This is a genomic window from Clostridia bacterium (genome assembly GCA_034926675.1).
In the GTDB taxonomy this organism is placed as follows: Bacteria; Bacillota; DTU025; order DTU025; family DTU025; genus JAYFQW01.
Window position 1 is genome coordinate 1 of record JAYFQW010000072.1, and the last position, 40,883, is coordinate 40,883.

Here is a 40,883-nt window from a genome sequence, read left to right on the forward strand (position 1 = left end):
GGACACTGACCCGATGGTCAATGTCCATTTGAGTCGCATTGATCGCGCGACAATGCTGGTTTGGCCGACACTGACAGCCTGCGGGACCAGAATCTTGAGAACCACGGAGCCTCATCAGCGGCTATAAACGACCTGCGAGACATTGCCTTACGCAATGCCAAGGCAATGCTCCGGGTACAGATTACCTAACGAGCTCAGGGCTGCAGCGAGAACCGAGCGATTGAACGCCCAGTTGAGGGGCTCATCTCCGAATTCCAAGCTGGGAACATTTACATGCGGGACGTGAGATCGAGGTTTGCGCGGGTTCAATGATGCGTACGGGAAACTCCTGGCAACGCGTGGTCTGAAATCCCCCGTAGACATGCAAAGAATTTCGACATCGCAGGATGACTCTGCCTTCTGCCTCACCGAACTACCTTGTATCCCGCATCCTCAACCGCACGGATGTAGGCATCGACTTCAGCCTGACCAGGCGTGTGGTTGACAGTCGCGGTCTTGGCTCCGAGGTCAACCGCCGCCGACTTCACTCCTGGAAGGCTGGAGAGGGCCTTCTCCACCGCCATTTTGCAGTGACTGCATGTCATTCCTTCAACACGGAGCACAGTCTGAGCCGAATCCGCGCCGGCAGCGACCGCCGCCCCCGCTGCGTTGGATGGGCCGGTGCTGCCAGTGGCGCCGATCTTCGTCTTTCGGAAACAAGGCATAGTATGAGTCTCCTTTCACTTCGCGCCGGATGCGCGAGCTCCGGCGCGTGCTCCAAAACGCTTGAGCCTCAGGGAGTTCGATACAACCGAGACTGAGCTCAACGCCATCGCAGCCCCCGCATACACCGGCGATAGTCTGCCGGAAGCGGCCAGGGGTATTCCTATTGTGTTATAGATGAACGCCCAGAACAGATTCTCTCGAATCACGCGGAGGGTTTGGCGCGAGAGCCTTATCGATCCCGGCAACCGGCTCAGGCCGCCGACTATCGTGATATCGGAGGCTTCCATAGCAACATCAGTCCCGCTGCTCATGGCGATTCCAACGTCTGCCGTCGCAAGAGCCGGGGCGTCGTTTATGCCATCGCCAACCATCGCCACCGCCAGGCCCCGCGCCTTCAGTCTCTCCACCTCCCGGGCCTTGCCCTCGGGCAGCACCTCTGCCAGTACATGGTCGTGAGGTATGCCCACTCTGTCCGCTATTGCCACAGCGGTTCGTCGATTGTCCCCGGTCACCATGTACACCTGCACTCCTAGGCGTCCGAGCTCACTGATGGCCTCTGGTGATCCGGCCCTTACCTGATCGGCTATTCCGTATGCCGCGGCGGGCTTTCCATTCACAGCCTGCACAACAGCGGTCTCGCCTCGCTCCTCCATTCGAGCGAGGGAATTCTCGACCGATCCCAGCTCAACCCCTAGCTCAGTCATGAACCTGCGGGTCCCAACTGCCACCCTCAGCCCGTCCACAGTCGCCTCCACTCCACGTCCGGGCGCCGACCGAAAGCCCGACGGCATCGGGATGTCCAATCCACACTGAGACGCTGCATTCACAATCGCCAGTCCCAGTGGATGCTCCGAGCCACGTTCGGCTGAGGCCGCAAGCCTCAGAACGTCTCTCTCCTCAAACGGAGGGAAGGCCTCATATCCCTGGAGAGATGGCTTTCCTACCGTTATGGTGCCGGTCTTGTCGAGGATGATCGCCTTCACCGAGCTGAGCCTCTCCAGATGCTCTCCCCCTCGGATCAGAATCCCGAGCTCCGCCCCTCGCCCAGTGGCAACCATGATTCCAGTTGGAGTGGCCAGGCCCAGAGCGCACGGACACGCAATCACCAAAACAGCCGTGGCGTTCACCAGGGCTCGAGATACATCATGCTCAACAATATACCAGACGAGAAATGTAAGAACCGCAATCCCCAGCACAACAGGGACGAAGTAGGATGAGACGACATCAGCAAGCCTCTGGATCGGCGCCTTGCTGCCCTGCGCATCCTCGACCATCTTGATGATCTGCGAAAGGGCAGTCTCGCGGCCGACCCGGGTTGCACGCATCTTGAGCATCCCGTGCTGATTCATGGTCGCTCCGGTCAGCCTGTCGCCGGATTGTTTGTCTACCGGAATGCTCTCGCCTGTGAGCATCGACTCGTCCACTGCGGAGAATCCCTCAATCACCTCGCCGTCCACAGGCACGCGCTCGCCGGGCCTGACAATCAGCATATCCCCTGCCAGAACCTGATCAACGGGAACCTGCCGCTCTCCGTCGGGAGTGATCAGCGTGGCTACCTTCGGAGAGAGCGCCATGAGCTTGCGGATGGCCTCACTCGTCCTTCCCTTCGCCGCGTATTCAAGGTTCTTGCCCAGCAGAACCAGGGTTATCACCACAGCTGACGCTTCGTAGTAGACCGGGCCAGGCGTGACGAATGTGTGCACGACACTGAGGATGTATGCTGCTCCAGTGCCCAGGGCCACCAGTACATCCATGTTGGCGCCGGCGTGGGCCACTGTACGGACCGCGCCAATGTAGAAGCGGGAGCCAGATATGAGCACAACAGGAGTTGCCAGAATGAATCCCACCATCGGTTCCATTAGAAACATGAACCTCTCATGCAAGCCGACCAGGTCCGCGATCATCCCGACCAGCATGGGCAGGCTGAACGCGGCCCCGATGTAGAACAGAAGCCAGTCATTGACAACACGCCTACGCCGTTCCAGAGCCCGCCTGGCATCCTCGCCCGCGTCCCGAACAAGCTCACGCGCACTGTATCCCGTGTTCTCCACCACTCGCACGATATCCGAAACCTTCAGAACCGTGGGGTCATACTGCACTCTAGCAGTCTCAGCAGCCAAATTGACAGAGGCGGCCATTACCCCAAGCTCCTTCTGCAGAGCTTTCTCTATTCTAGCCGAGCACGCGGCGCACGTCATCCCGGTTATGGCCACATCGAGCTGCTTCAACTCGCGTGCAGTCCCTGTGCTGCGTCCACTATCGTCAGATTCACGGCCCTTCGGCCTCACACTGTCCACCATGAACACCCCCAGCGGACGTCTGTCCAACCCGCCCCTTACCCACGGGGGGTATAGGTCCTCTTATTACTGTACCCCAGGGCATGTTGTTTGTCAATCTCGAGACGTCAATCGTCAATCGTCAATCCCAGCGAGATGTGCCTGAGGCATGAGAACTAGCTGATGACATCCGCAATATACTGCAATTGGACATTCGAGGACCGCAGACAATGATGAGGTGATATCACGTGATGCCCTCTCGCGAGTTCATTGAGATGGCCGAGATGGCCCACGCAGACGAAATACAGGCCGTGGACTTCTACCGCAGGATGGCCCAGGTCGCACCGACGGACCCCCTGAAGCGGGCGATCCTGCAGATCAGCAGGGATGAGATGAGGCATGCCTGTTTCTTCGGATCCGTGCTCTCACTCACGCGCACCCCATACGGGATGCCCTGTCCAGGTGGGACGCCCATGCCGATGCCTGTCCCTCAGCCGATGCCCGGACCCATGCTTGGATCGATGTGTGAACCGGTCATGCCTGCTCCCATTGAGCCATACACTGGAATGCCCTGCCCTGGATGGCCAGGACAGATAGCCCCGGAACCAGTATGTCCTGCGCCAGTGTATCCCGCGCCAGTATGTCCCGCGCCAGTGTATCCCGCGCCAGTGTATCCAAGTCCGACCTGTCCAGGCCTAACCTATCCGAACCCTGTCTACCCAGACCCAACATGCCCAGGGCCCGTGTATCCCGAGCCGGCGCCTGTAACGCCGATCTATCCATCCCCATGCTACCCGGGGCCCATGTACCCAGAGCCGGTGTATCCTCCGCTGGCGGGCCCGTGCCCGCCGTATTACCCGGAACCACAGCCAATGCCGCCCATGCAGCCGTCGCCATGTCCTGGTCCGATCCCGCCGGTGCCGGAGTTCCCTGAACCTCCTCCGCAACCGGAGCCTCCGAAAAAACCGTGCGCAGGATGCGGGCCTGGTGAAGCAGAGTCGTAGGAGCACAGTGAGGGCGACGCGTCCGAAGTGGATGCGCCGCCCTTTCGTAAGCCCCTCGATCAGCCCCTGAGTCGGCTCCGGAATCAGCTCCTCAATTGCCGAACCCGAATATGTCCAGGTTTCCGATGGCAGCCTGGTTGCCGATGAACGACCCGATGGCCGCGCCTGCGACCACATCCGATGGCCAATGCATCTGGAGCTGAACCCGGCTCCATCCCACTGCAGCCGCAAGTCCATAAAAGGCCGGCGCGAGCCATGGAAAACGCTCCGAAAGCACCGCTGCCATGGAAAACGCGTTCGCGGTGTGCCCGGAGGGCATTGAGTGGTAATCGTCGGACAATGTGAGGCCTGTGTACCGGCCCTGTTCCGCATGGAGGTAGGGCCGCGCACGCCCGCATACGACCTTCAGCACACCAACAACGGCAGCTGTTCCAGCAGTGGCGTTCAGGAGCGCCTCGCCTGTGGGAGGATCGATAACCAGAAAGGCTCCACTGAGAGCAATCGCCGTGCCTGCCCCACCCAGATTCGTCACGGCCTTTGCAATCCTAGTCCAGTCCTGCGCTTCCGCTGAGGCCTCTGGCGATGGGCTGCAGCTGGCCTCTCCCAGCATGGCAGTTGAAACCAGCTCACAAGAAAGAGCAGCCGTGTCGAACCCAACTGAGACTGCCTGTACTGGGATTCTGCAGACCATCCCGACCATGATCGCCGTAACTGCTACTGCCAAGGCCCTGCGCACCAGCTACACACTCCCTATCTTGGAAAACCCGATCCGAGAGAGACATCTGCTGAAGAGACTGAGACCACATTGCCGTCATCGCGGCGAATCACAAGCCTTCCCCAATCGTCGAGAGTGAGAGCCTCTCCGCCATATCTCTCCGTGGCTGACGTGACCGTCACATGCCTGCCGAGGGTCGCCTGCATCAGCTCAGATGCCTCCTCACGGATGCGCCTTACACGCCCCTGGCAAAGAGCGTCATAGACCACGGCAAGCTGCCCGAGCACTGCCATGAGAAGCACATCGCGATCTGGCGCTCCCGCGGGAGCGTGCTCTGCCAGAGATGTGGCAATGCCGCGCAGTTCAAGCGGGAATCCGCCTTCCGGAGGACACACGTTGATCCCGATCCCCACTGCAGCCCAGAGAAGCTGTGAGTCAACTGATGAGCCCTCAACCAGGACACCTGCTACCTTCTCTCCACCGATGAGCACATCATTGGGCCATTTCAGAATCGCCCGCGCTGACGTGGTGTCACGAATCGCTCGCGCTGCGGCAATGCCTGCTCCAATCCCGATCATCCCTCCGCGTTCAGCCTCAAAAGGAGGCCTAAGAACAACAGACAGCCACAGCCCATAATCCCCGGCCGATTGCCATGGCCTGCCCAACCTGCCTCGGCCAGCAGTCTGCCGCGCGGCGACGACCACAGTCCCGTCAGGCGCTCCCGCGGAAGCCATCTCCCGCGCAAGACGGTTGGTGGAATCAACCTCGTCAACACGTGTGATGTCAAAGCTCAGCATCCTCAACACCACCGATCTCGACTTGATCCCCTGCCGGCGCCTTTCTAGTCATCTCGCACTCAACATAGTCCATCGGTCCGCCTATTGGGGCATGGGGTTTTCTGACCCTCACCGTGACCTCGTCGAGAGCGTAACCGCTGATGACCTCGTCGGCGATGGTTCGTGCGAGCGTCTCGATTAGGCTGAACTCTCGCTCCTCAACAATCTCCTTCACCAGGGTGTACACGTCTACGTAGCTGATCGCCATGTCGAGATCGTCAACCCGCGCGCAGGCCCCCAAATCGCGGTACATGTCGACATCGACCTCGAATCGCTGCCCAAGTTCCTTCTCGGCAGCGAACGCCCCATGGTACGCATAGAAGACCAGATTCTTCAGAGTGATCCTGTCAGCCCCCATTGCGGTCCTCCTCTTCGCGCCATCCCTTGACGACTGCGTCAGTCATCCGTGCCGCCATTGCCATCTCTCTCACATCGTGGACTCTCACGATGTGAGCGCCGTAAGCGACAGCAAGTGCAACCGTGGCCGCTGTGCCATAGACTCTGTCGTAGACTGGTGTTCCCAGAACCTTGCCGATGGTTCCCTTCCGAGAGGCGCCAACCAGAATGGGCCTGCCGAGGCTGCGAAACTCGGCAAGACGCTTCATGATCTCGAGGTTGTGCTCTGGCGCCTTACCAAAGCCTATTCCCGGGTCAACAATTGTGTTACAAGCTGGGATGCCTCGCTCGCGCGCGAATGAGATTCTCTCCCTTAGGAATTCGCACACTTCATGGACAACAGATGTATACGTGGGGTTGACCTGCATATCCCATGGGCGCCCCTTCATGTGCATCAGCACGACTGGAGCGCCGTGCCGAGAGGCGATTGACGCCATATCGCCCTCTCCACGAAGAGCTGTTATGTCGTTGATGATGTGGGCTCCAAGATCAAGGCACCTATCCGCGACCTCGGCCTTGTAGGTGTCGATTGATATGATAGCATCAGTTTCCAGGGCGACCCTTTTCACGACCGGCAGAACCCGCCGGAGTTCCTCCTCGAGCGGGAGAGGCTCAGAACCCGGCCTCGTGGATTCCCCCCCGATATCGATGATATCAGCGCCGGATTCCAGCATGGCCACTGCATGCGCTACGGCAGCGTTAACCCCGGAGTGAGCGCCGCCGTCTGAGAAGGAGTCGGGGGTCACATTCAGGATCCCCATAATATAGGTTCTCTCTCCCCATCGGAAAGTCCTCTCCCCTATGCGGGTGTAACCTGGAGGGGCATCGTACGCCGCAAGGGTCGCCTCGATATCCGCGGCTATCGCCGGCAGGCCGAATGGCTGGGCTTTCAATGTGCTGATGGCCTGGGAGAACTGCTGCACGGTGCCCATCAGAAGGACGTCGCAGGAATCCCCATCCAGGTTCGCGGCACGGTAGGGCAATGCAGCCTCGCCGCCCTTAGAAAGCATCTCCTGCTTGATGATGATCGCAGCCTTAAGCGGCACGTCATAGAGCCTTGCGGCGCGAAACACGCCCTTAGGGGCCATGATGTCCGCTCCCGCCCGCCCGACTCCCATCGAGCGAAGCTCGGCCGCTGCCTCCGCCTCCGACGAAAGCAGAACAACCCTCGGGCCGACGCCCAGAACCACGCTATTCACATCAGTGCCAGCCATCAACAGTCCTCCCAACGATCTCAATCCGTCTATCTCAGCAATGGCAGGCCAGGCCCTGCGGCGCGAAACCATACTCGCCAGCCGCCGTGCTTGATCGGTCTAGTCGCCGCCGATCTTCCCAGCTACGGCCCTGACGGCCCTATGCCTCGACTCTTCCTTATCAGTGCTGTACCTAGCGGCAGTCGCCTGCGCATCTGCTACGAAACTGGCATCGCGTATGGCCGCCAGGTTTATCTTCATGTTGAAGACCGCGCCGCCCACGGCGGTGTCGAGCAGCAGCGCGGCCACCCCTGCATCGCTCACTGCGTTCTCGTTCCCTCGTTCAGCAAGGAAGGCGGCATAGCGCATGCCCTCCACGGCAAGCTCCGCAGTATGCTCGGGCGCTGCCACGGCTCCCTTGAGGGCGGCCTGAATGGCATCCCGGCGTGCACGCTTCTCATCATCGGTGCTCCGGCGCATCCGGTAAGCCGCCATGACCTGGTTGAAAGCCGCCGTGTCGTCATCCGCACACTTCAGCACGGCCTGCATCAGCTCTTTCGACCTCGCGCCGGCGGAAGCCACCTTGGCCGCATCCTCCGCTTCCATGCCCTCAGTGGAAGTCAGCCCGGCGACCATCGACACCAGCGCAAGGCCCATGGCCGCGGCGACGGCGGATGCACTGCCGCCCCCTGGCGCAGGTGTGCTCGATGCAAGCGCCTCCAGAAACTCAGAGACCTTCATATCCTTGAAATCCACTGCCAGAACCCCCCAGACAAATCATGAGACGCGAATTCCATTGCGCACCACATGGACCCCGCCCTTGACCACATCAGTGACGGTGTTGACGCCCACGGCAAACGGCAGGGCATCGACTGACGGAACATCGCACACCACGAAATCCCCGTTCTTCCCCGGCCAGATCGACCCGGCCACGTCGCCCCTGCCCACCGCGAAGGCAGCGTTTGCCGTAGCCGCCACAACCGCCTCGGCCGGGCTCATCTTCATCTGCAGGCATGCCAGGGTGATGACGAATTGCATCGACATCGCAGGAGACGTGCCAGGGTTGAAGTCAGTCGCAAGGGCCACGGGCGCCCCGAGCTCTATCATGGCGCGGGCATCCGCATACCTGTCGGACATCAGCGTGAACATCGTTGCCGGAAGAAGAACCGCCACAACTCCCGCCTCAGCAAGGCTTTCCATGCCGCCCCGGGACGCAGCCGCCAGGTGATCGGCGGAGACCGCCCCCAACTCAGCCGCGAGTTCAGCGCCTCCTATTGGATGGATCTCATCCGCATGGAGCTTTGGCTTCAGGCCATGCTCAAGCCCGACTCGGAGCAGTGTGCGGGACTGCCCCACGGAGAACACACCCTCCTCGCAGAACACATCGCAGAACTCCGCTAGCCCACGGCCAGCGATCTTCGGGATCATCTCACGCTCCACGAATCTCAGATAGCCATCGGCATTTCCCGAGTATTCCGGCGGAACCGCGTGAGCTCCCATGAACGTGCTCACTATGTCCACAGGGTGACCGGCGTCGAGAGCGCGCGCTGCCTCAATCTGCTTAAGCTCTGTTGTGGCGTCAAGCCCGTATCCGCTCTTGGCTTCCACGGTGGTAGTTCCGTGCATAAGCATGGTGTCGAGACGCTTTAGAGCGGCGGCAAGAAGCTCATCAGGGGATGCAGCTCTGGTTGCACGGACTGTGGAGAGTATCCCTCCGCCCGCCGCCAGGATATCCAGGTACTTGGCCCCTCCCAGCCGCATCACATGCTCATTGTATCGAGCGCCAGCGTGCACCAGGTGAGTGTGGGCATCCACGAACCCTGGGAGAACGGTCTTTCCCGTGGCGTCGATCACAGTTTGACGCGTCGAACCCGCGTCGTCTCGCGGGCGAAGCTCGGAAAGCCACCCCGGCTCGTTCCTTAGCACCTCATCGGTGGTTCCAACGTCGATGATCTTGCTGCCCCTCACGGCTATGGCGCCATCGAATATGATTCCCACATCCGCCTGGGAAGCGCCTGCGCGCGGCCTGCCAGCCGTTGAAGGCGAGGCGCAGGCAGCGAGTTCCGCGGCATGTATCAGCAATAGATCGGACGGCTCAGCTCTCAAGCTGCAGTGCGCCTCCTCTACTCCCACACCCGGGATTCGATGACTTGATCCCGCCGGAGAACGGGAAGCTGCAGGTAGTACGCGGCTGCATCAAGAACGGCATCCATAGGGATGAGCCCGATGAGCTCGCTCTCGACAACTGGCACTCCGAACCGCTCCGCCTCGCGCTTCACCATCTCGAACGCCCTGGCCACCGGTGTGTGCACGTAGTCCACAAGGTTCATCGTCACCTGCGCAACGCGCCGGTCCTCAAGCATCACCCCGAGCGCCTTCACATTCGCAAGCCCACCGCTGGATGCCCGCACCGCCTTAGCGATCTTCTTCGCAATTCCCAGATCACTAGTGCCCAGGTTCACGTTGAACGCGATCAGAGGCATCCTGGCGCCTATGACCACTGCGCCGGCGGTGGGATGCATGGCGGAAGGCCCAAAGTCCGGGGTGCGCTCAGGTGTCTTGATTGCCTGCTTGAGCCCCTCATACTGACCACGGCGCACATCCGCAAGGTTGCGCCGCTCAGGCCTTGTCGCAGCTTCTTCGTAGAGGTAGACGGGTATGCCCAATTCCTCGCCCACTCGTTTCCCCAACCGCCGGGCGATCTCGACGCATTCCGCCATGGCAACTCCTCGGATGGGCACGAACGGCACCACATCAGTAGCGCCCAAACGAGGATGTTCTCCACGATGCTGCTCCATATCGATGAGGTCGCGCGCACGGGAAATTCCGGCAAACGCTGCTTCCTCGCAGCCTTCGCCCGTTCCCACCAGGGTCACAACGCTTCGGTTGTGACTGGCGTCCGACGTACAGTCCACCACCTTGACCCCGGCAACTGCCGCCATTGCATTGACGATCTCCATTACAACATCGGGTCGTCGGCCCTCTGAGAAATTCGGGACACACTCGACAACCCGCTGCAAGCCCTCGGTGTCTGGCATGAGGTAGACCTCCCGGAAGATGATATTGTCTGTATCCAGCACAGACTACGCATTCTCCGCGCAGTCCGGGAATCCTCCCGTCCGGACCCACGATTGACGTGCCAGGCTGGGATCTCCCACAGGTCCAGAGGCTCGCGGCCAAGTGGCGCTTCTTCCAGGCACAGGATAGCGAACAGGAACCGGCCCCCCGAGAGGGAGGCCGGTCAGCCATGCCTGACGCAAGGCCGGAAGACGCGAACCTAGAATGAGTATCCCACGCTGAATGCCACTTCAGTGCCTGCCACGCCGCCAGTCAGGCCCATTGTGGCGTCAACGCCGAGGAACAGCGGATTGGAGAGCGCCATACGGGCGCCGATGCCGGCCACTAGTCCCCCCATGGCCTTATCAAGCCTCTGGCGGAACATGAGGCTGCCGTGCAGTCCGATCCCGTTGACTCCAAGCTTCTCGGCGAACACACCGGCCCCTAATGACTGGGAGGTGTACACGTGATCGCCAGCGATGCGACCCTCAAACACTGGACCCGCCACGATGGCGTTTCTGTACAGGGCCAGCTGGTACCTGCCTGCCAAGTCGTATCCTTCAGGCAGCACAGTGTATGATCCCTCAACGGCAGTGCCCCTGCCCAAGTCGTATCTTCCTCCCAGGGTGAGGCTCATGCCTCCGTTTCGCGACACATACCCCGCGGATATGTGGGTAGCGCCAGCAGCCCCGCTGGCAAACGCCAAGATGACTACTGCAATCAGTGGCGCCGCATACTTCCTCATGTTGTATCTCCTCTCGTTGTGTGTATGCGGGAATCAGGCTCGGGCATCATCCATGAGCATCATACATGAACGGCGCCGATACCAGTGGATTCGGGGACTCGTTCACTGTGAGTTCCACTCTGTACCAGCCTCCGGAGACAGGCAGGAGCGTCTGTCCGGGAGCGAGTTTGGCAGTGCCAATGTAGTTGTATACGGGCCCCCCAGTGAACCCAGGATACTCCCTCACGGCGATCACGCGCCCCTCGGGATCGTACCACCTCTCAGTGAGCTTCACAGGGCCATCGATCACCTGGAGCCTGACGTATGCCTGAACGAACGGATCGGACGCATCGAATGTGTCATCGAAGTCCACTGGCAATCCATCTCGCAGGCCGTTGCATGTGAGTGCGTATCTCACAATCACCGAAGGCCCCGTGGCCGCCCCAGACTGGTTTACGCCGCCCGTTGCCCCAGGCACAGCGTAAGCGGTGGCCGATGAGGCCACGATGAGACATGCGGCAATGATCGCCACAGCCAGTTCGGATAATCGCCAGGTCCAGGATTCCGCAGATCCCGCCATTTCGCACAGGCGCCGATTGCCCGCGCTCACACCCGCCCCCATCAGCGCACCTCCCCGATGATACCCTGGTAGATGATTCATCGCGAATCCTCGTTTTCCTTCGAACCAAACTCGCAAACCACAGTGCGGGAGCAGTTTCAGTAATGGTCCAGTCAGGGCCAGTGTAGTGAGATTCAGGCTGCAATGGATGCGCCCATGAGACTAGCTCTCTGAAAAACCTGATTCGTGGGGGTTTAGCTGGGTGGATGGGGGCTGCCATGTCATGGTGATTCGCGTGTGCCTATGTCGCTCGCACGCTCGGCAGGCAGCAACAACAGCGACCGGGCCGCCCCAACAGAGGGCGGCCCGGCCGAGGCAGCTTGTCTATGCTACTAGAACTGGTATCCAGCGCCGATCGAGAACAGAGTGTGCTTGTTCACATACTCGACCTGGCCCTTGACTGCGATGTTCTCGGTGATCTTGAACTTCAGGCCGCCAAGGCCGCCGATGCCCTTGGCCTTCAGCCAGTACATGCCCTGTGCATAGATGACGCCAGTGTCGCCGAGAGGCTGCTCAGCAAAGACGCCCGCGCCGTAGTCGAGAGCGGCATCCCCAACGATGGGGGCGAAGTTCTTGTTGTAGTTGACGCCAGCAACTGCTCCGAGCTTCAGAGCGTCGAGGTTAGCGAGAGCGTACTTGGCGTAGCCGCCAACGAGGTAGTTGATCGTAACAGGCTGTTCGCCCTCGGCCTTCTTGTACTCGACATAGCCGTTCGCCGATAGAGACAGCTTCTCGATCAGGTCGAGGTCAACGTTGGCAGTGCCAATGATGCCCCTAGTGGTCGCGGCGCCTCCGCCTTCCTCTAGCCCCACGATGCCGATGCCGACCCCAACAAACCCGCTAGCCGAGGCAAACGAGCTTAGTGCCAGTACTAGTAGGGCGGCGAGTGCAATGATGGTTCCCTTCTTCACAGATACCCCTCCTCAATGACAAGGTCTCGTGCGACTAATTCTCTCTGTTGCAGCAAACTCCTTCGCTCACGCCCAAAGAAAGTTCGCTAAATGCGGGTGATTTCCGCAGTTGTGGTGTGGTCATCCATGATTGCCGCGGATTCTACTGCCTGTGAGCAGATGTGGATCTTGGAAGGACTTTCCCCTCCGGCACAGAATTGTTCTTGGGTAAACTAGCTAGCCACCCATACAGCGAAGGAGGATCAACATGCTAAAGAAGAGCAAGCTTAACCTCGCCGTGATGGTCATCGTACTCGTGCTGGCTACAGCAATGGCCCTTGTGGCCCCGGCTGCGGCCTCTGCGGACAAGGTTTCGATTACTATCCTGCACGTGAACGATGTTCACGGTCGAGTGGATGCCTTCAAGCCCTCCGGGGCAACTGAGGATCTAGGCGCCTTCTCGAAGATCGCCGCCTATGTCATCTCACTCCGGGCTAGGGAAAATTCAAACATACTTCTCCTTTCCGCGGGCGACATGGTTCACGGAACGAATGTGGTGAACCTCTTCGGCGGACAGCCCATAATCGAGATCATGAATGAGATGGGCTTCGACGCCATGGCCCTGGGGAACCACGAGTTCAACTACGGGCAGGAACAGCTTCTCTTCCTCGATTCCATCGCCAAGTTCCCCTTCTTAGGCGCGAACGTCGTGTACAAGGCAGACGGGAAACCATTCGTTAAGGACTACACTATCAGGGAGATCGCAGGCGTCAAAATCGCCATATTCGGCCTCTCTCCCATAGAGACTCCGATAGTAACCCACCCCAAGAACGTAATCGGACTCGATTTCCTCGATCCTGCGGAAACCGCTCGACGAATCGTGCCCGAACTCCGGAAGCAGGCTGACATAGTTCTCTGCCTATCACACCTGGGTTATGCCGCAGACAAGGCCCTCGCCGCCGCGGTTCCCGACATCGACATCATCGTCGGCGGCCACTCGCACACGATGCTGGCAGCGCCTGAACTCGTGGGCAACACCATAGTCGTCCAGGCCGGCGAGTACGCACTCAACCTGGGCATTCTCAACATAGTGGTTGAGAATGGCAAGATCGCCGAGTTCAGCGGCAAGCTAATGCCGATCGTTGCAAGCATGCCCGCGTCGGCCTCGGAAAGTCCCGTTGGCGCAGCTATGGCCTCATACAACAAGTCACTCGCCGATAAGCTGGCGGTCAAGGTGGGAGAGACCCCCGTTATCCTCCAGGGCGAGCGGGCGGATGTCCGCACTCGCGGCACGAATCTGGCCAACCTCGTCACCGACGCCATGCGGGAGAGCACCGGCGCGGATGTCGCTATCGCCAATGGCGGCGGAATTCGCGCCAGCATCCAGGCTGGGCCGATCACCGTCGGCAATGTATACACCGTCCTCCCATTCGACAACACCCTCACAGTGATCGAAGTGACGGGCGATGTGCTTCTCAAGGCTCTTGAGCACGGAGTCGAGGCCTACCCGAAGCAGGCTGGATCATTCGCGCAGGTATCCGGCCTCACATTCTCATTCGATCCTGCCAAGGCCTCCGGATCCCGCATTCTTGAGGTCAAGGTCGGCGGCGTCCCGCTTGAGCCGACGAAGCTCTACACGGTGGCGACCAATGATTTCATGGCAGCGGGCGGAGACGGCTATACCTGGTTCCAGCAGGCGCGGGTGCTCTTCGCTTCAGGCGATATGCTCAGAGATATGTTCACCAGATACCTGCAGAACATCGGGGCCCTGGCGCCATCTGATGAGCTCAGGATCACCGTTGTGAAGTAACACCGCACCTAGCTGCCTGGGTCTGGCTGACTGGGCAGAGAGGCATCGAAGAGGCCCGGGAGCACTGCAGTGCCCCGGGCCTTGCCTCATCCACGTTTAGGTTCGTCGCACGGTGATCGGCCTGCGGCTGTCCTCCCGCCATCAGCCGTCAGATGTTGAGCGTGTCCAAGATCTGCCTGTATCTCTGGGACAGAGTCGAAACAGACACCTGATATTTCAGCGCCACGCTCGCCTGGGTCACCTGTTCCTTTCGGGCGACTGCCGATGCGTACTCGACTGACGCCGCCCATGTGCTCGCGTGGACCACATTAGGCTTCGCAGCTGCTACATAGTCCGACCACATTTTGGCTGTAGCGAATATCTGATCCTCAGTGTACCCATCCTGCCGCATCATCTCATCGAGAAGCTTGGCGACGGAGTTCTCCTTGGGGCCTAGCAAGCCGCAGGCGGCGCTGTTGGCGTCCTCTGCACCGCATTGGGACCCGGCAGTATCCCTCGAGCTGCCGCCATCGAGAACCTGACGCCATAACCTCTCAACGTCCAGAGAGGGCATGCCTGCGCGCCTCTTGAGGCTCTCCAGATACTCAATGTCTTTGAGGAGATCCTCCACTACTTTCCGGCCCAACCCCGAAGCCACCGCGCCTCTTGGGCTCTCTCCAAGGAGCGCTGGAAGGGGCGTATCGGCCCATATTCCGTAGTGAGCTTCGAGAGCTTCGCGAATGATGCCGTCTATTGCCTCGCGCGCCATCTCCATTGCTTCCCTGGAAGGCCTCTTCTGCCTCCGCTCTGTTCCTCGAGCCCCGGCCTCGCGCGCTGCCACATTTCCGCCGAGGGACTTCCTCAGAAGGTTCCTGCACGATCCCAACGCGCTCCGGCTCTGTGCATACACAATGAACGCCTCACCATCGAACACCATCAGGGCGGCATCGTCAACTGAGTATGGCGCCGCCCCTGAGAACTCGGCAGATGATGCGGGCCTAAGCCACGCGTAGTGGGTCTCCGTGCGCCCTCCCTGCCCCGCCTGCTCACCCAAGAGCCGCACCTCATTCATGCTGCTCACCGCGGCCCTGGCCTCATCCGGATCGCTCACAACAACACGCGACCTGTAGAGCTTCTCGGCGCCCGCCTCGCGGACCTCCGTTGGACCGTCCTCGTCAGGTCCGTCGGAATCGCCATCCACATCCCATACACCCATCACGACCCTGACAAGCCGTCTGAGGCTGGCGCCGGACATCTTCAGGAACCCTTGCCATCCGCCAATGTATCCCTGCGCGCGGGCGGACCGAAACACATGGCCCAGTACCTTCAGGACATACCTGAGCAAAGGCCTTGGCATGGGCATGGCGGTTGCGCCCATCGCGTATCCGCCATCCACCGAGAGAAGCCTGGTGAGCATCGGAGTCCACCTAACCATTCCGACTCCTGCCCCTTCGGCGATCACATCGTATTCGCCGCCGAGAACCACGTCACGAAGGACGACATGGTTCTCCGACACTATGCTTTCAATCTCATACAGCGCAAGAGTTGAGCGCGTCCACTGGGAGAGTGCGCGCTTCTCCCAGTCCGGCAGGTCGCCCTCGTCGATGGAATCAAGGAACGCGCGGGCAATGGATGTGCCGATGCTGTCATCCTCGTAATCGAGCATGACCCACTCAAGGAATTCATCCTCTATCGCCCCGAAGTCGATAGCGTCCTCGTCAAGCGCCGTTTCACCCGACGCCTCCTCCACGAACCTGCGAAACCCGTTTGTCACAACGTCGCCGTATTTCGAGTCCTTGGAGAAGGTCAGGAGCAGCTCAACGAGGCGCCCGAACCTGATCTCCGTTTTCCTCTGTTCGAAATCCACGATAACGCCCTGGATGGACATTGGGACCCTCCTCAGTCAGATCAAACGGAAACTGGATGCTATATCCGAGCACAGCTGCGAGCGCTTGCCCCTCTCAGATTCCAAGCAGGCTGCAGTGAGCACAATCACATCCGCGCGCCGGACCACGGTAAGCTGGTAGAACCACACCCTATCCCCGGCATCGGCTGAGCGGCAGGAGAACCGCGCCACCCAGGAATCGGCGCCCTTAACCGCGCCAGGCATTCCCGAGCCATCAGCCTTGTAGTCGGACAGCCCAGCGACCTGGCCGGACCCGATCTTGTCGGCCACTGCCTGTGCATAAGCCCTCGCGCTTGCTGCCGACGTGGGATCGACGATGACATTGACCCTTGGGCCGAATGCGGATGTCCGCCCATCGCCGATGGAGACCACGGATCGCGGAACACAGTATTCATCAGCAAGCCTTCCCCATCCGTCGGGGTAACGAAAGGCGAACCCATATTCCCGGTTCACATACTCCCTCTCACCTAAGACCGCGCTTCCTGCCAGTGGCCCTGATGCCGCCTGCGCAGGGAGAGAAGGCATTAGCGCTAACACCGCTGCCGCCGCCGCAGCGGCCACGGCAAGCACTATGGCGTGGCGAAAAGCCGCCATGGAACAGGGCATTTGAATTACCCCCAGGAGCAAGCTTGATCAGCCGTTCCGGGCTGTTCGCGCGTCCACGGACGGGAATCGGAAGGCCAATCTCAATATGCGGTATTCTCCGTTCCTCGGAAAACTCCTTGAAGGCGCTCATCCACCGGACGCACTCCCGAAGCGTCCGGCAGGCGCCGCACGAACTCACGCAGGCGGACGCTGTCGGCAAGCCCCATGCTGGCCAGGACATTCAGGGGAACGATCATGTTCGGGGAGAGATCGGCCAGGGGAATGAGCACAAACGCCCGCTCCCACATTCGAGGATGCGGGATAACAAGATCCGCCGTATTCACGCGCTCATCCCCGAGAAGCAGGATATCTACATCGATGCTCCTCGGCCCCCAGCGTTCTAATCGCACTCGGCCCAAGGCGGTCTCCACGGACGCCGCGAGCGCTAGGAGTTCCGCAGGGGCGAGGCTCGTGTGGGCCATCACGACGCAGTTGAGGAAGGACGGCTGCTGAACAGGACCCCAGGGCTCGGTCTCATAGACACGAGACACCGCCGGAGACGACATCCCACTCGCAGACGAGATAATCGCTGCCGACTGCCGTAGGTTTCCGAGGCGGTCCCCGATGTTCGATCCTAGGCCAAAATAGACAGGAAGGAGGCGGACAGCGCCAACTCCCGCATCGTGCACAGCATCACGGCAACATCCCGGCTCAGCATTCATCAGCTAAGCTGTCTCCACCACAGCCCCAGTCGGCGTCATCGGAAGAACAATCGAGGAAGCCTTCACCTTCGCGGCGGACAAGGCGCTCAACATGGCAATGGAGACCGGTTCCGGGTTCGTATCAGCGCCAATGATGGCCATTATCGAAGGGCCGGCGCCGCTCATGTACGCCCCGAGCGCCCCTGCATCGCAGGCAGCATGCACGGCGTTCACAAGCCCAGGCACCAGTGAAGCTCGATACGGTTGGTGAAGCCTATCTTCCATGGCGTATCTCAGGTTCGCATAGGCGCCGGAAGCAAGCGATGCCACGAGAAGCGCTACACGGCTAACGTTGAACACGGCATCAGAGTACTGAACCGAGCGCGGCAACACATTCCGGGCAGCCTCAGTGGACACGTGGAAATCAGGGATGGCCAGAACTGCCCACAACTCCACCGGAACAGGCGCCTTCGCCCACAGGACCCTCGACCCCACCAGCGAAGATGCCGTGACTCCCCCTAGTATGCAGGCGGCGGTGTTGTCGGGATGCCCCTCGATCCTGGCCGCCAAGTTCAGCCTGGCCTGCAGATCGAGCACTCCACCCAGAAATGTGTCGGCTGCAATCAGACCCGCCACAATCGCCGCAGCACTGCTGCCAAGCCCGCGCGCAACTGGAATTCGGTTCACTATCCTGACCTCTACAGGAGGCGCTGCCCGGCCCACCTCGCGGAACACCGCATCGAAGGCGCGGATAGCCAGGTTGTCGCTGCCCAGCGGTATCCGGTCGTCCGCCGGCCGGCCATCCGCGGTCATCACCAATGCCCTGGATTCCCCACAGGGCATGAGCTGGAATATCGTCTCATCCCGCATCTCCAGCGCCATGCCAAGGGAATCGAAGCCGGATCCCATGTTGGCCGAGGTGGCAGGAGCTCGCACAATTACCTTCTCAAATCCCATGCCAAACACACCATCCCTCATCCTGTTCAAGGCCGCGCTGAGCTAATTCTGGCTGCATACGGGCCTAGATTCCGATTAGCCTGGCCACAGCATCCGCGCTTGCCTCCACCGATGAAACCTGCCGCATTCCGGATGCCTGTCCGATCGCGATCTGCGGATCCTTGAGGCCATGCCCTGTGAGCACCACTACCACCCGCTCCCCATCGCGCATCCTGCCTGTCCTGATCATCCTGATCACCCCTGCCAGCGGCGCGCAGGAGGCGGGCTCCGCAAAGATGCCTTCTGTCGACGCGAGCATCCCGTAGGCCTCCAGGATCTCCTCATCGGTGACCGCCTCTATGAACCCGCGGGACTCCCTAGCCGCAGCCACCGCGCTTGTCCAGCTCGCCGGGTTGCCTATTCTTATGGCTGTGGCCACGGTCTCCGGATTCGGCACGGGCTCTCCGCGGACTATCGGCGCTGCGCCCGCTGCCTGGAACCCGATCATCCTCGGGAGAGAGCCGGCCCGCCCGGCAGCCTTGTATTCCTTGAACCCCTTCCAATAGGCAGTGATGTTCCCCGCGTTGCCCACTGGGATGGCCAGGTAATCCGGAGCAGCCCCCAGCTGATCCACAACCTCGAACGCGGCCGATTTCTGCCCCTCGATGCGATATGGGTTGACCGAGTTCACAAGGGCGATGTTGTGTTCGCTGGTGAGCTTCCTCACGATCGCCAGAGCATCGTCGAAATTGCCCTTAACGGCGACCACTGTGGCCCCGTGCATCATGGCCTGGGCGAGCTTACCCATGGCTATGGCGCCATCTGGTATCAAGACGATGCATCTGAGCCCAGCGCGAGCGGAGTACGCCGCAGCAGACGCGGATGTGTTGCCCGTGGAGGCGCACATCACGGCCGGAGCCCCGCTCTCTATAGCCTTCGAGATGGCCATTGTCATCCCGCGATCCTTGAACGAGCCTGTCGGATTCACACCTTCGTATTTCACGTACAGCTCGATCCTGGGCGCGCGCGAGCCGCCTTTCACGGCCTCATCCGCGATCTGCCCTGCAATGCGCTCCGCCGGAATCAGCGGCGTATTCCCTTCTCTGAGAGTCGCCACCGGAGTATCTGCATCAACAGGCAGGAACTCCCGATATTCCTCGATGACCCCGCGCCACGCTCTCGCCACAGCTATCACACCTCCGTTGAACGGATCGCCCCAGGCGCCGCCCTCATGAGCATAGTGAACGACACTCCCGCGAGTACAGTAAAGATCCCCAGGGCGCTCCATAGCATCACCCATGTGCTCCACCCTGCCCTAGCGCCGCGGTAAACCACGAAACCCAGTCCTGCCAGAACCACCGATACAAGCAGCCAAACGATTATCCCATTCAGGTTGCTCTTCATTGCCCTCTGAGGGTTATCCCACTTGAGATATGGCCGCACCATGTCCACGTGCAAACTCACAAAGGTGATCCACAGTGTGCCCGCAAGCGCGATTGCAGATGCCATGAGAAGGCTCTTTGGGGGGAGCTTCACAATCAGCTGCAGGATCACCGCAAGCGGCACGGCGGCAAACAGGTCGAATCCCAGGGCGAAGGCGAGCTTGCCGCGGATCAGCTTTTCCGCCGATACGGGTATGGCCTTGTTGATCCAATAGTCCTTCCCGTCTCTAGAGAACGCGGTGGACGACACCATGTGCAAACCCGCAGTCCACATGATCATTGCAGCGTACACCAGAGCACGGTAGGAGGCGGTTTGCGGAGACGTGAGCATGTTCATGAGCGCAACGAGCTGAGGATCACGATTGGCGTCTCCTCCTATTACAAACCACACCAGCAGGAGCCCTGGGAAGATCAGAGCGTTGACGAACCCGTTCATGGCGTAGGCCGGAGTCCTCAGGAAGATTCGGAGGTCCCGGTGGGCAATCGCGGCCACTGCCGATCTCGACGCCCACAGTGACTCGCTCGGCCGCTCCTCGCCTCCGAATGCGCCTCGGGCGCCCTCGCCTGCGCCCTTCGCCCTTGCTTCAGCGCCACGCCTCGAGCGATCTCGACCCCTCCTGTTGCCGCCCGCGGCCACCTCGGCGCCTGCCAATAGCCCGGAGTAGAACATCCTGCTCCCAACGACGAGCACTGCCGCAACCCCCGCGGCGGACACGGCCGCGAACAGGAGCAGACTTCCGATTCCTTGAACCGTGCCAGGGCGCGACAACGCAACCGACGCCCAGAGGCTTGGCGGAAACCGCACGGCGATAGTGCGAGAGAGCGAATCCTGCACCGTCATGAGATAGTTCATCATCTCAGCTGCTGACCTGGGCTGCATATGCATCATGGCATACTGGAACCAAAAGTAAGCGCCAAAGAAGATCACAGACCCGATCACCATGAAGAGGGTCTGGCTCTTGCGCACATTGACGAACTTCATGATCACCATGGCTGCTATAGAGGATATGGCGAGCGGGATCACCGGCGCCAACAGGAATACGGCCAGAGCTGTTATCCAGTACAAGAGCCCGGCGCCTGACCTCGCCGCGTACACAGCAAAGGCCGGGATGAGCAACAGCGCGAGGGTGATGTACTCGTTCACCATAAGGACCGCGAACTTGGCCAACACCACGGTTCCAGGGAGGATCGGGAGAGGGACCAGAGTGGGCGTTTCGCGCGAGAAGTAGAACGCGCCTATCACCCAGAACAGGCCCAGGATCAGAACTGTAATCTGCCCCGCCACAATCACGAGAGTCAGTATCATGTTCCCCTGTCCGAGGGTCTGGCCGTTTACATAGATCGCGTTCAGAAGCGCGATGTAACCCGCCATCATCGTCACGCCGGAGGAGGCCAATGCCACTGCAATCATTATCGGCTCCCATAGCCGTTTTTTCTGGACAATGTATGTGTACCGGCCATATGAGAATCCGAAGTTGAGATTCAGCAGGGTCCGGAATAGAGCCCAGAACTGCTTCACACTACTCATGGCTTCCCTCCGTGAGCTGCAGGAACAGCTCCTCAAGCGACTCCTCTCCGGGCACGCCGATTTCCCCCGAGGTTCCTGACGCCGTGCCGCGAGCGCCCTTCCGCAACTCATCTAGAGTGCCTAGGGCTATGAGCTTCCCATGGCTGATGATGCCCACGCGATGGCACAGCCTCTCGGCGACCTCAAGCACATGAGTAGAGAAGAACACCGTGCCGCCATCTTCACAGTGCTTGTTGATCAGGTCCTTGAACAGGTGAGCGCTCTTCGGATCCAGACCCACCATGGGTTCATCCAATACGAGAAGCTTCGGCCGAGACAGCAAAGCCCCCGATAGGGCGAGTTTCTGCCGCATTCCATGGGAGTAGCTTGCGATTATGTCGCGCACGGCCCCCTCAAGCTCGAACATCCGTAGGAGTTCCGCTGCCCGCTCCTTCCGGATAGCCGAAGGGACCCCGTATACATCGGCCATGAAGTTCAGGTACTCAACACCTGTGAGTTTCTCAAAGAGATCCGGGTTGTCGGGAACAAAGCCCATGCGGGACTTTGCCGCAACGGGATCCTGGGAGACACTCTTCCCGTCCACTGTGATGCTGCCGGAATCCGGCGACAAGAGCCCCACAATCATCTTGATCGTCGTGGTCTTGCCTGCGCCGTTCGGGCCGAGAAAACCGAATATCTCTCCGGCGGACACGTCAAGGTTAAGGCAGTCGACCGCCCGCACTGAGCCTTTCTTGTAGCTTTTCGACAGGTTCTCGATCCTTAGCATGGACATGCTCCCCCCGCGCGGCATTCCGGCCCGCGCTGTTAATGCGTTAGGTTATCCGAATTGTACTCCGCCCCATCAGAGGGTGTCAACCAACCGTCTCGCCATCCTTATCGATCGCCGCGCCCTGCTGCCGGTTTTCCGATGTGGATACCAGTCATAATACTGGGCGCGAGTTCAACAAATCCTGTATGTGTTGCAGGTTTTATGGACAGTTGCAGCGAATATATGCAAGGCCAAATATGGCAAGCCGCGTGGATCACGGGCGGCCTTGCCGCATTCCCATCACAAAGGAGGCGTCTTGTTTGAAGAGGATCCTTCTCATCGCGATGGCCGTGCTCACTGTCCTCGTTCTGTCTTTCGGCGCCTACTCAGCAACTCAGCTGATCTTGGCCACAGGCGGCACCGCGGGCACCTATTACCCGTTTGGAGGCGCTATCGCCAACATCGTCAACAAGAGGGCGCCCTCGCTCAGCATGAGTGCACAGTCAACAGGCGCGTCCGTGGAAAACATGAGGTTAATCAGCAAGGGCGAAGCAGATCTGGCAATCGTCCAGAATGACACAGTCCACTACGCGTTCAACGGAATCGAGGCCTTCGATGGCAAGCCCCTCAAGAACTACGGCGTCGTCGCATCTCTGTACCCAGAGGTCATCCAGTTCGTGGTGAAGGCTGATGGACCGATTAAGAACTGGACAGACATCAAGGGACGCCGGATCTCCGTTGGCGCCCCCGGGAGCGGCACCGAAGCCAATGCTCGTCAGGTGCTGAGCGCGTACGGAATCACCTACAATGATTTCGAGGAGCAGTACCTGTCGTTCGCAGAGAGCGCCAACCAGTTCAAGGATGGGCACATCGACGGCTTCTTTGTGACGTCGGGAATACCCAACTCCGGCATCCAGGATGTGTCCACCCAGCATAAGATCAGGATCCTCTCTATCCCCGCCGATAAGATGAAGGCAATCCAGGCGAGCTACCCCTTCCTCGCAGCGACGAAGATCCCTGCAAAAACCTACCTGAATCAGAGCGAAGAGGCCAACACCGTAGCGGTCATGGCGATCATAATCGCAGGCAACGGCCTCAAGGAGCAGGACGTCTACAACATAACCAAGGTCTTGTTCGAAAATGGCGGAGAACTTGCAGCCGCCCACTCCAAGGGCGCTCTGGTCCTTCTGGAAACCGCTCTCGACGGGATATCCACCCCCCTGCATCCGGGCGCCCAGAAGTACTACAAGGAGAAGGGCATAGTCAAATAGCGGCCGGGCAGGGTCTATGAGGCCTTCTCCGGCACAAGTGTATGGAGGGTCGGCCGGGCGCGCTGTCCGTCTTCAGTGCGGACCGAACGTCCGGCCCACGCTATTATGAGGAGCAGAAATCTGCTGTTCACAGCGGGGGTCCTCGCCGCAGCAGCGCTCTTGGCTCTCGCGATGGCCCCGCGCTCATATCGCTTGGTTCTGCTAGCCGGAGGCGGACGAATCCTGTACAGCTCCGCGGTTGAGCCGGGCGATACCTTTCAAATGGAGTTCACCCATTCAGTAGCGAGAACGCCAGTCATCGAGAAGTTCATACTGACCGAGAACGGCAAGATCAAGCTCTATGAGACGGCGTACCATGACTTCGGCGCCGGGCTGCCCACTGAGCCAGGCGAGGGAGAAAGGATGATCCTCGAACCTGACGCCATACGCATAGTGGGAATGAGCCGCGAGTTCGATAGAATCGCCTTCAGAGTGGGCGGAATCGCAAGGCACAGGTTCTCATGCAAGGGCCAGGTCATCGACTTGGCGAGCGTGGTAGAGCCGGGATCCGAGGTCGATCTGGGAGTGGAGGCGGCCCGACGGCTGCCGCTCTTCATAAGGGGGTACTGAGGGCTTTGGCGAAATCCAAGAAAGGCACAGACAAGCTGCGCAAGGCCGCAGCAGTTCCGAGCGCCGCTGGCGGAGCGCCCCGCGCGGTCGATTCTGATGCGGTGAACATCGAGGAGATACTGGCCAAGTACGACCGGGAGTCGGCCACCAGGCACATGGCCAGATGGCTCTCGATCATCGTCACGGTTGTCGCGATTGCGTTCGCTCTGTTCCAGCTGTACACCGCGATCACCGGCGAGAAGGCCCCTCAGATTCAACGCATCACGCACCTGGGGTTCGTCCTCGTCCTCACGTTTCTGCTGTATCCGCCCACTGTCAAGGGGCGCGATAAGTTCGCATGGTTCGACCTGGCGCTAGTGGCCGGTGGAGCGGCTGTGGCAGGCTATTACCTCCTCAACTACCGCGGCCTCATGCTCCGGGCAGGCGACTACACTAGCCTCGACATGGTCATCGGGTGTGTGGGAATCCTCTTGGTGATTGAGGCGGCCCGGCGCGTGGTCGGGCTTCCGATCACTATCTTGGTGTCAGTTTGCCTGCTGTACGCTTACTTCGGAAAGTACATGCCAGGCTTTCTGCAGCACCGTGGTGCGTCTTTCAGCAGGTTGGTCACCCACATGTTCTTCACCACCGAAGGTATACTCGGAATTCCACTCGGCGTCTCATCCACCTTCATATTCCTCTTCATCATGTTCGGCGCCTTTCTCGAAAAGACAGGCATCGGCCAGTTCTTCATCGATCTTGGCAACGCCGTCGCAGGTGGACAGAGAGGCGGACCGGCGAAGGTGGCTGTGTTCACATCGGCCCTTGAGGGAACCGTATCCGGAAGCTCTGTCGCCAACACCGTAGGCAGCGGAAGCTTCACAATACCGATGATGAAGAGCCTCGGCTACCGGCCGGAATTCGCCGGCGCAGTTGAGGCGGCAGCCTCCACAGGCGGACAGATCATGCCCCCGATCATGGGCGCCGCCGCCTTCCTGATGGCGGAGTTCCTCGGGATCCCATATGTGCAGATCGCCAAGGCCGCCATCATCCCCGCTCTTCTCTACTTCATGGGAATATGGATCGGGGTGGACTTAGAAGCGGCCAAGAGCGGCCTCGTGGCCATGCCGAAGGACAAGATCCCCAGGCTCGGCAGGATACTGGCTGAGAAGGGTCAGCTTATCCTCCCCATCGTCGGGATGGTGTTCTTCCTATCCACAGGCAGGACGCCCACAAAGGCGGCCATCTATGGGATCATCCTGGCGATTCTGGCAGGGGTGCTCAAACGCGAGACCGCTGCCCCAACGGCAGCCTGGGCAAAGCCCATGATGCCCAACTTTGACCTAGTGTCAGGCATTGTCATTGCCTTCACCGCAGGCGCGTTCGCGATTCGTGAGTTCATGTCGGTTCCGCTCTGGAACGCAGTTCTGCTGGGAACTCTGCCTCCAGTGGTCTATTTCGCACTGCTCCGTCTTCTCACGATGGGCTCTGGAAATGGCAAGAACGCCGGCGCCGGGCTGCTCACATTCCTCGTGAAGCATGGAGATATCGTCCTCACTCTGGGCGGACTCGCATACATGCATTTCAACGGCCAGTCCGCCACTGCGTGCGTAGTCTACGGGGTTGCGATGTTCTTCCTGAGTCGTGCGCTCGTGGGCGCCCCACAGGTGAGCCTGAAGCAGTTCTTCGCAGCTCTCGAACAGGGCGCCAGAACCTCAGTCGGCGTGGCCGTGGCGTGCGCATCGGCAGGCATCATCGTGGGCACAGTCACCCTCACAGGGCTCGGGCTCAAGCTCGCTACCGGGCTTGTCGACCTATCAGGCGGACATCTGCTGCTCACGCTGTTCTTCACGATGCTCACATCGCTCATACTCGGAATGGGCGCTCCCACAACCGCCAACTACGTAATCACGTCTACGATAGCTGCGCCCGCGCTGATGAGGCTAGGCGTGCCGCCGCTCGCAGCCCACATGTTCACATTCTACTTCGGCATTGTGGCAGACGTTACACCGCCTGTGGCGCTCGCGGCATTCGCAGGCGCAGGAATCGCCAAGGCGGATCCGTTCAAGACTGGAGTCAACGCCACCAAACTCGCCATTGCAGCGTTCCTGATTCCGTATTTCTTCGTGTACAGTCCCGACCTGCTGCTGATCAACGCGTCGTGGCTGCACACTCCCAGGATGATCCTGGGATCCCTTGTGGGGATGGTCGCTATCGGCGCCGCAGTCGCAGGATGGCTTCGCACACACTCTCCATGGTGGGAGCGGATCTTGCTGTTCGCTGCTGGCCTGCTTCTGATCGATCCAGGCCTCGTAACGGACGTGATAGGCCTCATCCTATTGGCTCTCTGCTTTGCGACCCAGACTGCCAGACTACGCCGCACTGGAGGCCCTAGAGGGCCAGTCGTGCGCAGGTTCGCGTAAGCCTGGCAGGCCTGGCAGAGGCCCCTGGCAGCCCGGCTCGCCTCTCCTGGCTCAACCCCGCCACGGCACTGCAAATGAAAGGCCCCCCGCGTCTCCCTGCTGGGAGCAGCATGCGGGGGCCTTTCTTCTCTGTTTCTGCTGGCGCAGCCCAAGCCCAGGCGGCTGCCGAAGCGGCCCGCGGCCTGGCTACAACTTCTCCGCAGGACATGTTGCCCCGTCGAGCTCAGCGATTTTGTCGCGGAGCGCGGCGGCGCAATCCTCTGGAGTGGCCACGTTGATGTAGAACCCGGAACCCCACTCGAACCCTGCCACCTTGGTCAGCCTGGGCACGATCTCGAAGTGCCAGTGGTTGTACCTCTCGTCTCCTGCAGAGGCAGGAGGGGTGGAATGGAGAACGCAGTTGAACGGCGGGTCTCCGAGTACTTCCGACAGGCTCCAGAACACCTTCTTGAACAGCCTGGCCAGCTCCATCATTTGCGTCTTCTCCATCCGTTCGAAGAACGGGGAATGCGCCTTGGGTGTGATCAGAATCTGGAATGGCAGGTACGACGCGTAAGGCGCATGCGCGATGAATTCGTTGTTCTCGTAGATGATGCGCTTATTGTCCGCCCTCTCCTGCCTGATCACGTCGCACATGATGCAGCGCTCTTTCAGCCGGAAGTACTCGGCCGAACTCTCCTGCTCTTCCGCTACACGCTTGGGAACCACGGGAAGCCCTATGAGCTGTGAATGCCCATGCGCCTGAGAGGCGCCTGCCTCCGGGCCGTAGTTCTTGAATATGAGCACGTATCTGAGGGCAGGATTATGCATCAAGCCAATGAGCCTGTCCCGATACGACCATAGCATCTCCTCGAACTCGTGCTCGGTGCTTGTAGCCCAGGTATGGTTGTGTCTTGGCGACTCGACTATCACCTCATGTGCGCCGAACCCGGTGGCCATATCGTACATCCCCTGACCAATCCGCTCCAGGGGGATGCCAGGATCGACAGCGGAGTACTTGTTTGGGATCACCCTGATCCACCAGCCAGGAGTATCCCTCTGGGTGCCCGCATTCCGGTAAGCCGCGACCTCCGGCGGGGTCATCATCTCGTTGCCTTCGCAGAATGGGCACTTGGGATCCCGCTCCGGCATATCCGGAGAGGTGACTGGGGCAGGCGAATGCAGTTGGCTGGGCCTCTTGGCGCGTTCAGTAGCAATGATCACCCATCTTCGAGTGACTGGGTCTTTTCGCAGCTCTGACATGTGGTCACCTCTGATTCTCAGATTCCTTCAACATCAGGCGGGGCAGGTTCAGCCTTGTGCCCGCGCCGACGACAGGTCCCGGTACAAAGAGATGTAGTCATTCACCGATCTGTTCCACGAGTAGTCCGCTGTCATACAACGCACCCTTGTGGCAAGGCAAGCCTCTGGATCGCGGTACAATGCAAGAGCCCTGCTCATCGCCTTGTGCAGTTCCTCCCAGGAGTAGTTCCAGAACACCACGCCAGTCTCAGGCTCCGTCACAGAATCCCGAAGGCCCCCAACGGCTCGGACGATGGGTATCGATCCGTACCTCATGGCTATCATCTGCCCGAGCCCGCACGGCTCGAACTTGGATGGCATCAGGAAGAAGTCGGCCCCCGCGTATATCTCGTGCGCCAGGTAGTTGCTGAAAGCGAGCTTGACTCCTACCTTGCCTGGGTAGGCATGGGCCAAACCCCGAAGAGACTCCTCGTACTCAGCCGATCCTGTTCCCAGCACCACGAACTGCACGTCCTCAGATGCAAACCTGCGGACGGCCTCGATCAGAATGTCGACTCCCTTCTGCTCGAAGAGACGTCCAACAAAGCCGAAGACCGGCGCATCGGGTCTGTATTCAAGGCCGAACTTGGCCAGCAGCGATCTCTTGTTGTGCTCACGAGCGCCAATGGATTCCACATCGTACTGGGACGCAACCAGCGTGTCTGTGGCCGGGTTCCATTCGGCGTAAGAAAGCCCGTTTAGTATCCCCCGAATCGAATCGCGCCTTGCGGCAAGCACTGCCTCGAGCCCCATTCCGAATTCGGGTGTCTGGATCTCGGAAGCGTATGTCGGCGATACCGTGGTTACCTTATCTGAGTAAGTTATCGCGGCTTTCAGAATGTTGAACTTGCCACCGTACTCCGCGCCATTCGGCTTGAACTGCTCCCATGGCAGCGATGAGTAGAGGAAATCGCTCCAATCGCCCTGCCCCTGAAATGCAAGGTTGTGGATTGTCGTTACAGTGCCGGGGTCTCCCGGACACCCGTACACCCTGCAGTACACTGGGAGCATACCGGTATGCCAGTCGTTCGCGTGAACCACATCAGGCTTGATTATGCGCGCAAGCTCATACGCCGCCTTGGAGAAGAACATGAAACGGCGCATGTCATCTGGAAAATCGTATGGCCTCTCTCTGGCGAAGTAGGCCCCGTTCCGTATGGCGTAGAGCGTGAGATTGGGGGCTATGGAGGCAGTGTGCACCTGCCCTTCCTCGCGGCCGTAGCCCATGGGCGGGTAGACAGATCCCCATTCCTCCAGCGACAGTCCGTTCCATTTGGCAGTCTCGTACTTCGGCATGACGAGGTGAACACTGCAACCTGACTCAGCAAGGAATCCTGGAAGGCTCCCAGCAACGTCGGCAAGCCCGCCCACTTTCATGAACGGGTTGACCTCCGAGGCGGCAAAGAGGATCTTCACTCGCAGCGAACCTCCTTCTCCGTTTGGCTCGGGGGCTAGTACGAGTACTCCGACAGGTTATGGTCATGGAGTTCTTCACGTAGGCGGCTGTATGCTTCCGCGAAACTGCGCCTGTGCCCCTCGAAGCGCCTTTGCGGGTAGTCTCCCGCGGTATCAGTATACATCAGGAACTCCCAGTCGGAAGCCATCATTAGGAGGAACTCGCGGAGCACCCTGTCCACATCTCCCTGAAGGTTCCAGAAGTCCCCCGGCCAAGGCCCGAAAGGGGTGAGGACCCAGCTCTGGTCAACCACATCCTCAACCTCCCAAATCTTCTCCCACATGGGCCTGGTGTTTTCATTCATCCAGACTGAATGGTCACAGTTCACGCCCCACGACGATTCAACAGGCTCCACCCTGGCGATCCGCGCGTGGTCAACTGCATCAACCACCCTGGACGGTGTGGTGAAGTCAACCGCGGATGCCTTCGCAAACAGGCGAGATACTTCCTCAAGGAAGATGGGACCCTCGAACCACCAGTGCCCGTATAGCTCTGTATCGAACGCCGTGGTAAGAACCGGCGTCTCCGACTCCGCGCGGTCAGCTGCCGCCTCCACTTGCGCCACGAAATGCGCCGCATGCTCCTTTGCGCGAGCCACAGCGGCCTCAGGGTCGTATGGCTTCTTCGTGGAGAGGTCGCCCACGGAATCCGTCACCCGATGGTAGCGCATCCCTGAGCGTGGGTTCTGCCTGTGGAACTCCCTGTAGGTGAAGTCGCCAGGGTATCCTGTCCACTTCGACCAGACCTGGGCGCACAGCTGGGGATGACGCGGGAATACCATCAGGTCTGAGCTGCCGCACAGATAGACAGTGTCAACAGGTTTCCCCGTGTCAGGCGTGACCCGAGTGCTCTGCCCGTAGTGGCTCACCGCCTTGCCGCCCTTCACCGCCATGGCATCGAGCACCGTGTACCGGTACCCCTCACTATCCACAAAAGACTCAAGCCCAGGCTTGTATGCGCATTCTGGGAACCAGAACCCCTTGGGCTCAATGCCCATCACGTCTGTGAACATCACCTTGCCCATGCGGATCTGGAGCTTCCTGGACTTGTCGCACTTCAGCAGCGGGAGATACGCATGAGTTGCGGCGGATGTGGCAAGTTCAATCATCCCGTCTCTGGCCAGAGCCGCGAAGGCCCCTGGCAAATCCCGGCGCATTCCGTCGTACTCCTGCATCGCCTGGGAAAGCTGATCCTCCATCCAGAAAGCGAGTTTAGCAAGATCAGTCCTCCCAGACTGCAGAAACTCCGCGCGATCCTCCTTCACCCGGAGGCGGCGGTCTTCGAGATACGACGCAAAACCCTGCTTGAATCCATCAGTCGCCAGCTGCTGGGCAAGCACTGGAGTAATGCTCACGGTGAGGTTCGACGGAACACCGTCTCTTGCCAGGTTCCTTATCGACCTGATGAGCGGGAGATAGCAGTCCCAGGCTATCTCGTATATCCACTCCTCGCCAAAAGGCCACTTGCCGCAGCCCATGACCCATGGCAAATGGCTGTGCAACACCATGATGAACTTGGCTCGGTCCTTGCTCATTGACGTTCCACCTCCTGCGTGACTGCTGACTGTTCCGTAAGGTTACGGCATGACAGTTGTCAGTTCACGCCACATCATGGGTACTTCTCCAGGCTAGAGCGCGTCTCCTCTACTCGCCGGCGCCGCCCCTATCTATCTTTCAAGCGGCTGATGGCGCCCTCGATTCGGGTGAGCCCCTCGCAGAGAACTGACCGAGGGCACGCGATGTTGATCCTCTGGAATCCGGCGCCGCCAGGGCCAAACATGGGCCCATCGCTGAGCCCGACCCGAGCCTTGTCGACCAACAACCGTCGGAGCTCCGATGGAGCAAGCCCAAGCTCCCGGAAATCCAGCCATATGACATATGTGCCCTCTGGAGGCATCACGCGCACCTCTGGCGCCCGGGCCGCGAAGAACTCAGTCATGTACTTGAGATTCCCCTCAAGGTACGCCATGGCCTGATCCAACCAATCATCGCCGTAGGTGTAAGCAGCCTCAAGCCCGGTCACGCCAAACAGGTTCCCATCGCCGAGCCCGAGCCCCCGCAGCACCTTCTCGAACCGCGAACGCAGCGCAGGATCGGGGATGATGGCCACGGACGCCGCAAGCCCTGCGATGTTGAATGTCTTGCTCGGCGCGATGAATGTTACGGAGTTGCTTGCGACCTGATCATTCAGGGAACTGAAAGGAACATGCTTTGCCCAGGGGTACACGATATCCGAGTGGATCTCATCAGATATGACGGTGACGCCGTGCGACATGCACATCTCGGCGACACGGCACAGCTCAGATCGGGTCCATACCCTTCCCACAGGATTCGCAGGGCTGCAGAGGAGCAGAAGCTTCGGGCCGCGGTTGAGTTTGGCCTCGAGGTCCCCCCAGTCGAACGTGTACCTGTCGCCGTCGAGGGAATATTGGTTCACCATGAGCACCCGACCGTTGGATTCCACGACTCGGAAGAACGGCGGATAGACAGGGGACTGGACGACCACGCCATCGCCCGGCTGAGCAAACGCGAGAACGGAGATGGCCAAACCGGGGACAACTCCAGGGGTCGAGAGGATCCACGAGGGGTCAATCCGCCAACCGTGCCGCCTCTCCACCCAGCCCACCACGGAATCGTAGTACGACTTCCCGACGCCAGTGTAGCCATAGACGCCATGTTCCGCGCGTCTGGCTATTGCCTCCATGACAGGCAATGGCGCAGCGAAATCCATGTCTGCAACCCACATCGGAAGGATATCCGCCCTCCCGAACACCCTGTCGTTGAAATCCCACTTCTCGGAGTTGGTGCCTCGCCTGTCCAACACACTGTCAAAGTCGTAGCGCACCCAACGCACCTCTCATCAAGGTTAGTTCCGGAGCACTCGCAGAAGCGTGACACTGGGAGTTCCTGGTTTGCCCCGGTATGTACCGGTACTTCGCGCCCAGTGCGTTTTGTCCTGTTTGTGCCCAGGGCACAACACCTGTGATTCTGGAGGGGTATAAGATGTGCTGAGGTGATCCGACTTGCTGGAGAGGCTTTTTGATCGTCTGGAGCAGAAGAGTTTCGGAGTTCGCGACTTCCGGAAGCATGTTCACAGAATAGACGGAACCACCGTGAATGAGGCAGGCCACTCCCACAGGGTGGGGTTTGTGACCGGGCCGCCGTGGCCCTCGCCCAGAGGCCACGTCCACCGCGTCGTAGGCGCAACTGCGTCAGGGAAGACTTCCCACTCTCACGAGGTGAGCGGATGGACATCGCCATCCACATCCACAGATGCCAACCACACTCACACGGTTTCACTGCGGACCAAAAACGCGGAATCCCACGTTCACAGGATCAACGGGGTCACCGCGTCTTTCATTCCCAGCCGGACAGCTGCCTATCGCACAGAGGCGCAGGATGGAGTGTTCCCGGAGTAGGCCCGGCAGCCTCTGAGCTTGCCTAGCACTTGCGGAGCAGAGGCGCCGCAAGCAGGCGGACGGCACACGGAGACCACGGACCGAATACACAGACGCCTAGGCCTATACTGCTGGATGACCTTCGGCCCACTTTCCGTGGATGAGTCGAAGGTTATCCGTTTTTCGTGGCGAATTCTATGAAAAGGTGCGCCCACGCGCACAACACTGCCGGATTGCGCTAAAGGAGGATCCCGCAATTGGTGGAGGCATTAGGTGATTTCGTCCTGAGCACCGGTTTTGCAGCCCTCACGTGGAAGCATGTGATCATGCTCGTCGTATCGTGCGTCATGATGTACCTGGCCATAGTGAAGAAGTACGAACCGATGCTGCTTCTCCCGATATCCTTCGGCATGCTCCTTGCTAACCTGCCGATGACAGGGCTGTCGGCCCCTCCGATCGGCAGCACGCCCGGAGGACTCCTGTACTACCTCAACCTCGGCACCAAGCTAGGAATCTATCCTATGCTTGTGTTCTTCGGAATCGGGGCAATGACCGACTTCGGCCCCCTCATTGCCAACCCGAAGACGATCCTCCTTGGCGCTGCGGCGCAGGCAGGGATCTTCATCACCTTTATTGCCGCTTTGCTCGTCGGATTTCGGCCTCTCGAAGCCGCCTCAATCGGCGTCATCGGTGCAGCAGACGGCCCTACGGCGATCTATGTCACATCCCGATTCGCCCCGCACATGCTGGCTCAGGTCGCGGTCGCAGCCTACTCCTACATGTCCCTCGTTCCTATCATAATGCCGCCTGTGATGCGAGCGCTCACAACCAAGCGGGAACGGGTCATCAAGATGAAACAGCTGAGGCCGGTGTCGAAAACGGAGAAGATCATATTCCCCATCATCGTCACCGTTCTCATGGGCCTCATACTGCCGTCTGGCGCAGGCCTCATAGGATCGCTGATGATCGGGAACCTGATCAAGGAGTCCGGCGTGGTGGATAGGCTCAGCAAGACTGTCCAGAATGAGCTTGCGAGCATTGTCACGATATTCCTAGGCCTCACGGTTGGAGCTTCAGCCACCGCAGAGGCGTTCCTGAACGTGCAGACCCTGGGCATACTGGCTCTCGGGCTTCTGGCCTTCTCCGGCGGAATAGGCGTGGGTGTGTTGGTGGGCAAACTCATGTGCTGGCTCTCTGGAGGAAAGGTAAACCCGCTGATCGGCGCGGCGGGCATCTCAGCCGTGCCTATGGCAGCCCGCGTGGTCCAGGTCGTGGGCCAGGAAGAGGACCCAAACAACTACCTACTCATGCACGCCATGGGCGCAAACGTGGGCGGGCAGATCGCATCCACGATTGCAGCTGGTGTAATACTTACCCTGTTCAGCAAGCCCGACATGGCGTCCAAGCTCACGCTGATGATCAGCGCGGCGTTCAGGGCATTGTAGCTGCGCCGCCCTGGCGCGTCATCGAGCGGGTGGTGAGGATGGTCCCGCCCTCAAGACTGTACTCCCTCGTCACCCGCCCCGTGGCTCTGAACTGCTGTACCACATGGGGATGACAGGTGAACACCAGCACCTGGCACACATCCGACAGCTGCGAAAGGACTTGAGCAGCTGCGGAGGCCCGTTCGGGATCGAAGTTCACTAGGATATCGTCTATCGCCACAGGCATGGGCTCCGCGTGAGCGCAATACTCGCGCACAAGCCCGCACCTCACTGATAGGTAAAGCTGCTGTTCAGCACTTTGGCTCATCCGATCTGAAGGCAGCCTACGCCCGTCATCCATCACCGCTTCCAGGGTGGCAAGGCCACCCATGGGAGCAATGACCGACTCCCATCTTCCCCCCGTCATTGTAGAGAACGCGGTTGAGGCGTGCCGCATCACGGCCGGCTGCCTTTCCCGCTCGTACCTGTCGCACGCTTCAGTGAGGATTCCTTGGCATATCCTGTATGAGGCCCACTCCAGCAGACGCTTGCGCAGCCTCGCGTCGAGTGCAGCGCGGCGAGCCTCAGCCGACGCGAGCTCATCCGAGGCTTCCAGAGTGCGCCTTTCCTGTTCCAGGCCGCCCAGGGCAGTTGCGGAGTCAGTTGCATCCTTCTCTCTCGCCACCCGATCACGCATCGCGCTATCCGCCCGAGCTTCCAGCTCTTCGCGGGTTGATGCAGCATGCTCCCGGCGGGCGGCCGCTCGCTGGTCCTCTGGAAACGCGGAGTCGAACTGGGCAACAAGCCCCTGGCGTCTCTCCTCGGCACGTGCGGCCGCCTCCTGAACAGCTATCGCCGCATCAAGCTCGCCCGCGAGCCGAGATATCGCCTCTCCGGCTTCGCAGCGGCCCACAGGATCCAGACCCAGTCCTGCTAGGACTGCGCTTACTGATGAGGCGTACGAATCAGCCTGTTGCACGCCCATGGATTCCGCTTCCGCCGCAAGCCGGATTTCCTCCCGCACACCGCGCGCCTTACGCGCTCCGTCCATCGCCACCAGCGCTGCATCGTGGCCATACGACGGATCCAGCCCCTTCTCTGCAAGCCAATGGGACCACCTGTCTTGCGCAGCCTGAACGGCTCGCCTGGCCTTTTCCGCCTCCTCGTGATGACGCTCCCACGCTTTGCGCGCCTCTAATGCATCGGCCGCCAGGCTCGCGAGCTCGGCGCCGATCTCCGCACGCCGATCCGCCTCATCGCGGGCCACAGCACGCCGCGTCGACCAGAGGATCACTGCGGCTGCGGCGGCTCCTACAGTGACCGCCACGATCATCACAGTGGGAGATCTTCCCCACGCCACTGCAAGACCTGCAGCGGCCGCTGCCAAAGCTCCAAGGGCGCCAGTGGTTTGGAGCCTGCGTGCAGCGGCGCCTGCATCAGATGCCCGGCCCCGGCCGCTCTCCTGCTCGCCCGCCCTGCGCCTCGCGTCGTTGTAGCGTTTCTCCGCATCCTTCACGGCCTCTCCCACGCTCCGCTCTCGCTCCTCTGCAGATGCCAGAATCCGCGCCGCGTCCTCGGCACTCCCACGGTGCCTGCGGACCTCCTCCACCGCAGCTGCAGACGTGTCAAGGCGATCCAGCCGGTCTTCATCCCACGAAGGGCCCAAATCCTTGAGCCTATCCGCAAACGTCGCCCTCCGCTCCGCCAGCGCAGCTTCGAGCGCTGGCAGACTACGCATGAGCCTGGCGTGGGCCGTGGATTCCCGCTCCAGCTCTCGGATTCCAGCTGCGACGGATGCCAGCGACGCCCGGCGCGCCTCATCTCCCCGGCTTGCGTCACGAAGCTGCTCAATGCTCCGAGAAGCCGAAAGCATCGCCTCCCAGGTGTCCCGGGTCCTCAGAAGGCTGGTAAGCCACAGCTCCAACCGCCTCGCCGCGTCTGCCGCAACAGTCGCGGCTCTCGCTTCCTCCTGCGCAAGCTTGATCCTTTCGATCAACTCGTTATACTCCTTTGGCGCCTTCAGGAGGGCAGAGATCTCGTGTTCAGCCGATTGCATAGAGGCGATGATGCGATTGATCTCGGGTGTCGAACCTGATGGTTTGTACAGAGCGTCGATAGCGCGCCCGAGATCCGCACGGGCTCTCGGCAGAGAGGCAGCTCCAAGCCCTGCTCCCGCGCTGTAGATCCGCGCGCTGACCTCTTCCGAGCCGAGCGAGCTTATGGAGGCGAGTTCTGAGAGACCAAACGCGAACACGTTTGAGTAGAAGGCCTTCGAAATGCCTACAGGCACATCAGGCGAACTCGCTCTCGGAGCCCCAACATACCTTTCGATTCGGCGCTCGCTGCCATCGCTCATTGCCACAGTCAGCGCGCCCCCGTGGCGACCGCCTGCAAGAGGCGGATAGTGGAACCGGGAAGCCTTGTTCTCGTAGCCGAATAGAACGCCCCGGATGAACGACATCAGCGTCGTCTTCCCCGCCTCATTTGGGCCGGAGAACACCACAACTCCGGGGCCGATATCCTTCACTCGTTGCCCGGCGAACACCCCAAACCCGTCGATCAAGATCTCCTGAATCCTCATACCCCCGCCTCCTCTCCAAGGAGAAGATCGAGTCCGATAGATTCAGCCCTGTTCAGAAGGGAGAGAATCTCCTCATCGGTCATGTTGCTCACCATGGTGAAGGCCTGTTTGTGCCTCTTCAAATCGGAGGCAAGGGCGGTCCGAATGGAGGCCAGCAGCCCCTGATCACCGCCTGCCCTCGCTTCATCCACTAGGTTCAGGAAATCCGAGACCAAAGTGCCCTCGCCCACGAGGGCGCCGCGGTCAACCTCTGGAGCAGTGTCATCGACGACTGATTCCACCCAGATGAACCTATCCGCATCTGACCAGGAAAGCCCACCATCCAGCCCGCGTGCCTCCCTCACTGCAGCCAAGAGATCAGCCGAACTCACTCCACGGGAGATCTCACTGTGCAGCGGGCCGCGCCCGGCAAGCCGAACCCTGGCGACGCAGGATCGGCCATCCGACCCTCGTTGGGCTGCCAATAGCCCTGAATCCAAGGCTGCCAGCAGTTCATCGATGGACGACATCCCGTCTATCGATAGCTCCATGGTATGCCATCTTATTCGATCAGTGGGAGTAAACTCAACCACCGCATCTCCGCACGAGTCTACATGAACCAGGCAGCAGCCGTGTTCGCCCGACTCCCGCGGGTTTCTCCCCTGAGCGCAACCCGGGTATGCGATAACCGGACGCTCCGCCCGAAGAACCACGTGAGTGTGGACGTGCCCCAGAGCCCAGTAGTCAATGCCAGTCGCTATCAGGTCGTCAATGGTGCATGGCGCGTAGTTCTCGTGCCCTGGAAGGCCTCCCACGTTGGCATGAAGTACGCCAATCGCAAACGGGCTGCCCGGGCGCTTCGCGAAGCATTTCGCCAGGTTATCCGTTACTACAGGCCTCGAATAGCTGATTCCCTGCACCTCGGCGAGTTCGCGCCCTCTCGCCACCACCGGGTACGACTGCACCTCGTCGGAGAAGAAATGCGCCTCGCGAGGCCAATCAAGCCTTGCGCAAACCGTAGATAGTGGGTCATGGTTCCCATGGGCGATGTAGGTGTGAATGCCGTGCCCGGCAAGCCGGCGCACACAGGAGTGGAGCTCAAGCTGAGCCCTGAGGCCGGGCTGTGCTCCATCGAACACATCACCCGCAAGGACGAGAAAGGCAGCATTGCTGTTCACACACAGATCGCATATGGAGCGAAGAGACTGCCTTGTGGAACCCATGAACGCCGCGGCCAGTTCCGGGGAGTCGGAACCCACTCCAGCAAAGGGAGAATCGAGATGGATGTCGGCAGCGTGGACGAAACAGAACTCCTCCATAAGACGAACCTCCGTTCGAGCGAACGCCCAAGATGAGTATTCGCGTGTGAACAGGGGTTGACCTTCATGTTTTCCTCCAGAGCATCGTAATTCACTGGCCAAGCCGTCATGGCAGCGCAGACCCGACGAGGCCCTACTTGCCAGTGCTCTGGGCCATTTTCAGCAGCAGTTTTGGGTCCACATCTCCAACCAGGACGAATCTCATCCCGTTCCGTTCCCACTCAATCGCGGGTCCAGCCTGCGGCGCAGACGCCCGCCTCGCCCACCACGGCACAGCTCGCTCATAGAGGGATATCACGCCGAGCCCGTCGTAGAACGCCAATGGACAACCACTCCTTCGTGTTCTCATCATCTGGGGCAGCGATTGTGCGTCCGCCCCATCTTCTATCACTACTGATGCGGAATGGCGCGGAAAGCTCGAAGGCGATGGTCATCTGAGCACATTTCCATGTGCCATGGTCACACAGGCCTGTTGCGCAGGAACTCAGGATTCACGATATTCTCAGTATGCCTGCCTTTAAGCATCGCTAGGAGATTCCCAGCTGCCATGGTGGCCATATTGGCTCTCGTCTCCACACTCGCGCTGGCTATGTGGGGGAGCAGCACCGCGTTGGGGCATTCCGCAAGGCCCTCGGCGAGTTCGGGCTCATTCTCGTACACGTCAAGCCCAGCCGCGCCTATGACCCCATTGCGAAGCGCCTGCACCAGAGCGCGCTCATCCACGACTGGGCCCCTTGCGGTATTAACGAGCACTGCCGTTGGCTTCATCATCTTGAACTGCTTTTCTCCTATGAGATGACGCGTGCATGGCGTTAGGGGGACATGGAGAGAGATGAAATCCGACTCGCGGAGAAGCGTTTCCATGGATGCGAACGATGCGCCGAGGCTGTTCTCCTCCTCGGCCGAAAGCCGCGGGTCACTGTAGTAGACTACGCTCATATCGAATCCCCGAGCTCTGCGGGCCACTGCCTGGCCGATCCTGCCGAGGCCGATGATGCCGAGAGTCTTTCCGTACACGTCGGCGCCGAGCATGAGCATCGGGTCCCACGATTCGAAGCGGCCCTCTCGGGTGAACCGATCTGCCTCCACCACGCGGCGGGCAGCGGACATCAAGAGCGCCCAGGCGAGATCAGCCGTTGTCTCGGTCAGCACACCCGGTGTGTTGGCCACCGAAATGCCTCGCCGAGTGGCCTCTGGAATGTCGATATTGTTGAACCCCACTGCATAGTTGGAAATGGCCCTAAGCCTCGGGGCTCTCGACATGATCTCTGCGTCGACAACATCGGTGAGAAGGCAGAGAAGGCCCTCGACGTTCCCGATTCTCTTGATGAGATCGGACCTAGACAAGGCCCCATCATCGGAGTTCAGATCCATCTCAACATATGGTGCGAGTAGATCCAGGCCAGGCTGGGGTATTCTCCTGGTGACCAGGACACGTGGCTTTGACATCTGCTGCAACGCCTCCATTTCCCAATTCCGGACGGGACGGGCATCAACGGTCCAACTCACCGGCTGGCCCTGTCATGCCCTAGTATGAAGAATGGTTGGGACCTACGTCTATTTCGCACATACCTGCAGCTTCCCTTCTTCCCGCAGGCCCCATGCGTTCCCGCCGCGAACGCGATTGGCGATCCCGGATTCCCAGAGCGTGTTCCCAGAACACATTCCCAGAACACATTCCCAGGGTGGAGCATGCGTGGCGATGGCACTTGCTGCACCAGCCCAGTATCATGTAGTATTGCGATGGAATCAAGAGCCAGCCGTGGTCACGGAGGAAAGCCGCCTATGAGCTACATTGAACGCCCTCTTCGTATTCAGCGCACAGCGCCAGCCACCTATGTCATCCTCGGCATCAATCTCGCGGTGTTCATAATGCTTGAAGTCTCCGGAGGATCACGCAATCCGTGGGTGCTGGTCAACATGGGCGCGAAATACGCCCCGGCAATCCGAGCGGGTGAGTGGTGGCGCCTCATCACATCGATCTTCCTGCACTCGGGCTTGTTTCACCTTGCTGCGAACTCCTACTCCCTGTACAATCTCGGCAGCGTAACCGAGAGGCTGTTCGGCACGCCCCGGTTCATAATTGCGTACCTTGCCGCGGGGCTGTGGGGATCGATCTTCAGCACCATCTTCGCAGACCCCAGGATGATCGGCGTGGGTGCATCCGGCGCAATATTCGGCCTGGCCGGATGCCTTTTCTACTTCGGGCTGCGCTACCCGCGCCAATTCCGAGCAATTGCAGGCGCCCGGTTCATAGTGCTTGTGATCCTGAATCTTGGCATAGGGTTCGCGACCGCAGTCATCGACAATTACGCCCATATCGGCGGCTTACTTGGAGGATTCGCCGCGGCGTATCTCCTTGGGCTGCGGGGCGAACCGAGCACCCGCTCGCGCGTTGTTCTGAGAGCATTGCTGGCAATCGCCACACTGCTTGGGGCAGCGATAGCCGCGTGGCCCAGCGCAGTGGCGGTTCGCTAGTAGGCAATAGTAGACAATCCCAACCAACCCCGCAATCACCCAACGGAGAGGCCCTTCGCGTCCCGTTGGGGATGCTGTAGCCCAGTAGCCCAACCTAGGGATCGCCAGGCATGCCGCCACGGATCACTCCCTGCCTGGCGCTGCGATCCTCGGCGCGTGCCCGTGAGCCGTGCCCGTGAGCCGTGCCCGTGAGGCTTTCGCTCCAGGCGTTCGGCGCCGGCGAAATCGACGAGTTTCTCAATAATGAGCGTAGACCCGCCTCGAACACCTCAGTTTTGAGCAATTGATGGCGGTGCGATGCTCATAAATGAGAATCTGCGGCCGTGACGCCAGAATCAACGCTCCAGCGACTGGCCGCGCCAGGTAGCGACTTGCTTCCACTCCTGCTACGGGCGTTGTGAACTCCGGGGCGTGCCCGTGAGCCGTGCCCGCAAGGCTCTCGCTCCAGGCGCCCGGCGCCGGCGAAATCGACGAGTTTCTCAATAATGAGCGTGAACCCGCCTCGAACACCTCAGTTTTGAGCAATTGATGGCGGTGCGATGCTCATAAATGAGAATTCGATATTGCCTCGCGAATCCGCTGTGGCCGGTGTCTGCCCTATGTGTCGGAACTTGCCCACGCTGTAGATGTCGAAGT

At 60.1% G+C, this 40,883-nt stretch carries 35 protein-coding genes; 7 read left to right on the forward strand and 28 right to left on the reverse strand.

Translation table 11 applies throughout. The annotated features are described in order from the left end of the window. Nucleotides 1–404 precede the first annotated feature (404 nt). The 13 genes from VB144_14110 to VB144_14170 form a co-directional block, all read right to left on the reverse strand. Nucleotides 405–704 carry a cation transporter gene (locus tag VB144_14110; GenBank protein ID MEA4884762.1) on the reverse strand — a complete coding sequence of 100 codons (300 nt, stop codon included), beginning with the start codon at nucleotides 702–704 and terminating at the stop codon, nucleotides 405–407. Nucleotides 705–719: 15 nt separating this feature from the next. Next, nucleotides 720–3,002, reverse strand: coding sequence for a heavy metal translocating P-type ATPase (locus tag VB144_14115; protein ID MEA4884763.1), 2,283 nt, complete (start codon nucleotides 3,000–3,002; stop codon nucleotides 720–722). Between the two features lie 513 nt (nucleotides 3,003–3,515). Continuing rightward, complete coding sequence (locus VB144_14120) at nucleotides 3,516–3,764, reverse strand: hypothetical protein (protein ID MEA4884764.1); 249 nt, start codon at nucleotides 3,762–3,764, stop codon at nucleotides 3,516–3,518. 312 nt (nucleotides 3,765–4,076) lie between these two features. Next, the gene (locus tag VB144_14125; protein ID MEA4884765.1) at nucleotides 4,077–4,721 is read right to left on the reverse strand and encodes a phosphatase PAP2 family protein; all 645 of its coding nucleotides are present in this window, start codon (nucleotides 4,719–4,721) and stop codon (nucleotides 4,077–4,079) included. 14 nt (nucleotides 4,722–4,735) lie between these two features. Then, nucleotides 4,736–5,497 (reverse strand): biotin--[acetyl-CoA-carboxylase] ligase, encoded by a 762-nt coding sequence (locus tag VB144_14130; protein MEA4884766.1) that lies wholly within the window; start codon nucleotides 5,495–5,497, stop codon nucleotides 4,736–4,738. Beyond that, on the reverse strand, nucleotides 5,484–5,894 hold the full coding sequence (gene folB, locus VB144_14135) for a dihydroneopterin aldolase (protein MEA4884767.1): 411 nt from the start codon (nucleotides 5,892–5,894) through the stop codon (nucleotides 5,484–5,486). The genes VB144_14130 and folB overlap by 14 nt, the downstream gene beginning before the upstream one ends. Then, nucleotides 5,884–7,146, reverse strand: coding sequence for a dihydropteroate synthase (gene folP / locus VB144_14140; protein ID MEA4884768.1), 1,263 nt, complete (start codon nucleotides 7,144–7,146; stop codon nucleotides 5,884–5,886). Before folP ends, folB begins: the two co-directional genes overlap by 11 nt. A gap of 99 nt (nucleotides 7,147–7,245) precedes the next feature. After that, nucleotides 7,246–7,881 (reverse strand): cyclodeaminase/cyclohydrolase family protein, encoded by a 636-nt coding sequence (locus VB144_14145; GenBank protein MEA4884769.1) that lies wholly within the window; start codon nucleotides 7,879–7,881, stop codon nucleotides 7,246–7,248. A gap of 21 nt (nucleotides 7,882–7,902) precedes the next feature. Further along, complete coding sequence (hutI, locus tag VB144_14150; GenBank protein MEA4884770.1) at nucleotides 7,903–9,231, reverse strand: imidazolonepropionase; 1,329 nt, start codon at nucleotides 9,229–9,231, stop codon at nucleotides 7,903–7,905. Nucleotides 9,232–9,248: 17 nt separating this feature from the next. Further along, nucleotides 9,249–10,145 (reverse strand): glutamate formimidoyltransferase, encoded by an 897-nt coding sequence (gene ftcD, locus VB144_14155; GenBank protein ID MEA4884771.1) that lies wholly within the window; start codon nucleotides 10,143–10,145, stop codon nucleotides 9,249–9,251. A 257-nt stretch (nucleotides 10,146–10,402) separates the two neighbouring features. Further along, entirely contained in the window at nucleotides 10,403–10,927 is a 525-nt protein-coding gene (locus VB144_14160) for a hypothetical protein (GenBank protein ID MEA4884772.1), read from the reverse strand. A 46-nt stretch (nucleotides 10,928–10,973) separates the two neighbouring features. After that, the gene (locus tag VB144_14165; protein MEA4884773.1) at nucleotides 10,974–11,528 is read right to left on the reverse strand and encodes a hypothetical protein; all 555 of its coding nucleotides are present in this window, start codon (nucleotides 11,526–11,528) and stop codon (nucleotides 10,974–10,976) included. Between the two features lie 329 nt (nucleotides 11,529–11,857). Beyond that, nucleotides 11,858–12,436 (reverse strand): hypothetical protein, encoded by a 579-nt coding sequence (locus VB144_14170; protein ID MEA4884774.1) that lies wholly within the window; start codon nucleotides 12,434–12,436, stop codon nucleotides 11,858–11,860. A gap of 247 nt (nucleotides 12,437–12,683) precedes the next feature. Between VB144_14170 and VB144_14175 the strand changes: the two genes are divergently transcribed. Then, nucleotides 12,684–14,225: a 5'-nucleotidase C-terminal domain-containing protein gene (locus VB144_14175; protein MEA4884775.1), complete on the forward strand. Its 1,542-nt coding sequence runs from the start codon at nucleotides 12,684–12,686 to the stop codon at nucleotides 14,223–14,225. 148 nt (nucleotides 14,226–14,373) lie between these two features. Here the strand turns inward: VB144_14175 and VB144_14180 are convergent, their stop codons facing one another. From VB144_14180 to VB144_14210, 7 genes are all read right to left on the reverse strand, one after another. Continuing rightward, on the reverse strand, nucleotides 14,374–16,092 hold the full coding sequence (locus tag VB144_14180) for a hypothetical protein (GenBank protein MEA4884776.1): 1,719 nt from the start codon (nucleotides 16,090–16,092) through the stop codon (nucleotides 14,374–14,376). 15 nt (nucleotides 16,093–16,107) lie between these two features. Next, on the reverse strand, nucleotides 16,108–16,716 hold the full coding sequence (locus VB144_14185; GenBank protein MEA4884777.1) for a hypothetical protein: 609 nt from the start codon (nucleotides 16,714–16,716) through the stop codon (nucleotides 16,108–16,110). 80 nt (nucleotides 16,717–16,796) lie between these two features. Beyond that, nucleotides 16,797–17,417, reverse strand: coding sequence for a 2-amino-4-hydroxy-6-hydroxymethyldihydropteridine diphosphokinase (gene folK / locus VB144_14190; GenBank protein ID MEA4884778.1), 621 nt, complete (start codon nucleotides 17,415–17,417; stop codon nucleotides 16,797–16,799). A gap of 3 nt (nucleotides 17,418–17,420) precedes the next feature. Continuing rightward, nucleotides 17,421–18,353: a homoserine kinase gene (gene thrB, locus VB144_14195; GenBank protein ID MEA4884779.1), complete on the reverse strand. Its 933-nt coding sequence runs from the start codon at nucleotides 18,351–18,353 to the stop codon at nucleotides 17,421–17,423. A 64-nt stretch (nucleotides 18,354–18,417) separates the two neighbouring features. Continuing rightward, the gene (gene thrC / locus VB144_14200; protein ID MEA4884780.1) at nucleotides 18,418–19,632 is read right to left on the reverse strand and encodes a threonine synthase; all 1,215 of its coding nucleotides are present in this window, start codon (nucleotides 19,630–19,632) and stop codon (nucleotides 18,418–18,420) included. Continuing rightward, on the reverse strand, nucleotides 19,524–21,302 hold the full coding sequence (locus VB144_14205; protein ID MEA4884781.1) for a hypothetical protein: 1,779 nt from the start codon (nucleotides 21,300–21,302) through the stop codon (nucleotides 19,524–19,526). Before VB144_14205 ends, thrC begins: the two co-directional genes overlap by 109 nt. Next, nucleotides 21,295–22,068 (reverse strand): ABC transporter ATP-binding protein, encoded by a 774-nt coding sequence (locus VB144_14210; GenBank protein ID MEA4884782.1) that lies wholly within the window; start codon nucleotides 22,066–22,068, stop codon nucleotides 21,295–21,297. Before VB144_14210 ends, VB144_14205 begins: the two co-directional genes overlap by 8 nt. A gap of 302 nt (nucleotides 22,069–22,370) precedes the next feature. Between VB144_14210 and VB144_14215 the strand changes: the two genes are divergently transcribed. The 3 genes from VB144_14215 to VB144_14225 all read left to right on the forward strand — a co-directional run bounded on the left by VB144_14215 (nucleotide 22,371) and on the right by VB144_14225 (nucleotide 26,332). Next, a complete protein-coding gene (locus VB144_14215; protein ID MEA4884783.1) occupies nucleotides 22,371–23,321 on the forward strand; it encodes a TAXI family TRAP transporter solute-binding subunit in 951 nt (316 codons plus the stop codon). A gap of 105 nt (nucleotides 23,322–23,426) precedes the next feature. After that, on the forward strand, nucleotides 23,427–23,930 hold the full coding sequence (locus tag VB144_14220; GenBank protein ID MEA4884784.1) for a DUF1850 domain-containing protein: 504 nt from the start codon (nucleotides 23,427–23,429) through the stop codon (nucleotides 23,928–23,930). Between the two features lie 5 nt (nucleotides 23,931–23,935). Continuing rightward, on the forward strand, nucleotides 23,936–26,332 hold the full coding sequence (locus tag VB144_14225) for a TRAP transporter permease (protein MEA4884785.1): 2,397 nt from the start codon (nucleotides 23,936–23,938) through the stop codon (nucleotides 26,330–26,332). A 186-nt stretch (nucleotides 26,333–26,518) separates the two neighbouring features. On the opposite strand, the gene galT is transcribed toward VB144_14225, so the two are convergent. The 4 genes from galT to VB144_14245 all read right to left on the reverse strand — a co-directional run bounded on the left by galT (nucleotide 26,519) and on the right by VB144_14245 (nucleotide 31,913). Then, nucleotides 26,519–27,574, reverse strand: a complete 1,056-nt coding sequence (gene galT / locus VB144_14230; protein MEA4884786.1) for a galactose-1-phosphate uridylyltransferase — start codon at nucleotides 27,572–27,574, stop codon at nucleotides 26,519–26,521. 48 nt (nucleotides 27,575–27,622) lie between these two features. Beyond that, nucleotides 27,623–29,029 (reverse strand): glycogen/starch synthase, encoded by a 1,407-nt coding sequence (locus VB144_14235; GenBank protein MEA4884787.1) that lies wholly within the window; start codon nucleotides 29,027–29,029, stop codon nucleotides 27,623–27,625. A gap of 35 nt (nucleotides 29,030–29,064) precedes the next feature. After that, the gene (locus tag VB144_14240) at nucleotides 29,065–30,603 is read right to left on the reverse strand and encodes a 1,4-alpha-glucan branching protein domain-containing protein (GenBank protein MEA4884788.1); all 1,539 of its coding nucleotides are present in this window, start codon (nucleotides 30,601–30,603) and stop codon (nucleotides 29,065–29,067) included. Between the two features lie 128 nt (nucleotides 30,604–30,731). After that, entirely contained in the window at nucleotides 30,732–31,913 is a 1,182-nt protein-coding gene (locus VB144_14245) for a PatB family C-S lyase (GenBank protein MEA4884789.1), read from the reverse strand. Nucleotides 31,914–32,091: 178 nt separating this feature from the next. Between VB144_14245 and VB144_14250 the strand changes: the two genes are divergently transcribed. Next, entirely contained in the window at nucleotides 32,092–32,487 is a 396-nt protein-coding gene (locus VB144_14250; GenBank protein MEA4884790.1) for a YmaF family protein, read from the forward strand. A gap of 236 nt (nucleotides 32,488–32,723) precedes the next feature. Then, nucleotides 32,724–33,911, forward strand: coding sequence for a sodium ion-translocating decarboxylase subunit beta (locus tag VB144_14255; GenBank protein MEA4884791.1), 1,188 nt, complete (start codon nucleotides 32,724–32,726; stop codon nucleotides 33,909–33,911). Here VB144_14255 and VB144_14260 read toward each other — a convergent pair. The 4 genes from VB144_14260 to VB144_14275 form a co-directional block, all read right to left on the reverse strand. Then, entirely contained in the window at nucleotides 33,898–36,471 is a 2,574-nt protein-coding gene (locus VB144_14260; GenBank protein MEA4884792.1) for an AAA family ATPase, read from the reverse strand. The two genes, VB144_14255 and VB144_14260, sit on opposite strands and share 14 nt — an antisense overlap. Next, complete coding sequence (locus VB144_14265) at nucleotides 36,468–37,769, reverse strand: DNA repair exonuclease (GenBank protein ID MEA4884793.1); 1,302 nt, start codon at nucleotides 37,767–37,769, stop codon at nucleotides 36,468–36,470. Before VB144_14265 ends, VB144_14260 begins: the two co-directional genes overlap by 4 nt. 133 nt (nucleotides 37,770–37,902) lie before the next feature. Continuing rightward, on the reverse strand, nucleotides 37,903–38,091 hold the full coding sequence (locus VB144_14270; GenBank protein MEA4884794.1) for a hypothetical protein: 189 nt from the start codon (nucleotides 38,089–38,091) through the stop codon (nucleotides 37,903–37,905). Nucleotides 38,092–38,228: 137 nt separating this feature from the next. Continuing rightward, the gene (locus VB144_14275) at nucleotides 38,229–39,218 is read right to left on the reverse strand and encodes a D-glycerate dehydrogenase (GenBank protein MEA4884795.1); all 990 of its coding nucleotides are present in this window, start codon (nucleotides 39,216–39,218) and stop codon (nucleotides 38,229–38,231) included. A gap of 336 nt (nucleotides 39,219–39,554) precedes the next feature. Between VB144_14275 and VB144_14280 the strand changes: the two genes are divergently transcribed. Further along, nucleotides 39,555–40,247 (forward strand): rhomboid family intramembrane serine protease, encoded by a 693-nt coding sequence (locus VB144_14280; GenBank protein MEA4884796.1) that lies wholly within the window; start codon nucleotides 39,555–39,557, stop codon nucleotides 40,245–40,247. The last annotated feature ends 636 nt before the right edge of the window (nucleotides 40,248–40,883 follow it).

What these genes read in the sequence shown, in the direction of transcription:
- VB144_14185 (MEA4884777.1), bottom strand. Translation starts at nt 16,716, where the DNA reads ATGCCCTGTTCCATGGCGGCTTTTCGCCACGCCATAGTGCTTGCCGTG.
- VB144_14130 (MEA4884766.1), bottom strand. Translation starts at nt 5,497, where the DNA reads ATGCTGAGCTTTGACATCACACGTGTTGACGAGGTTGATTCCACCAAC.
- VB144_14265 (MEA4884793.1), bottom strand. Translation starts at nt 37,769, where the DNA reads ATGGAGGAGTTCTGTTTCGTCCACGCTGCCGACATCCATCTCGATTCT.
- VB144_14210 (MEA4884782.1), bottom strand. Translation starts at nt 22,068, where the DNA reads ATGCTAAGGATCGAGAACCTGTCGAAAAGCTACAAGAAAGGCTCAGTG.
- VB144_14275 (MEA4884795.1), bottom strand. Translation starts at nt 39,218, where the DNA reads ATGTCAAAGCCACGTGTCCTGGTCACCAGGAGAATACCCCAGCCTGGC.
- VB144_14240 (MEA4884788.1), bottom strand. Translation starts at nt 30,603, where the DNA reads ATGAGCAAGGACCGAGCCAAGTTCATCATGGTGTTGCACAGCCATTTG.
- VB144_14205 (MEA4884781.1), bottom strand. Translation starts at nt 21,302, where the DNA reads ATGAGTAGTGTGAAGCAGTTCTGGGCTCTATTCCGGACCCTGCTGAAT.
- folK (MEA4884778.1), bottom strand. Translation starts at nt 17,417, where the DNA reads ATGAATGCTGAGCCGGGATGTTGCCGTGATGCTGTGCACGATGCGGGA.
- VB144_14260 (MEA4884792.1), bottom strand. Translation starts at nt 36,471, where the DNA reads ATGAGGATTCAGGAGATCTTGATCGACGGGTTTGGGGTGTTCGCCGGG.
- folB (MEA4884767.1), bottom strand. Translation starts at nt 5,894, where the DNA reads ATGGGGGCTGACAGGATCACTCTGAAGAATCTGGTCTTCTATGCGTAC.
- VB144_14175 (MEA4884775.1), top strand. Translation starts at nt 12,684, where the DNA reads ATGCTAAAGAAGAGCAAGCTTAACCTCGCCGTGATGGTCATCGTACTC.
- VB144_14165 (MEA4884773.1), bottom strand. Translation starts at nt 11,528, where the DNA reads ATGGGGGCGGGTGTGAGCGCGGGCAATCGGCGCCTGTGCGAAATGGCG.
- thrC (MEA4884780.1), bottom strand. Translation starts at nt 19,632, where the DNA reads ATGGGTGATGCTATGGAGCGCCCTGGGGATCTTTACTGTACTCGCGGG.
- VB144_14280 (MEA4884796.1), top strand. Translation starts at nt 39,555, where the DNA reads ATGAGCTACATTGAACGCCCTCTTCGTATTCAGCGCACAGCGCCAGCC.
- thrB (MEA4884779.1), bottom strand. Translation starts at nt 18,353, where the DNA reads ATGGGATTTGAGAAGGTAATTGTGCGAGCTCCTGCCACCTCGGCCAAC.
- VB144_14120 (MEA4884764.1), bottom strand. Translation starts at nt 3,764, where the DNA reads ATGGATAGATCGGCGTTACAGGCGCCGGCTCGGGATACACGGGCCCTG.
- folP (MEA4884768.1), bottom strand. Translation starts at nt 7,146, where the DNA reads ATGGCTGGCACTGATGTGAATAGCGTGGTTCTGGGCGTCGGCCCGAGG.
- VB144_14220 (MEA4884784.1), top strand. Translation starts at nt 23,427, where the DNA reads ATGAGGAGCAGAAATCTGCTGTTCACAGCGGGGGTCCTCGCCGCAGCA.
- VB144_14110 (MEA4884762.1), bottom strand. Translation starts at nt 704, where the DNA reads ATGCCTTGTTTCCGAAAGACGAAGATCGGCGCCACTGGCAGCACCGGC.
- galT (MEA4884786.1), bottom strand. Translation starts at nt 27,574, where the DNA reads ATGTCAGAGCTGCGAAAAGACCCAGTCACTCGAAGATGGGTGATCATT.
- VB144_14160 (MEA4884772.1), bottom strand. Translation starts at nt 10,927, where the DNA reads ATGAGGAAGTATGCGGCGCCACTGATTGCAGTAGTCATCTTGGCGTTT.
- VB144_14180 (MEA4884776.1), bottom strand. Translation starts at nt 16,092, where the DNA reads ATGTCCATCCAGGGCGTTATCGTGGATTTCGAACAGAGGAAAACGGAG.